Genomic DNA, 57671 nt, shown 5'->3' with positions numbered 1-57671 from the left:
CTTACGCAGCTTCACGGTCCAGGTCTTGGCGTCCTTGCTGTCGAAGCTTTCGGCCAGCTCCATCTGCGTGACGCCATCCTTGTCGAGGAAAGTCAGGCGATTGTAGAGCGAACAGCAGCGGACATAGTCGGTCGACAGCGACGCCTTTGCCGGATCGAGCGTGTCGGCGGTCGAGGACGACCAGCCAGCCGCCTTGAAACTGCCGCCGGAAACCGGCGTGGCGGCGACGGCATTGGTGGCGCGGCCAAGCACCACGCTGCCCGCGGCAACCGCAGCGCCGCCGGCCAACAGCATCTTGAGGAGTTCGCGGCGGCTCGCGCCCCGCCGAATGGCATTTTCGACCATGGCATCGTCTGCGCTGGTCCAGTTCGTGATGTTGTCGGTCATATCATTCCCCTTTTCGTTTGTTTTCCGGCTTGCTCGTCTTGACGCGGCTTTCCGGGTTGGGCTCAGGTTCGTTGCTTCAGGCTTTCCCGCACGGCGGCGGCAAGGGCCGCCATTGACGTGAAGTGGTAGTCCGGCGTGGTGAAGCGCTCGGGCTCGATCGTGCCGCCATAGCCCTTCTGGGCGTGCCGGCGCTCGATCCAGCAATTGGTCATGCCAAGCGCCCGGGATATGCCGATATCGTGATACTGGCTTTGCGCGACGTGCAGGATGTCCTCCTTGCTGTCGCCCCTTGAGGCGACGAAATCGAAGACCTTCTGGAAAAAGGCCGGGTCTGGTTTTTCCGTGCCTGTATCGTCGGCAGTGAAGGTGGCGAAAAAGGGCGATCCGAGTTGCTTCTCGAAATGATCGAGCGCCCAGCGCCGGGCATTGGTCATGGCAATCAGCCTGTGCGATTTTGCAAGCTTCGCCAATGCAGCCGCGCTGTCGGGGAAGCCTTGCCAGACGCTGGCGGAGTCCCGCAGGCGCATGCCGTATCTTTCCTCGGCCGGCAGGCCGAGCCGTGGTGCGATGACCCTGTAGACACGCACGAGATCGTCCGGGAACAGGCCTGCATCGGGCATGTAGCGGGCTTGCCGGTAAAGGCTCAGCGCTTCCTCGCCGTCGAGCGGAACGCCGGCCTCGGCGGCAATCCCGGCCAGGCAGGTCGTGATGCCGCCTTCGAAGTCGATCAGCGTGCCGACCACATCGAAGGTCATGTATTTGAATTCGCTAAAGCCCCTGGCCAAGACTGGGTCTCCTCTGCACGCGGCCGAATTGCATGTGTTGAACAGAACAAAATTCCGTGCTGTCCGGGGCGTAGGCCTTTTTCGAAGGCCCGGAAATCCGGGCTTTCTGGCCTTGTCTTATCAACAGTCTGGCACTTCCCCCGCGCTGGATTCGCCGAAAAGGCGTGAGGGGGCGGCACAAAATTGCGAAATCGTCTGCTCCGGCGCTATTTCGAAACGCAGGGTATTCGTCCGCGGTCATGCCATTGCCTGACGGACATCGGGATCGTCCAGTGTCTGGTCGAGCGTCCGGCGCGTGCGCTCGATGATCGCGTCGATGTCGGCGTCGGTGCAGCAGAGCGGTGGTGCATAGCCGATAACCCCATGCGCAAAGGCACGGATGATCAGGCCGTTGTCCCACGCCCTGTCGAAGACGCGCCGCGCCGGCATGGCCGACGCCGGAAACGGGGTCTTCTTCTGTTTGTCGACCACCAGTTCGATCGCGGCAAGCATGCCGCGGCCGCGCACGTCGCCAACGAGCGGGTGGTCCCTCAGGCCCTCCAAGCCCGCCATCAGGCGAGCGCCGGCCTTGATGCCGTTCTCCAGCAGGCCGTCTTCGTAGAGCTTCAACACTTCGAGCGCGACGGCGGCGCTGACGGGGTGGGCGGAATAGGTGTAGCCGTGACCAACGGCCGAACTGCCCGCGCCGTCGGCGATGACGTCGTAGACATGATCGGCCATGAACACGGCGCCCATGGGAACATAGCCCGAAGTCAGCCCCTTCGCGGTCGTCATGAAATCGGGAACGATGTCCTCATCGGTGCAGGCGAACAAGGGTCCGGTTCGGCCGAAGCCGGTGATCACCTCGTCGGCGATGAACAGGATGCCGTACTCCCGGCAGAGCTCGCGCATCGCCTTTATCCAGCCTTTCGGCGGGACGATGACGCCGCCCGAACCTTGGATCGGCTCGGCATAAAAGGCAGCGACCCGCTCCGGTCCGATTGCCTCGATCTTGGCCTTCAGCGCGGCGCGTGATGCGGCGATGATCGCATTGCCGTCCTCGCCCACCGGGTTGCGGTAGGGATAGGGGGAGGGGATCTTGTGCTGCCATGCAAAGGGAACGCCAAAACCGGCGTGAAAGGCGGGCAGCGCGGTCAGGCCCGCGCCGACCACCGATGACCCGTGATAGCCCTGCTCGATGGAAATGAACTGGTCGCGTTGCGGCTCGCCTTTGGCATTCCAGTAGTAGCGGACGAAGCGGATCGTGCTGTCGACCGCGTCCGACCCGCCGAGCGTGAAATAGACGTGATTGAGGTCGCCTGGCGCGCGCTCGGCCAGTTCCGAGGCGAGGCGGATGGCCGACTCCGAGCCGAGGTCGAAATAGGCGGTGGCGTAGGGGAGTTCGCGCATCTGCCGGGCCGCAGCCTCGACGATGCTGTCATGGCCATAGCCGGCATTGACGCACCACAGCCCCGCGAAACCGTCAACGAGTTGCCGGCCTGACGCATCGGTCACGGTCGCCCCCTTCGCCGATTTCAAGACGCGCACGCCGAGCGCCTCATGGCCGCGGTATGATGAGACCGGATGGATGAGGTGGGCGCGATCGAGTTCGATCAGGGAATTCGCGAGCATTGTTGTCCTCCTAGCCGAGCGCCTGGTTGGCGAGGGCGTAAACTTTTGGCTTGGTCTGTTCCGCGACGCTCTTGGGCGGACGGTCCATGGCCACGCCTCCGCCGACATGGGTGAGGCCGATTTCCTCGAGCCAACCGGCAATGCCGGTCCTGCTGTCGGTATCCACGCGCAGAAAGGCGCCGGGGCGGTTCGCGGCGAAGAAGCTAATCAGGGCCTTCGCGGTGTCAGCGCTTTCCGCGATGACCGGTCCGATCACCTCACCGCGTCCGAACGGGCGGATTGCGGCATAGGCTTCAATCACGCCGTGGCGGCCGATGATTGCGAATTGGCCGCGCTCGGCCAGCGCATCGATCAGGGCTTGCCGGTCGGCGCCATAGGCGTTGCGGTCCAGCGCCTTGATGTCCGGCAGCTCGTCCATGCTTGCGGCTTCCACTCCATCCGGCACGCCGAGCGCTGCAACCGTACCTTGATGCTGCCGGATCGTGCCGGAGGGCACAAAGCCCAGTTTCTGGTAGAGAGGCATGCCGTCATTCGTCGCGACGAGCCGCAGCGGACGGTCGCCGGCAAGGGCGATGGCCTGATCCATGAGCCGGCGCCCGAGCCCCTTGCCACGCACGTTCCTGTCGACGATCACCATGTTGATCATGGCGCAGTCCGCGCCATAGGGTGTCACCAGGATGGTTCCGGTGACACGGCCCTGGTCGTCGAGCGCGACCGCGCCGCTCGAGAGCTGCAGCGCCATCTGCCAGTCCTGCGGGCGATGCGGCCAATTCTCCTGGCGAGAAAGCGCCACGGCTCCCTCGATATGGTCCGGCCCGAAGTCCTGAATCTCGATCTCGCCCTGCTGCATGAGGCATCCTCCCGTCTGCCCTCAAGTCTCGACCATTGTCGCGTCGCAAATCGTCTGAAGGCTTCGGCCTCGGCGGTATCTTTCGCCGTAGCGCAAGCGGTGCGCCGCATCTTGTGCTGGCGCCCGCCACGGCGGAGGCGCTTCACGTCACGCGCGGCGCCGCGTTCGACACACCAGATGCCACAGCGTGCCAAACCGGATGGTGGATACGGAACTTTCTGCTTTCGGGAGGGCGATTTCGGTCAGGTGGGTCGCCACCACCTGTCCTATGATGAAATGCTTCCCAACGCGAATGTGCTTCCACTGGAGATCGACGGACATGGCTTCTTTCAGGCCCAAATATATCACCTTCGACTGCTACGGTACGTTGACCAATTTCCAGATGGCGGAAGCGGCGCGAGACCTTTACGGCAGCCGGCTCGACGAACCGCGTATGCAGGAGTTCATCAAGAACTTCGCCGCCTATCGGCTCGACGAGATCATGGGTGACTGGAAGCCTTACGCCGACGTTGTCCACAACGCGCTCGAGCGGGCCTGCAAGCGCAATGGTGTTGCCTTCAGCCCTGACGACGCCAGGATGGTCTATGAACGTGTCCCGACCTGGGGGCCCCATGCAGATGTCCCAGCCGGCCTGGCTAAGGTCGCCAAGGAAATTCCGCTGGTCATCCTGTCCAACGCCATGAACGCGCAGATCATGTCCAATGTCGAGAAGCTCGGCGCGCCGTTCCATGCCGTCTACACGGCCGAGCAGGCGCAGGCTTACAAGCCACGGTTCAAGGCCTTCGAATATATGTTCGACAGGTTGGGCTGCGGCCCGGAAGATATTCTTCACTGCTCGTCCTCGTTCCGCTACGACCTGATGTCGGCACATGATCTCGGCATCACGAACAAGGTCTGGGTCAATCGCGGCCACGAACCGGCAAACCCTTACTATGGCTATGTCGAGATATCAGACATTTCGGGTCTCCCGGGAGTGGTCGGGCTTTGAAACAGGCGGATCGTCGATGAAATTGATCTCCTACTGGCACGATACCGCCCCTGTCTTTTCCGGCGGAGCGCAAGGCCCGGTCGAGGGGCACTATGATGCCGTCATCGTCGGTGGCGGCTTCACCGGTCTCGCTGCGGCGCGCCAACTGGCGAAGGCCGGCGCGAAGGTGGCGGTGCTGGAGGCGCAGCGCGTGGGCTGGGGCGCATCCGGCCGCAATGGCGGGCACCTGAACAACGGCCTCGCTCACAGCTACCTCTCTGCCAAGGCGGAACTCGGCAAGGAACGCGCGATCGCGCTCTACCGCACGCTCGACGACTCCGTCGACACCATTGAGGCGCTGGTTGCCGAAGAGGGCATCGACTGCAATTTCCGCCGCGCCGGCAAGCTGAAGCTCGCCTCCAAGCCGCAGCATTTCGAAGCGATCGCCCGCAATTTCGAAGCCCTCCATGCGGAAGTGGATCCGGATACGGCGCTGCTGTCGGCGGTCGACCTCAAATCCGAGATCGGCTCGCCCTTCCACGGCGCGATGCTGTCGAAGAAGAGCGCCATGATGCATATGGGCCGCTATGTGGCAGGCCTTGCGACAGCCGCCGCCCGCCACGGCGCCATCATCCACGAGAATGCGGCGGTGACCGACCGCAAGCAGGTCGGTGGCATCCATGAGCTGACGACCTCCCGCGGCCGCATCAGCGCCGACAATGTGCTGGTAGCGACCGGCGCCTATACCACGCCGAATTTCAGCTATTTTCGCCGCAGGATCATCTCCGTCGGCAGCTTCATCATCGCCACGCGGCCGTTGAGCGACGCCGAGATCACTGCCACCATGCCCGGCAACCGGACATGCGTCACCTCGATGAATATCGGCAACTACTTCCGGCTTTCACCGGACAGGCGCCTGATCTTCGGCGGTCGCGCGCGCTTCTCGGCGACTTCGGACCAGCGCTCGGATTCGAAGAGCGGACAGATATTGCAGGGGGGCCTCGCGGCGATCTTCCCGCAGCTCGCCAAGGTCGAGATCGACTATTGCTGGGGTGGGCTGGTCGACATGACCAAGGACCGTTTTCCGCGGGCCGGCTATCATGACGGGGTCTGGTACGCGATGGGCTATTCCGGCCACGGCGCGCAGCTTTCCACCCATCTCGGCATGGTCCTGGCCGATGCCATGCTCGGCCGCGAAGACCGCAATCCGATGAAGGGGCTCAAGTGGCCTGCCATTCCCGGTTATTCCGGCAAGCCCTGGTTCCTGCCGATGGTCGGCCTCTATTACAAGGCGCTCGACCGGATCCAGTGAGCTTCGATTCGGTCCGCTTTGGGCTCTCAGCCAAATGGCCTCAGCTGAGCCCGCCCATGTGGAAGCTCTTCATCTCGAGATATTCCTCGATGCCGACCTGCGCCCCCTCACGGCCGAGGCCGGACTGCTTGACGCCGCCGAAGGGGGCGACTTCCATCGAGACCGAGCCGGTGTTGAGCCCCACCATGCCGAACTCCAGCGCCTCGCCGACGCGCCAGGCGCGTTTCAGGTTCTCGGTGTAGAAGTAGGAAGCAAGCCCGTAGGGCGTGCCGTTGGCGAGCGTGATCGCCTCCTCTTCCGTCTCGAACCGGAAAAGCGGTGCGACCGGGCCGAACGTTTCCTCACCGGCAAGCTGCATGTCCTTCGTGGCGCCGGTCAGCACCAGCGGCGCGACATATTGAGGACCGTCCGGCAATGCCGGCCTCGTTGTGATGATCGAAGCACCCTTGGCGAGCGCGTCCTGGACATGGCGGTTGATCTTCTCGACCGCCGCCATGTTGATCATCGGCCCGATGGCGACACCGGCTTGAGTGCCCGGTCCGACCGTCATGGCGTTGACGCGAGCGGAAAGCTTGGCGGCGAAGGCTTCGTAGACACCGGCCTGGACGAGGATGCGGTTGGCGCAGACGCAGGTCTGTCCGCCATTGCGGAATTTCGAGACAAGCGCGCCCTCGACGGCGAGATCGAGATCGGCGTCGTCGAAGACGATGAGGGGCGCGTTGCCGCCGAGTTCGAGGCTGAGCCGTTTGACAGTATCGGCCGCGCCGCGCATCAGCAGCGAACCGACCCGCGTCGAGCCGGTGAAGGAGATCTTGCGAACGGTCTCGTTGGCCATGATCTCGTTGCCGATCTCGGCCGGCATGCCGGTGACGATGTTGATGACGCCGGCAGGGATGCCCGCGCGTTCGGCAAGCACGCCGAGCGCCAGCGCCGAATAGGGCGTGAACTCGGATGGCTTGATCACAACCGTGCAGCCGGCGGCCAGCGCCGGCGCGACCTTGCGGGTGATCATCGCGTTGGGGAAGTTCCACGGCGTGATGATGCCGCACACACCGACCGGCTCCTTGAGCACGATGATACGCCGGTCCGGCGTCGGCGAGGGGATGGTGTGGCCGTTGATGCGGCGTGCCTCCTCGGCAAACCATTTGACGAAGGACGCCCCGTAGCGGATCTCGCCTTTGGCCTCGTCCAGCGGCTTGCCCTGTTCCGTCGTCAGGATCAGCGCGAGATCGTCCAGATGCGCCAGCATCAGGCCATGCCAGGCCTCCAGGAGGCCAGCGCGCTCGGCGTTGGTCTTCTTCTTCCAGCCAGCATAAGCGGACGCCGCGGCCTCGATGGCCGCCCGGGTCTCATGACCGGCCATGTCGGGCACCGTGCCGATCGCGCATTGAGCAGCCGGATCGACAACATCGACCGTCTTGCCGGAGCCGGCAGCGACCCATTTGCCGTCGATCAGGCCGGCTTCGCGGAAGAGACTTTTGTCTTTGAGATTTTTCATCGAAAACGACCTTGCAATCAGGAGAGCGCTGCGACGACGGCGGCCGTGATGGCCTGCGTTCTGTCTTTGCCCGGAATGGTTCCAATGCCGCGCGCGGTTGTCGCCTCGACCGCTTGCATGACCCGCCCGGCTGCGGCCGCTTCGCCGAGATGGTCGAGCATCATGGCGCCGGACCATATAGTGGCGATGGGATTGGCGATGCCCAGATGCGCGATGTCGGGCGCCGACCCGTGCACAGGCTCGAACATGGACGGCGCCGAGCGGTCGGGATTGATGTTGGCCGAGGCGGCGTAGCCGAGCCCGCCCTGGATCGCCGCGCCGATATCGGTGAGGATGTCGCCGAACAGGTTGGAGGCGACGACCACGTCGAGGCTCTCCGGCGCCATGATCATGTGCGCGGCCAGCGCATCGACATGATAGCTGGTCACTTCAACGTCCGGATACTCCGCAGCCAGCTTTCGCGCGATCTCGTCCCAGAACACCATCGAATATGTCTGCGCGTTGGACTTGGTGACGGAGGCCAGCTTGCCGCGCCGTGTCCGCGCCTGCTCGAAGCCGAAGCGCAGGATGCGCTCGACGCCGGCGCGGGTGAAGATCGAGGTTTCCACCGCGACCTCGTCCAGAGTGCCTTGATGCACGCGCCCGCCGGCGCCCGAATATTCGCCCTCGGTGTTCTCGCGGATGCACAATATGTCGAAGCTCTCGGCACGCAGTGGGCCCTTGACGCCCGGCAGCAGGCGGTGCGGCCTGATGTTGGCGTATTGCACGAATGCCTTGCGGATCGGCAGCAGCAGGCCGTGCAACGAAACGGAATCCGGGACCTCCGCCGGCCAGCCGACAGCGCCCAGAAGAATGGCGTCGAAGCCGCGCAAGCTCTCGATGCCGTCTTCAGGCATCATGCAGCCGGTATCCTTGTAGAATTTGCAGGACCAAGGGAACTCGGTTCCCGTCAAGGCAAAGCCCGCGTGTTTGGCTGCGGTCTCCAGCACCGTCCAGGCGGCGGCGGTCACATCGCGGCCGATGCCGTCACCGGGGATCAAAGCGATCAAGTAGGGCTTCATCGGCATCTCTCTAGAGGCTGATCAGGACGCTCTTGGTCCTGCGGTTGGCGAGATAGGCCTCGCGGCCGAGATCCTTGCCGATGCCGGAGCGCTTGTAGCCGCCGGTCGGCAGGATATGGTCGCGCGAGCGGCTGTAGCGGTTGATCCAGACGGTGCCCGCTTCGAGCTTGCGTGCCAGACGGATCGTGCGGGACAGGTCGGCGGTGAACAGGCCGGACGCCAGCCCGTAGGTTGGATGGGAAGACAGCGCCAGCGCCTCTTCCTCGGTCTCGAAGGTCTGGATGGTGAGGACCGGGCCGAAGATTTCCTCGACGATCGCCGGATTGGCCTGGTCGATATCAGAGATCAGCGTCGGCTGGTAGAAATAGCCGGGGCTGTCCATGACGCCGCCACCGGTCAGGCATTCGCCGCCGGCCTCGATCGCGGCCCGCACGATGCTGTCGACACGGGCCCGCTGCCGTTCCGAGATAACAGGCGAATACTGCGTCGCCTCGTTCCAGGTCGGGCCGGGCCGGGCCGCCTTCATCCTCTCCAGGATGGCAGCCGTCAACCTGTCGGCCACGCTCCTCTCGACGATCAGGCGCGTGCCGGCGACGCAGGCCTGACCGGCATTGAAGGTGACGCTGCCGGCGATGGCCGTCGCGGCCTTCTCCATATCGGCATCGGCAAAGACGATCTGCGGGCTCTTGCCGCCGAGTTCCAGCGTCATCGGCTTGACGCCGGCGCGGGCGACGTTCTCCATGATCGCTGAGCCGGCGCGGGTCGAGCCGGTGAACGAGACCTTGGCGATCTCGGGATGACCGGTCAGCGCCGTGCCGGTCGTCGGGCCGTCTCCCAGCACAACGTTTATGAGCCCTGCCGGCAGGCCCGCCCTCACGGCGAGTTGCGCCATGTAGACTGCCGAGAAGGGTGTCATTTCCGATGGCTTCAGAACGACCGCATTGCCCGCGGCCAATGCTGGACCAAGCTTCCATCCGGCCATCGAGATCGGGAAATTCCAGGGCGTGATCGCACCGACCACGCCATAGGGCTCGCTCATGATCATGCCGAGAGTGGCGTCGTCGGTCGGCACGAGCTCGCTGCCTTCCTTGTCGGCGAACTCGGCAAAGAAGCGGATCTGCTCGGCGGTGATGGCGATATCGCCGGCAACGAGCTGGCCGACGGGCCGGGTGGAGCACAGCGCCTCGATCCTGGCCAGCGTTTCGGCCTCCGCCTCGATCAGGTCGGCCCAGGCCTGGAGCGCCTTCGTCCGTTCGCGCGGCCGAACGCCGCCCCAGTTGCTGGCCTTCAGCGCCGCCTTGGCGCTTTCCACCGCACGATTGACCATATCGACGCCGGCCACGGGGCAGCCGGCATATGCCTTGCCATCCGACGGACGGCGCATCTCGATGGCACTCTCGGCCGCGATCATCTCCCCGCCAATGAAATGACCGACGGGAAGCGAGACGGTATCCGGATCGAAGCTCAAGCCCATGGTACCCACTCTGGAATATTCTGCAGAAGCCTAGCGCGGGCTCTGGCGCAGCATGCGCCGTTCGACGATCGGTCGCGGATGATTGTTGTGTGCCGGCGATGACAGACGGCAAAATCTGTTGCGGAGGCCGGCGCCTCCGCCCTCCCGTTACCCTACGGTCACGTAGATCTTGCGTACCGTCTCAATGGTCTTCCAAACCCCGGTGAAGCCAGGTTTCATCACGAAGCTGTCGCCGGCGCGATAGGTCACCGGCTTGCCGCCGTCGGGCGTGATTTCGATCAAGCCGGAGAGGATGTGGCAGAACTCGAAAGTCTCGCCTTTGATCGAGCGCGTTTCGCCGGGCGTCGCCTCCCAGACGCCGGTATGGACGAGGTCGCCCTTGGCGACATCCTGCGCCCAGGTTTTGAAGCCAGGGTCGCCGGAAATCAGCCGTTCGGGCAGCGCCGCGGATTCGCGCGGCTGGAAGACAGGTCTGGTATCGACGGTCTTGAGCAGGGACAAGGGATGGCCTTTCATGTTGGAGGATCTTGGCTTGATGTGTCTTTGTCCCAGAACCGCTGCACACTTCCGGGTGAGATGCACTTAGTAGCCGCGCGACCGGTCGACGAGCCCGATGGGATCAAGACCGGCGCGGTAACGCCTGATGTTTTCGACAACCGCCTTTGCTGCGCTGGCGGGCTGGGTGACGCTGGCGACATGCGGGGTCAGGATGACCTTCGGATGCAACCAGAACGGATGACCTGCCGGCAGCGGTTCGGGATCGGTGACGTCGATCATCGCCGCCGAAAGGTGGCCGCTGTCGAGCGCGGTGACGAGGGCTTCGTCGTCGAGCTGCGGCCCCCGGCCGGTGTGGACGATTGCCGCCCCCTCAGGCAGTTGCGCAAACAGGCCGGCATCGAGCAAACCGCGCGTCTCCTCGGTCAGCGGCAGCAGGCAGATCAATATGTCGCTGACGGCGAGCATCTCGCTCAGCCCGGGCTCGCCATGGTGGCAGGTCACGCCCTCGATCCGCCGGGGCGAGCGGCTCCATCCGGCGAGCGGAAAGCCGAAGGGCTTCAGGCGGTCGAGGACGGCTTGGCCAAGCTGTCCGAGGCCGAGCACGCCTATCCGGCGCGCCCCGGCCTGGAGCTGCGCGATGTCAGCCCATTCGCCGGCGCGCTGCTGCGCGAGATATCCAGGCAGGTTGCGGTGGAGCGCGAGTACGGCCAGCGTCACATATTCCTGCATCATGCGCACGATGCCTTCCTCGATCATGCGCACGACCTTCACGTTCGCAGGTACCGCATCGAGGCGAAACTGGTCGACGCCGGCGCCGATGGAAAACAGGATTTCCAAGTTCGTATAAACAACGAGATTGTCCGGCACGGTCCAGCTGATCAGATAGCGCACGGCGTCGGGATCGACCGTCGCGGCATCCATCGTGATGGGAACATCCGGCAGTTCTGTCGCGAATACCTCGCAGAAGATCGCGCCGCGGCGTGCATCGGAATTGAACAGGAATGTCATTCCGTTCCTCTCATGCCGCGCAGCGCACGCCCAGAGCCTCGATCACTCGCTGACAGGCGGTGAGTTCGCTGGCAAGGATGTATTCGTTAGGCTTGTGGGCGCGGTCTATGTCGCCGGGTCCGCAAATGATCGCATCGAGCCCGGCGGCCTGGTAAAGTCCGGCCTCCGTGCCGTAGCTGACGGCGGCGAGCGGCGCTTCGCCGGTCAGTTCGCCCAGCAGTGCCGCAAGCGCCGTATCCTGAGGCAGCGACAGCGCCGGATAAGCGCTCATCGGCCTCCACTCGATACGAAAACCGTCGGCCACGAGGGCCTCTGCCCGCGCCTTGACCGGCGCGAGCAGGCTTGCCGGGTCGACACCAGGTATGGCGCGTGCCTCCAGGTCCAAAGTGCAGGTGTCGGGGATGATGTTGACCTGATGTCCGCCTGCCACGACGCCCGCCTGCAGCGAGGAGTAGGGCGGCTCGAAGGCGGCATCGAACGGACCGTGTGTCAGCCGCTCGGCTTCGCTCACGGCGGCGCTCAGCGCATAGGCCATGGCATGGACGGCGTTGAGCCCGAGATCGGGCCTCGAGGAATGGCCCGAGCGCCCGTTGACGATCACCCGGGCGGCCGCCTTACCCTTATGGCCGCGCACGGCGCGCATGCCGCTCGGCTCGCCGACGATGACGCCCAACGGCTTCGCGCACAATTCGGGAAGGCGGGCGATCAAATGCGGCACGCCACGGCATCCGACCTCCTCGTCGTAGGAAAAGGCGAGGTGGATAGGCCCGGCAAGGCGCAGTCCCGTCAGCGCGGGCACGGCCGCGAGTGCCGCGGCAAGAAACCCCTTCATGTCCGTAGTGCCGCGTCCATAGAGCCGTTCGCCCTCCTTGCGCAGTGCGAAAGGGCTCGAACTCCATTGCGGCTCGCTGGCGGGAACGACGTCCATATGGCCGGACAGGATATAGCCGGGGACATCGGCGGGGCCGATCGTCGCGAAAAGATTGGAACGATCGCCTTCCGGCCCCGGAAGCACGGTGACCTGAACTCGGTGTTCGGCGAGATAGGTCTTGATCCAGCCCGCGATATCGCCGTTCGGCCTGCCGGCGACCGTTGGAAAAGCGACGAGACGATCGAGGATGTCGAAGACGTCCATTCCAGTCCTCAAAACGTTCGGGTTCGCCGGGATCGGAGCCGTCGACCATATGCTGCTAGATTTCCAGAGAGAGTGTGTGCATTCTTTCGCGATTGCGTGCCGAAAGCTGAAATGTTTCAGTTGAATCTTGCGTTGCCGCGCGGCTTTCGAGCTGATCGTACCGGTCCGCTCGTTTAGCGTTGGCGGGCAGAGGGTGGCCGTCGTTGTGCCGCGCTCGGTAGGACAATCTTGTAGGGGCATGGACTTGAAGCCGTCCGGAAGCTTGAAAATCGACACTTTCTCGATGCGGATCGGCGACATCGAAGGCGTCGAACTGGACCGCTTGCACGCACACTCGCTCGCCGTGGGATGGCCGCATCGCGCCGAGGACTGGCAGTTCCTTCGCGAAATGGGACACGGGTTCGTGGCGCTCGACGAGATCGGCCGCGTTCTCGGCTCGGCCATGTGGTTCGCGCATGGTGCCGATTTCGCCACAGTGGGGATGGTCATCACCTCGCCGCGATTGCAGACGCTGGGGGCGGGGCAATGGCTGATGAAGCGGGTCTTCGAGAAGGTCGCCGGGCGCGATCTGCGCCTGAATGCAACGCGCGCGGCAAGGCGGCTCTATCTCTCGCTCGACTTCCAGCCGGAGAAGACCGTCTATCAATGCCAGGGCATCGCCAGCTTGCAGATGACGGGCAGGCCGGCAAATATTCGAGGCGATGTCCGAAGTTTGGGCGAAAATGACATTGCCGCTGTGATCGCGCTCGACGCGGCCGGGTTTGGCGTGAGGCGGGCGGCGCTGATCGAAAGGCTTTTCGCACACTCGGCCGGCTATGGTCTTTTCAAGGGCGATACGCTGAGCGCTTTCGCGCTCTGCCGGCCGTTCGGGCGGGGCCATGTCGTGGGACCGGTCGTGGCGGTTAGCGACGCCGACGCGTTGGCGGTCGTCCGGCCACACGTGGCCGACCATTCGGGGTCTTTCCTGCGCATCGACACCCATATGGACAATGGCGAGTTCGCCGCCTTTCTGTCGCACAGCGGAATGCCGGTATTTGACACGGTCGTGACCATGTCGCTGGGCAAACGCATTGCTGCTGTTCCTTACGGCAGCTCGTTGAGGACCTATGCCTTAGCAAGCCAAACCCTCGGGTAGTTGCCTTCTGTCGCGCAACGGTATCGGCTTGGTCGACCCTGGCTTTATCAATTGCTCGCCTAGGGTGGTCCGCATGGTGTTCTATCCCACCTTGGCCACAGAAAGCGGCCCGTTCGCTCGCGGCCCATTTCGGTCATTCACTACCAGGAGTTCCTGGCGACCTGGGGCTACATTGGCGATATCTCGAAGCTCCTAGCCAGTCGTCTTCTTGGTCCTTTGGTTCGCCAGACCATACGAGAGAATACGAAGGAAACGACTTGGCGAACCATCCGCTAACGTTTTCGTTAGAAATTGGCAGCCCTCAGCGACGAACGTAATCCTAATATTTACGGGGCGGTTCGCCGAAATAGAAGCTTCTCGATCTCCAAGCGAAGTTTCATTGCTCGCCTCCCGTGGCTAATCTGCCAACGGCGTTCGGTCGCACGGCGTTATTCCTTTACCGCGCCGGTCATTGAGGAAACGTAGTGTTCGACAAAGAAAGAATAGAGCACCACCACCGGCAACGACCCGATCAGCGCGCCGGCCATTAGCGCGCCCCACTCATAAACGTCGGAGCGAACCAGCTCGGTGAGCACGCCGACTGGCACCGTCTTCTTTTCCGATGATTGAATGAAGGTCAACGCGTAGATGAACTCGTTCCAGGATAGCGTGAAAGCGAAGATGCCGGCGGAAATCAGGCCAGGGACTGACAGCGGCAGCACGATCTTGGTGAGGATCTGCCAACGGCTCGCACCGTCGATGAGAGCACATTCTTCAAGTTCGAACGGGATCGAGCGGAAATAACCCATCAGCAGCCAGGTGCAGAAGGGGACGAGGAAGGTGGGGTAGGTGAGGATCAGCGCGAACGGGGTGTCATAGAGGCCGAGGTTGAACACCATCAGCGATAGCGGGATGAATAGAATCGAAGGCGGCACAAGATAGGCCAGGAACACTGCAAGGCCGACCTGCCGCGCGCCCGAGAATCTCAGGCGTTCGATCGCATAGGCCGCCAGCACCGCTGCCAACAGCGACAGGAAAGTGGCGGCGGTCGAGATGATGATCGTGTTGAGCAGCCAACCAGGATAGGAGGTCTCGAACAGCAGATAACGTATGTGCTGCAATGTCGGGTGAACAACCCAGAACGGGTTGTAGTTCACGTAGTCGGTCATCTCGGCATTCGGCTTGATTGCCGTGATCGTCATCCAGTAGAAGGGAAACAGGAGCACGATCATAAACACCAGAAGCGGCAGATAGACCGTCACAACCCGACGGGGCAGGCTTTGCAGATAGCCCATGCCGCCTTCATCGTTGTTGATGCGTTCCGCTTGCTTGATCGCGGCCATGTCAGTCTCCGCCGCCTTGCTGCCATTTGCGCCGTTGCAAGCCGAAATAGCTGAACAGGATCGCCGCCAGCAGGAAGGGGATCATGGCGACGGCGATTGCCGCGCCTTCGCCGAGTTGGCCTCCGGAAATGCCGCGCTGGAACGATAATGTCGCCATCAGATGAGTGGCGTTTACCGGGCCGCCACGAGTGAGCACATAAATCAGTTGGAAATCGGTGAAGGTGAACAGCACTGAGAAGGTCATAGTGATGGCAATGATCGGCGTCAGCAGTGGCAGGGTCACGTAACGGAACAACTGCGACCGACTGGCGCCGTCGAGCGTGGCGGCCTCGTATAGCGATTGCGGGATGGTCTGCAGACCCGCCAGCAGAGTGATGGCGACGAATGGAATGCCGCGCCAGACGTTGGCGGCAATCACCGACGCGCGCGCATTGGTCGGGTCGCCGAGGAAGTTGATGCGATGATCGATCAGTCCCATCTGCTGCAGCGCCCATGACAGGATCGAGAACTGCGAATCGTAGATCCACCAGAAGGCGATCGCCGAAAGCACCGTCGGCACCACCCAGGGCAAAAGCACCACTGCACGAAAAAAGGACTTGAAGCGAATGTTCTCGTTGAGGATGAGCGCCAGCCAGAGCCCGAGCGCAAATTTCAGGATCGAAGCGCTGACAGTGTAGAGCAGCGTGTTGAAGACCGAGAGCCAAAAGACGCTGTCGCTCCACAGATACTCATAGTTCTCAATACCTACGAAGACGCCAGGGCGGCCGATGCGCGCATCGGTGAAACCGAGCCAGACACCAAGCCCCAGCGGGTATGTCAGGAAGACCAGCAGCAGCACCGCCGCCGGCAGCATGAAGCCGAAGCCCAGGACATTTCGGCTTTCGGCCAGACGCGACAGGATTGATGGGCGCGGCCGAACCGCAGCGGACGTCACGGCCATGGGCGGCTCCTTACGAGGTCTGGTTGCATGGCGACGCAAGCCGCCGTCCGAAACCGACCGGGCAGCATGGTCCGCGGCCCGGCTCGGCTAGGGTCAAACGCGATAGTAGCGGTTGGCCCGCTTTTCCGCCTCTTCCATCGCTTCCTGCGGCGTGGCCTGGCCTGTCACGGCCTTGGCGAACATGTCGACCAGAACATAGTCGGCCATGGTGGCCGCCGAGGCGTAGCCGAGCGGCCCGGCATAGCCGTTGGGACGCAGCGTCTCGGAGGCTTTCGCGTATGCCGCATTGTTCGGATCAGCCTTCCAGACCGGATTGTTGGCGAAGGCTTTGAGCGTCTGGCAACAGTAGCATGCCGAGGAGGTGATCCAGTCCGACATTTGCGGATCCTCGAACATGAACTGCAGATAGGCTTTCGCCGCGTTGGGGTAGGGCGTGTAGTTGAAAATGACGGCCGTGGTCACCTGGAACAGCTCGACGGATTTCCCGACCGGACCGATCGGCATGTTGGTCGTGCGCATGTCCTTGGCAATGTCGGTCAGCTTCGGATCATTGTCCTTGTTGACCTTGGCGGTGTTGTAGACGGAAATCCCGTTGGCGATGACGCTCACTTCGCCGGCGAGGAAGGCCCGGTTGTTGTTGACGTCGAGCCAGCTTTCGGTTCCGGGGATGAAGGTCTTGTAGAGCTCCTGCGCATACTGGATCGCCTTGAGCGTCTCGGGGCTGTTGATCGTGACCTTGCCTTTCTCGTCGACCATCTGGCCGCCATGGCTCCACAGCAGCCAATGCGCATAGTTGTTGCCGTCGCCGACGCCGTGGCCATGGGTAAAGCCGGCCGGATGACCTTTGGCCTTGAGCGCCTTGCAGAGCTCGAGGAAGCCGGCCGTGTCCTTCGGAAACTCCGAGAAACCGGCCTCCTTCACCCAGCTTTCGCGGTAGACGATGGCGTTGCCGATGGTGGCCAGAGGCAGGCCCACGAACTTACCCTCGCGCGTCGCATATTGTTTCGGCCCGTCATACCAGCCGCCATATTTGTTGCCGAGATAATCGCCCAGTTCCGTCACATCGAGCAGCTTGTCGGGGTACTGGTGCGGATCATCGAACCAGACGAACATCAGGTCCGGACCCGAGCCGACATTGGCGGCGACCGCAGCCTTGGGCCGAATGTCTTCCCAACTCTCCTTGTCGACGCGGACCTCCACCCCCGTTGCTTCCGTGAACCGTTTGGTGTTTTTCAGCCACTGGTCCTCGTCGCCCTGCACGAAAGGCGACCAGCGCAGCAGTCTGAGCTTCGCGCCATCCTCCGGTTTGTACGTCAAAGCCTCCTTGGCGAAGGCCGGAGAGCCGACGAACCGGCTCCCCAACGCGCCGGCGGCGGCGCCGGCCGTCGTGCGGATCACGTCGCGTCTGGTGAATCTCATGCTCGTTTCCTCCTGTGTTTTCCTCGTTGCGTGTTGCCCTACTGCTGCGGGAGGCTCATGCGCTTGCCGGTTTCGCCGTGAAAGAGATGAACGAGACCAGGCTCGACCGACAGCCGGATGGTTTCTCCCGGCGCGAAGGAATGGCGTTCCCGAAAATTGGCGACGACATCCTCGCCTCCCGCCGTCCGGCCTATGATCTGTACTTCCGAGCCGGTTGGCTCGATCACCACCAGGGTGACCGCAATGCCATTGTCGCCGAGCCGCAGATGCTCTGGCCGTATCCCCAGCACGACGGGCTCGCCATTGCCGATGGAGAACGGCGCGGCCAAAGGCACCGAAATCCCTCCCGCGCCCTGAAAACGCGGCGTGCCTTCGGTCAGGATTGTTCCCTTGAGCATATTCATGGCGGGAGAGCCGATGAAGCTTGCCACGAACAGGTTGTTCGGGCGGTCGTAGAGCTCCAGCGGCGACCCGATTTGCTCGACCATACCGTCGTGCATGACCACAATCTTGTCGGCCATGGTCATGGCCTCGATCTGGTCGTGCGTGACATACACCGTCGTGGTCTTCAGCCGCTGGTGCAACTCCTTGATCTCGGCGCGCATTTGCACCCTGAGCTTGGCATCGAGATTGCTGAGCGGCTCATCAAACAGGAACACCTGCGGATTACGCACGATCGCGCGGCCCATGGCGACGCGTTGACGTTGGCCGCCTGAAAGCTGCCGCGGATACCGCGACAGAAGCGGAACAAGCCCAAGGATTTCGGCTGCCCGACCGACGCCTGCATCGCTCTCCGCCTTCGGTACACCCTTGAGCATGAGCGAGAACGCCATGTTCTCCGCAACCGTCATGTGGGGGTAGAGCGCGTAATTCTGAAAGACCATGGCCACGTCGCGTTCCTTAGGAGCAACGTCATTGACGATCCGGCTGCCAATCGAGATATGGCCCCGCGAAATCTTTTCCAGACCGGCAATCATCCGCAGGAGCGTCGATTTCCCGCAGCCGGAGGGCCCGACGAGCGTGACGAACTCGCCGTCTTCGATATCGACGCTAACGCCATGCAGGACCTCAGTGGCCCCGAAGGATTTGTAGACATCGCCAATCGCGACAGCCGCCATCGAACTCCTCCCGATGGTCCCTGCGAAAACGTCGCGAGGAGCCGTTGTATCAGGCGTGGCTTGAAACGGATGCCGGCAGTGCGGCGATCCACCACTTGCGTCGGCGACGTCTGCCTCCAGATCCCCGGGTCACGCGACTCTGAAACGGTAGCGCTACCAAATCAGCCTGTAAAGCGGGCATGCAGGAACCGCAGAACAGCGGGTCTATAGTCCAAATCCGAAGGGCGCCATCTTGGAACTCGGCCGCGGCCAAGTTGGTGGAAGGTGACCGGCCCGCTGGAGTATCGTCAAATCCTTGCGCGGCAACTGAAGCAGCTGATGACGGATGGAGCGGCCATTACCGCGGCATCGCCCATCCGCCTCGCTGATCAGGGCAAGACCACTGTTGCCGCTGTCGCGTGGCAAGAGACGCGGACTGACGATATACGTGCCCACTACTCCGAACCAATGACCAGCGCCAAGGTCGCTGCCGCTGAGAAGGAAACTGAAAATGTCCTTGCATAGAATCGCGGTGATCGGTGGCGACGGAATCGGCCCCGAGGTGGTTGAGGCCGGCGTCGAGGTGCTGGAGACCTTGGCTGCCGCGGAATTCGGTCTTGCCTTCGAGTTCAAGCGCTTCGATTGGGGCTCGGACTATTATCGCCGCAATGGCCGCATGATGCCGCAGGATGGGCTTGCTCGGCTTGAAAATTTCGACGCGATCTATTTCGGCGCGGTTGGCGACCCGGAGCTCCCCGACGACGTCACGCTGTGGGGCTTGCGCCTGGCGATCTGCCAAGGGTTTGACCAGTATGCAAATGTGCGGCCAACGCGCCTTCTGCCCGGGTTGACAGGCCCGCTGCGGCCCGACCTCGGCCAGCAGATCGACTGGGTGATCGTACGCGAGAACAGCGAAGGCGAATATGCGGGGGTTGGCGGTCGCGCCCATCGTGGATTGCCCATCGAAGTCGGCATGGACGTTGCTGTCTTCACCCGCGCCGGTATTGAGCGTATCGCACGTTTTGCCTGCGATCTTGCCTTGTCGCGCCCTCGCAAGCTGCTGACCGTCGTAACCAAATCGAACGCACAGCGCCATGGCATGGTGCTCTGGGACGAAGTCGTGCGCGAAGTGGTCCGCGGCTACCCAGGGCTGACCGTTGACTGGATGCTGGTCGACGCCATGACGCAAAGAATGGTCAACAGGCCCGGCAGCGTGGACACTGTGCTGGCGACCAACCTGCACGCCGACATCCTGTCTGATCTGGCGTCGGCGCTTGGGGGTTCGCTGGGAATCGGCCCAACCGCGAACATTGAACCGTCGCGCACCCGCCCATCGATGTTTGAGCCGATCCATGGCTCCGCATTCGACATCACCGGCAAAGGCATCGCCAATCCGCTTGGATCGTTCTGGACGGCAAGCCTGATGCTCGACCATCTCGGCGAGCACGCCGCGGCGCGGCGCCTAATGGTAGCGATTGAAATCGTCACCGGCCGGGGGGAGCATCTCAGTCCGGATCTTGGGGGGATGGCCCGCACCGCCGAGGTCACCGCTGCAGTGATTGCGGCGCTGTCAGGTCTAAACAGCACGAGTTCATCTCCGCCGGTCGGATAGACAGTCACGGTTGCTCGCTTGCAAGTCGCATGACGAGATACCCTACATAAGGTGCTTGGGGTTGGTGACTGTCGGCCGCGGCTTGCGAGATGCGGTCCCAAGCAGGCGCGTGGAGCACTCCTGGCGGCATGCCCAGCGCCACGGGAACGATGGCGGGCTGGGCAGCGAGACTGTCGAGTCCGCCATGGCTTGGTTCGATCCCTCGGAATCGAGGACACCTAGGAGGATGCATTGCGCCGGTCGGCGAAGATCGCCGCTCGGTTGACCGCGTCGCAGCAAGGCCACCCCTTGTGCCGCCGGCTCGGGAGTGGGCTCGTGTTTTCACCTCACCGGCGCGACAGGCAAGGAGAGATCGAGCGCGTAGACGATGTTGGGAAACGGCGTCACGATGCCGGCCATATAAATCAGCTTCACCGTTGCCCGACAGCTGACGTCGCAGGCGACCGCTTCGAGATTGTGGTGTCGCCACAAGTCGACTCGAGCCTCCGGCAGAAGGCGATCACGGCTTCTCGCACCGACCTCGATCACGTTCGTCCTCGACCGCGGCGGGCGGACGCTGATGCGGGATGTAAGCATGTTGCCCCCGCAGGGCGCAGGTCTGCGTGCCTGATGCGCCGTGAGACCGATCGCAACGCGGCGGCAAAATCCTGTCCAATTCACCTGCGGTCAGTCAGTTTTCAATAACGTTTACGGGCTAGGCTCAGTCTGGTTTTGTTGCTTTCGGAGGAGCAACTAACCGGAGGAGCCCAGCTTGGCATCAAAACCAGCGAAGAAGGCGGGAGAAGATTCGGAGTCGGTAGGGCTTGCCGCATTGGCCAAATTGGCAAGGACTTCCTACGAGGGCCGCCAGTGCGATCTGGACGCTAAACTTCAAAGTCTCGAAGCCCAGGCCCTACGGTTTGCGACTGTCATTGATAATATCTCCCAAGGTATCTGTTTATTCGATCCCGAGGAGCGGTTGATATTATCGAACCCTCGGTATTCTGAAATTTACCGGGTGCCGCCCGAGCGTCTTGTCCCGGGCATCACACTGCGGGAGATCGTGGTGCACCGCGTCGCCGCAGGGACATCCGCAATGTCGGTCGACGAATATCTTGCTTTGGCCAGATCAGTTAATTCAGGTGCGATATCGCGAACGTGGGCTGCCGATCTTGCCGACGGACGAACGGTGCAAGTCTATCATCACCCTATGCCGGACGGCGGTTGGGTTTCGACCCACGAGGATGTCACCGAGCTAATCGCTATACGCCAGATAGTCGACGAGCGGATATCGCTGCAGACCTTGATCGACTGGGTACCCGATTACCTTTGGGTCAAAGATTCGGAAAGCCGCTTCATTGTGGCCAATAGGGCGCTCGCAGCCGACAGCGGGCGCGAAACGACCCGCGACATGATTGGATTGACAGACTTCGATCTCCACGCCCCCGAGCTTGCGAGCAAATTTCGAGCCGACGAATTGAGTGTTCTGCGGACGGGGCAGCCGATGATCGATGAGGAAGAATTCGTTGTCGATCGTTCAGGGGCGGGCAAATGGCTTTCCTCAACCAAGGTACCGTTGCGTAACGACCGAAATGACGTCTTTGGCCTGGTCGGCATTGCTCACGACATAACAGGCCGCAAGCGGGAAGATATGCTCCGCACCGGGCAGGCAGAAATCCTTGAGATGATTGCGACCGGCGCGCCGCTGGACGACGTGCTGGACCGGCTGATGCGTCTCATGGAATCACAACTCACGGGGATTCTGGGTTCGGTGCTGCTCCTCGACAAGGAGGGCCGGCATCTGCGGCACGGCGCGGCGCCGAGCTTGGCGGAAGGGTACATAAATGCCATCGATGGAGTCGCCATCGGACCCAAGGTCGGATCTTGCGGGACCGCTGTGTTTCGACGCGAACCGGTTGTAGTTGCCGACATCATGGGAGATCCTCTCTGGGAGGATTATCGCGACCTGGCGGAGAGGTACGGTTACCGCTCTTGCTGGTCCACCCCGATAGTTTCCCACCAAGGCGCTGTTCTGGGTGTCTTTGCAATGTACTCCATGACGGTTCGTGAGCCCGCGGAGGCCGAGACCCGTCTGATCAACTTTACCACTCGCATCGCCGGCATCGCCATCGAGCGCAAGAAGGCGGAAGACCAGATCCACTTCATGGCCAACCATGATGTGCTTACCGGACTGCCCAATCGAGCCTTGCTTCAGGACCGACTTTCGCAGGCGATTTTACACGCCCAAAGATATGATCGCTGGGTTTCGGTCGTCTTCATCGATCTGGACAATTTCAAGCTTATCAATGACACGCTCGGCCACAACGCAGGCGACAGGCTGCTCAAAACAGTCGCCGAACGGATGGTGGGGTGCATCAGTTCGACCGATACTATCGTTCGACTTGGTGGTGACGAGTTCGTCCTTGTGCTTTCGGATCAACCGAAGAACGTCGACCTCATCGCAGAAACGCTGCAGAAACTCCGTACGGCAATAGCGGAGCCACTTCAATTGGGCGACCATTGCGTAAGGGCGACAGCAAGCATCGGTATCGCAACTTACCCAAAAGATGGAAAGGCCCCGGAAAGCCTCGTGGCCAATGCCGATGCTGCAATGTATCGGGCGAAAGCGGTCGGGCGCGACAACTTCCAGTTCTATGCTCCGGAGTTCAACACCAGGGCTCATGAACGCTTCTTATTGCAGGAAGAGCTTCGAACTGCGCTGGCTCGATCAGAGTTCGAGCTCTTCTATCAGCCGCAGATAGATCTCCGATCCGTGCAGATCGTGGCCGTAGAAGCGTTGATACGCTGGAACCATCCAGCACACGGGGCGATGGCCCCAGTTGGCTTCATCCCCACGGCCGAGGAGACAGGCCTGATCGTGCCCATAGGCGATTGGGTCCTGCATGAGGCTTGTCGGCAGAACAAGGCTTGGCAAGATCTCGGATTGGAGCCGATCACCGTTTCCGTGAATGTCTCGGCTCGCCAATTCAGCGAAAAAAACCTGGTTGAACGTGTCGTTCACGCGCTCAGTGAGAGTGACCTGGAGGGCTGCTATCTCGAACTTGAACTCACAGAAAGCCTGATCATGCAGGACGTCGGTCTGGCAGTCACAACGATGAACAAACTCCAAAGCTTAGGGGTTCAGATTTCGATCGACGATTTCGGCACAGGGTATTCAAGCCTGAGTGCTCTCAAGACATTTCCAATCGCACGGCTAAAAATCGACAAGTCGTTTATCGACGACGTCGCCACGAACGAAGACGATCAGGCGGTCGCGAGTGCCGTCATATCGCTCGGTCAAAAACTGAAAATGAGAGTCATTGCGGAAGGAGTCGAGACTGACGAGCAGGTGGCGTTTCTACGCAAAAACAATTGCGATGAGATGCAGGGTTATCACTTCAGCAAACCGGTATGCTCCCGAGAGATCGAAAGGTTGCTGGAGAGCCGCAGCAGATAGCTCAGATTGCGTTGATCGCCGACGTCGACCGAAAAAGGCTTCAGCCCTCACGTGATGGCGACCCATGCAGGAGTGAGTGGCGGCGGTCGCGATGCGGGTCATCCCGCCTGACTGCTCGGCCCAGGGTCTTTCAACATTTGAGGCCCGACGGTAGGCGCGTGACGCCGTTGCCTCCCGGATCATTGCCAACACGTAGCCGGCGTCAAAGACGAGGCTGAACTTGTGCCGCTTTCAAAGCAACCGCTGGGCCGCTAGCTGGAGGAACAGATTGGCAGTCGTTAAGACCAGGAGTGCTGGAAACTCGGACCCATGAGATACGTAGTCGCCTCGCTGTTCGGCGCCCTATTATTGTTCGGGTTCATCGCCTTGGGCGGCGCCGGCCACGGCTGGATCGCGGGCGCGTTCAGTTGTCTGCCATTAGCTGCGGTCTCATTTGCCGCTTGGCTCAACGCACTGCGCACCGTGCCTTCGCTCAATGTCGCTAACGGACTGCTTGTTACCGCATGCGTCGTGCTGGCGGGCACGGCATACGGCACGCTGTCGGAAGGCACGGGCTACTTCCTTGGTTATTGGCGCCTGCAAGGTCCCCTGACCGGGTCGATTATCGCTCTCATTTATTTCAACTGGATATTCGCTTACGGGTTTTCATGGTGGCGGCGGCGTGCCTCATCCAGCATCGGAACCTGACCCAAACGCAAGCTTATGGTCGCGTGGCAAAGCGACGGTCTGGCCCGAATCATCGGCCATGACATGAATTTCAGTCACGGAGGTAATACAGCTACTGTTCACAGACGCCACGGCGTCCCAGCGGCCGCGACCTGCCGCCGCTGGCTGGTTCGGCGTCGGCTCTTCATGGTGCTGCATCTTCTCGACAGCGCGACCGCCACCGCTTTGTCTTTGGTGGGGGGCTGCAAATCAATTCGGCGCTAACCAAACCGTTGGCGTAAATTGCGTCGCACGAGCAGCGCGTTTTAATGAGGCGGGATGCGATGCACTGGCAAGCTTTCTGCTGCCCGCACTCTGCTGAAGGGCGAGACTGTGGGCTTGAATTGGCTCAGACCTGGGCTTGAAAGCCGTGGAGGACTGCCATGTCCTTTGCACAAGAAATCTGACTCTCACTATGGGTAGGATGAATTCTGTGGCCAAGGCACTCAAGATCCCCCAACGGAACGGACCTCTCATCTTGTCCTATATGGACCGGGACGGGAAAATTGCGATCGGACAGGTCGCGGATGGGTTTGGCATGTCCAAGAGCCAGTTGGCCCAAACCGCTGGTCTTGCTCGCGAGACCTTTATCGGCCGGAGCGCAGCGCTGCGGTAAAAACACAGGGGCGTCTGCGGGAGATGCTCGAGATTATCAGTCGCGTGACGGATTGGGCGGGCGGCAAGGAGCAGGCGATGGCCTGGTATCGCGCTCAGCCGCTTCCAGCATTCGGCGGACGCACGGCTGAGGCGCTGGTGAAGGACGGCAAGGCCGTTGCGGTCCGTGATTATCTCGATCACATGGCCCTTGGTGGCTTTGCGTGAAGTTCGTCGGAACCTGCTATCGGGCGCACGATCCACGTTGGGCATTTAAGCCCACTTCCGGTGCAGGAGCAGCGATCAGGGGGGCCCGATTCAATCCCAAAGGTGTGCCGGCGCTCTATCTGGCGTTGAGCCTAATGACAGCCATCAAGGAAGCCAACCAGGGCTTCGCGCAGCGGATCGACCCCTGCGTGCTGTGTTCGTACGACGTTGACTGCGACGACATCGCGGATCTGACAACGAAAGAGACGAGGGGAGAATTTTCTGTCGCGCTCGAAGACATGGGCTGGCCTGGGCGACGGCGCTTAGCGATGGGGAGCGCCCGGCGTCCTGGTCCGTCTACGACCGGCTGCGGCCTCGAAACGTTGCCGGCATCGTTGTCCCAAGTTTCGCGCCGAGCGCCGAGATGGAGGATCGCAACCTGGTCCTTTGGGACTGGGGCCCGGATCTGCCGCACAAGGTAGCTGCATTCGACCCGAGCGGTCGGTTGCCCAAGGACGAACTATCCTGGCGGTAACGCACTCTCGCTCATCCGGACGGCAGGGGGGCTTTCGCCCTACAGGCCTGATAGTTTGGTGAGATTGACACAAAAGCAATCGCGTCTGTGCCTCGCCAAGTCAAATCTCGGGTACCTCAGATCTTCCACTCCCGGGATGAAAGCAGCCAGGACAGGTAGGGAGCTAAGGCGCTGCGGGCGAGCGCGGTAGCAGACTCTCAGCGATGCGCGCTGCAACGGCGGCAACGACCCACAACCAGGCGGGTTCTGCCACAGCCTTCGACCGCTGCGTCGAGCGGTGCTTGTGCAGTGAGAGCCCCGAAAGCGGTGGGGCTCGATGGTGGTTTGCAATCACCCCTCCAGCTTTCTTGCGTTCCGCTGCAGCGTCTTCATCACTGCTGGTCTCCTCGATCAGGTCGCGATCGTGTCGAAGAGGAGTGCTGCTTGGCGCGGTACTGATTTCATAAGCTGCCCTATCGGAAACCCTTGTTGCGAGCCCGGATATTCCACCGTGTCCTGTCACGGGTCCCGGCCGGCTGGTGCTCCTTTGACGCCAAGAACCTCGCTGGCCCACCAATGTTCCCGCGCTTAATCAACCCATCGCTGATCGAAGTGACAGTGGCGCCCGCCCGTCATATTCGCGTGTAGGATGTAGGTTGCCAATTTCCTGAAACGCTCGGGGCAGCAGCAGAGGTCGGAGTATTGGAGGGCAATACCGCTTGGCTTGCTGGGCACGTTTAGTGCCCTTCCTGGCTCGATCTCTTCGCGCGGTGCCATCACCTGGGCAGGTCACCTATCATCGAGTTTATCGGCACAGTTGCTCATTGCCCGCCGTCCTTGGCAGCGGGCGCCTTTAACGGTCCAGAAGTTTTCCTGGCGTACAGCAGGTTCATGAAACCGCTACGGCATTTTGGCGAACCAACCCGCCGTCTCTTCCTCTTGAGAACGGCTTTGCCCATCACCGTGGTGACGCTGATAGTTGCGATCGTCACCGCGGGACTTTTGCTGTGGTCGGCTATCCAGACTGACCGTGTTGCCGTGTCGCGGCAAAAAAGCCTGGTTGCGCTGATCGTATCCAACCTGGAGAGCGGAGTAGCGCATGACCAGGAGAGCGTCACGGTTTGGGACGATGCGGTCAACGCGCTGCGGAGCCGCGACGCAAAATGGATCGACACCAATCTCGGCAGCTGGATGCACACTTACTTTGGCCACGACCAGGTCTACATTCTCGACGCCAATGACGCGCCAGTCTACGCATTCGTCGACGGCTCTATTGTCGCTTCCTCCAGCTACCGTTCCGCAAGCCCGATGACAGCGCCTCTTGTCCTCAATCTTAGGGCAAGATTGAAACGTGAGGACACCGATGGAGTGACGGAGCAGGTGCTCACGATAGGTGCCTCCGACATGGCCGTCATCTCGGGCCACCCCGCCATTGTGAGTGTAAAGCCGGTCGTTTCCGACAGTGGCCACATCGCGCAAATACCAGGGGAGGAGTTCCTGCACGTCGCGATTCGATATCTCGATGGCAGTCTGCTTACCTTGCTGCGCCAGGATTATCTGCTCGAGGGCGCGCGTTTCTCCTGGGTCAATAAGCTCGCCTCGGCAGAGGCATCTTATCCCCTCGTCGACCGATCCGGCTCGACCATCGGCTTCTTCGTCTGGCAGCCATACCGGCCCGGGACCTTCGTTCTCTTTCAACTGGTTCCAATTTTGGTCGCCTTGTGCGGGCTGGTTCTGGGCGGCGTCATTGTGGCTCTCAGAGCGTTGCGCAGGCGAACTTTGAAGCTAATTGAATCGGAAGATCGAATCTTTCAACTCGCCCACAACGATCTGCTTACCGCGCTGCCCAATCGCGGGCAATTCAACGACCGTTTGGCCGACGCGCTGTCGCGGCTGCCCTCGACGGGCGAGCAACTGGCGGTTCTTTACCTCGACCTGGACAGGTTCAAGCAGGTAAATGATACCTTCGGTCACCCCGCCGGCGATGAGCTGCTTAGGGAGTTTGCAGACCGGTTGAGGCGGCTAACCACCGAGGCAGACACGGTCGCGCGCCTGGGTGGCGACGAATTCATCATCATCAAGCGTTCGGTCGCAGGCGAAGATGAGGTCAGGACGCTATGCGAACATTTGCTCGAGTCCGCGCGCCGGCCATTCCAGGTCGCCGGAGCTCAGGTCTTTGTGGGGGTGAGTGTTGGCGCAGCGTTTGCTCCAAGGGACGGATTGGAGTGGGTAGAGTTGGTGCGTAAAGCCGACGTCGCACTGTATCACGCCAAGGCTCGGGGCCGCAGCAGCTATGCATTCTTCGCAACCGAGATGGACCAAACCTTGGCAATGCGCAAGGGTCTCGAACAGGACCTGCGCAGTGCTTTGCAAGCGCCCGGCCAGATTCAGGTCTACTACCAGCCGCTATACACCGCAGACACAAACCGGATGGCAGGTGTTGAAGCGCTTGCCCGCTGGTCGCATGTGGAGCGTGGTTGGGTTGCGCCCGACTTGTTCGTACCGTTGGCCGAAGAAATGGGACTGGTTGAACAATTGGGCGAACTGGTTCTCCGCCAGGCGTGTCTGGATGCGGTACACTGGCCAATCGAGACATTGGCGGTGAACGTCTCGGCTTTGCAATTGAACAATCCGAGCTTTGCCATGAAGGTCACGAGCATCCTGCTGGAGACCCAGATGGACCCTCGACGGCTTGAACTCGAGGTCACCGAAAGCACGCTGTCTCAGCACCGGACTGAATGCCAGCAGAACGTCGAAGCGTTGCGCAGCATCGGCGTACGCTTTGCTCTTGATGATTTTGGGACGGGGTTCTCCTCACTTGGACGCCTGCAGACCCTGGAAGTCGACCGGATCAAGATCGACCGAAGCTTTGTGCAGGGCTTTGGTCACTCAAATGGAGACGAGGCTATTGTTCAGGCGATAATTGACCTGGCCCGCGCCACTGGCCTCAGCACCACGGCGGAAGGTGTGGAGACGGACAGCCAATGCGATTTTCTGCGCAAACTCGGCTGTGACCAGCTACAGGGATTCTTGCTGTCCAGGCCCGTGCCCAAGCAAGAGATCGAGAATCTCATAACGGGCGCAACAAGGCGCGCTTCCGCCTGAGGCCGCCGAATGCGGGTTCGGGTGACCCTTAACGGGCTTGTGGCAGGCGATGCGGTTCTGGCACTCGGTCAAAATCGGCCAGCACATTTCCTGGCCGAGAGGAGCTGAGCACCCGTCGCCCAGAACCTCCACTTTGTGGTTGCGCCTGCCTGCCATGCCGTTTTCCATAAAGACTTTGCCGCGTTGCTTGTCACTCACTCTGTTGATGTTCCAATCTCCGGGCTGCCGGTGCCGACGGATAGCTCGCGAGCACCGTCTCCAGGCGAGCCAGGCGGGCCTTTTGGGCGTTCAGCTCATAGCCGGAACGCCATGCGCTTCTCCCGGGTCGTGTGTCTCTGCATTGATCGATTTGAAGCAGCGAAATGCTGAGGCGGACCGCGTCGATCTCTTTGACGAGCGCGGCCATCACCGGTTTGCGACTATGCATGGCCATACTTGCTGTACGAGGGTGGCGCAAAACGTCAAGCAAGAGGAAATGTTCCCTGGCCGCGTGTGGCGGCGGAATTTGCCTGGCATCTGGCCTTTGCCGGGCCGCGAACATCGTGCACGCCGACCAGTCGGCATTCTTGCCAAGTCGGCCCGAGGCCGCCTGGCCTGTCGATGGACATGGTTAACGAGATGGCTATCGCCAAAGTTTGCGCCTCACGTCAGATGAGACTTGCGCCGTCAGCCCCGACGATGGCCGGCGACGGGCGGCCCGAAGCAAAGCGGTCTAAGCACGGCCCGGGGCGGCAACAGCCGTCTTGTATTGGAGCTCACTTTAGCCTCGGCCTAGCGGCGTGATGAGTCTCCCGGTTCGTCGCATTCTTCGCAGACGCGACAGTGACCAGGGCGGTGCCGGACATGGAACAATGCACTGGCGGTCTGGTTTGATAGGCAAGCACTGAGAGCTGGAACTCGGGCTTTGCGGACAGACGGAAAGGAACTGAACATGTCGAGATCTTCCTACCCAAGCGGGCCGGGCAACAAAGGCAAGGTCGACAACGCCCCTGACGGATCTCCAAAACAGGATCCCGTGGAGGGGTCGCGCGAAACAATCGACCGCGAACTCGAACGGACAGACGCCAAGGACGGCTCCGACGAAACCGAATGCCTCCGTAGAGATTTGGGACGACAGGTGAAGGAGGAGACGAACTTGCCCGGGCGGGGATCGGCAGGGTGAATAGTTCACTGGAATGCATACGAGCACTGGCCGGCTTGGGTGGGCATGCTGGTCGTCGCCCGAGCAGGTCATATTCATTTTTACTAAAACTCCAGGAACCGATTGCTGCTGTCCGATTTGACTCCGCTCAGGGAGTCGCAAGTGCATGCGTAAACCGGAAGGCCAACTCGCTTTCATCGCGTTCCAATCGCCAACGCTGGTTCTAAACACGCCCGAGGAGGCCGACTGGCTGCATGAGATCAAATATGACGGCTACCGGACGGAGCTTGTCGTCGAGGGGAAGCAGGCGCGCGCATTTACCCGCCGGGGCTACGACTGGTCGCACCGCTACAAGCGGATTGTTCAGGCGGCGGCGCAGCTGCCCGTCGAATCCGCGATCCTCGATGGCGAAGCCGTTGTTCTGGGCAGCACCGGCCTGCCGGATTTTCAAGCTCTTGAGCGGGAACTGGGGAATGCGAACTCGCATAAGCTTATATTCTTTGCATTCGACCTTCTGCACCTCAACGGCCGCGATCTTCGGCGAGAACCGCTGATTGCACGCAAGGCCGCTCTCCAGAAGGTGCTGAGGGACACGGCGCCGACGCTGACCTATGCCGAGCACCTAGAGGCATGCGGTCGCGACGTGTTCGACCACGCGTGCCGGATGGGCCTGGAAGGCATCGTATCCAAGCGAGCCGATTCGCCGTACCGCCCCGGCATCCAAACGAGCTGGCTCAAGGTGAAATGCATCAAGAGCGACACGTTCCCGATTGTCGCCTTTGTCGAGAAGCTTGGTGCTCACCCCCGCCGTATCGCCTCGCTGTATATCGGCAGGTGGAAAGGCGACCGGCTGCTTTATGCCGGGAAAGCTCAGAGCGGCTATACGCTGGACGCAGCACGGCGGGTCAGGGAACGGCTAGATCCGCTGGTCGTCGGCAAATCCCCCTTGTCCGAACCGGTTGAGAAGCCGAAGGCGACCTGGGTCAGGCCCGACGTGCTGGCGGAGGTGCAATTCAGCGGTGTCACGGATCGCGGCATCTTGCGGGAGGCCGTGTTCAAGGGGCTGCGGGAAGATCTTCAGGCGATCCCGGCCAAGCCGCCGTCTCCCTCCAAGCGCTCGGAACCCCGGCATGGCGTCCCTCGCGAAAACATTCTGCAGCTTCTGCCCGATGCTATCGCGCCGTCCAAGGAAGAGCTCGCGCGCTATTGGGAGCGGGTGGCCGATCAGGCTTTGGTTCATCTGAGCCGCCGGCCGCTGAAGCTGGTCCGCCACGCCTTCGGCGCCACCTTCTATCACAAGGGGCAATTGCCTCCGATACCGGCTTCGGTGCACCAGCTTCGGGTCCAAAAGCGCGAAGGTGGCGAAGGTGTCCGAGTGTGGATTGACGATCTGGACGGTCTGCTTGGCTTAGTCGAAATGGACGCCGTCGAGCTGCATCCTTGGAACGCCACCATTGACGATATCGAACATGCTGACCGGCTCGTCCTCGACCTCGATCCCGGTGAAGGCGTTCCGTGGCAAGCGCTGGTTGAGGCCGCGCTGTCGCTGCGCCGTATCTTGGAAGCGGCTGGCTTGGAGAGTTGGCCGAAGGTGACCGGCGGCAAAGGCATCCACCTGATGACGCCGCTCGGCTCCAGGATGACCCACGACGAGGTCCGGCAACTGGCCAGATCGCTGGCTCAATGCCTCATCGATGCCGAACCCGACCGATACCTGCTGTCAGCCGACCCGGCGGCCCGAAAGAGCCGCATCTTCCTTGACTATCTGCGCAACGGCCGGGGCAACACCGCCGTCGGGGCTTTTTCTCCGCGAGCGCGGCCGGGCTTCCCCATTTCCCATCCTGTCACATGGGGACAGGTTGAACGAGGTATCAGGCCAGACGCCTTCACACTCGCCAACCCCTTCAGGCCCGATAGCCGAAGGGCGGCATAACCCAAACTTTGGCCACAGGCGCAATCTTCCCAATGGCAAAAGCGTGAGGCGGCGGTGGCGCCCTGCCTCACCGATCAGAGCCCTAGTGTTTGACCTGCTTCAAGCTGAAGGAAGGCTGCCGACGGATTCCTGAAAACCGCGTCCTGAAAAGCCTCGGCAGCAGAGGCGTGGGTGAGGTCGACCAGAATGGCTGCCGCTCGCTCAACTTCATCAGCCAAGTGGTCGAGTCGATCCATGCGTTTCAGGACGCGATCATGGAGCATCGATAACCGCGCGGCATGGTAGACCTCGCTTCGCTTGTGACCATCCCAATTGAATGGTTCGAACAACATCATGGTTTTGGCTCCTCAAGGCATGCTTGTCGGGTGCGCTATGTTGAGTAGCCGCCGACGGGCTGCTTTTGCCCGCGCCTGCCCGGCTCGCATGCGGCTGCACAGCGCAAGACTGATCGCAAGCCCGTGGTTGTCGTTGTTCATTGTCTGTGGCGGATCGAGGGAGAGTTCGCAGCGCCTGAGCGTGTTGTCTGGCCACCGCCATTTCCAGGTTCAAAAGTTCAACCATTCCTCGGCGTCCTCGATCATCTCCCTTCCATTAGAAAATCGTCACTTGGCCCTTTCGTTCCGCTCCCGGCCTCAAAAAGGGCCGCAAACACATGCCCGGCTGGGAGCGTCCTATCACCTGAACGTACACCCGCTGGCTCCGGCGTGCGGGTTCTTTGCTGTCCTACGCTTTGCGACGCGGCGAAGTCGGGGGCCGGGGATGCTCGTCCCGCCGTCGGAAATCCCCGGAAATGCATCGCCGCCTAGTTGTCGTCTGCCGCTGCCAATCCGAAACGGCCTGTAGCCTGGCTGCTCATACGAGGACCTGGTACAGGCGGCATTGGCGCAAATCCCGCTGGTCCACCTCTTGCCCACAATGGGGGCACGGATAGAAATGCCGCTCTTCCGGGATGTCTTCGCCGCCGTGCAACGTGCCGGGCTAGGCGGGCCAAGCTTTGAAAGCTTCGTCATGTCGGTTTGTCTACCAGCGGCGTCTTCCTCGTCGGCGGCTTGTAGGCATTCACCAAGCGCAGCGTGTCCAGGTTGACGGTGATAGGCACGCCAAAGTTCACCGTCGCCAGATCACCATCGACGTGAGTGACGCTGCCGATAAGCTCGATCGGCTGGCCCTTCTGCACTTTGGACGTCCGGTCGATGATCGAATGCGGGAAGCCGTAAGAGGGGATCGAGACGCTTACGCGGTCTGCGGTGACGCGCCGCCGGACTGTCGCCATGATTGCCACCTCATCGCCTATGTTGATGCTGCCCTTAGCCATGCCGATTCAAACTCGGAGCAGGCGAGTTTGTTTCGTAAGGAGATGCTAAAGTGTGATCGCCCTCTTGGAACATACCTCTACCTTCGCGGTTACTAGCGTTCCGATTTTGCGAAGTGTGGGAAGATCATGAAGCGAGACTTTGCATACCTGTGCGATTGGGCGAGTGCACGGGGCATTAAAATATATCGGCGTTCAAAGACGGTATGGATCGTGGCTGGGGGCTATCGAGGTCGGGATTTGGAAGTTAAGGGGCGGTCGCCAGCTGTTGCACTCTTACTATGGATTGAGGCAACCCAGTACAGAGGAACGATTTAGGACTGTTGGCACCTGCGAGTAGCCACAAAAAGAGCGCGACCGTCGGGATCTCCCCGCGAATGCATGTCGCCCCCAAACCGACACGCATGTCAACGATCCCCGCATCTCAGGATCGGATCGCTGGCCGAGCATGATGAAGCGCTGGTTGCCGGCTGGAACGAAACCGTCGGCCCTGAGGATGAAATCTGGCAGCTGGGCGACTTCGCGCGCCTAGGAACGTCGAAGCCCCGCTGACACACCTAAACGGCCGCAAGAACCTCATCGTCGTCGGCAACAATGATGCTTCCGAAACAACGGCCGCACACCGGTGGAACAGTTCCAACACATAGGGAGCTATTCAGGAGCACCAGCTCATCGTGTTGTGCCACTATCCGTTCCGGACATGGAACCGGATGGGCAAGAAGTCGATAAATCTGCACGGACATTCGCACGGCAAATTGAAGCCGCTGACACGCCAGTATGATGTTGGTGTCGACTGCTGGGATTTCCGGCCCGTTTCGGTGCACACATTGCGCGGCAGGCGCGCGCTCCGGTGACGCGGCTGAAGCGGAGAGGGTTTGGTGAGCGAGCACCGGCGGCCGTTGCCCTTTCACTTTCGATCCAGCACCTTCCGGATCTTCTCCGCCAATTCGTCGGTCGTGTAAGGCTTGGACAAATACAAGCGGTTGACCTGTTTGACCCGCGAACTTGCAAGATTGGGTTCGGATGGTGCCGACAGAATGCTACCAGAGTGATGGCGTAGTTCTGATCATTTGAGGTGACCAGCCGCGCGAAGCTTAGCCAGCAAGATCAGCGCTGTGCCATGGTAGTCAGCTCGCACGTGTTCGCTCAATGGGGAAGCCTCCCAAGCAGCGAGCGCCGCGACGAAAGGCGACGCGGCACCATTCACTGAGGCGCACCTTAATTGGCCACTCTTCTCGAGCACGACTATCGCCGTATCTGCGTCACCGTATCCAATGGCGGCCATTCTATAAATGTTGGCGTCACCGTCGACACGCACATCGAACAGCACCTTGCCAGCAGTTTTCTCCGCAGCGTCGATCACCCTGTCGGAAAACGGCTGCTGAATGCCATCCGCATTGGCCATCGATTGCTCGAACAGAACCATTTCAACATGTCCAGCCACCATGTTAGCGACAGTGCGCTGTTCTGTGCGATTGGCCTAGCCAACATTTCGTGGATATCTGCCGTTGTTCACAGGACGCACTGCGCACGCCGCCAATCACCGCGATGGCCTGACGAGTGGTTCGTAGACGATCTCCAGGATCACGATGAAGCAACGGTGCAGGCAAAAACTCAGGCCGAAGCGGGCGTGTAGAGGGATCGGAAGATAGACGGCGGCATGCGCGTTCACGGTCTCAATTCGAAGCGGCTCCCCGGGGCTGCCCAAACCCCGCAGTCTGTACCGCTCCCATTCGGAGCAAAAAAAGAACGATAGGCCGCTGCGGTCTTGACGAGGCAGGAATATATTCCTTATTTGTGACAGCATGAAGCCAGAGAGCGTCCATGGCAAAGCCCCAAAACGGGGCGGCGGGCTGAGCTCTGTCGGAATTGGCATCCGCAGCCCGGCAGCGCACTAGACGCTGCACCCGGGTGGCGAGGAAGACAGAACTGGAACGCGAGCCTGGCTTGTCGTGTGGTGCGATTTCGAACGTTTTTCGCGAGTCTGACACGAGCAGCACCTCTGGTGTCGGCAACCGCCGAGGAGCACAGAAGGGACCGTCGGTCCGGTTGGAAATCCAGAGGATGCCAAGGGATTGAGCGGGTTTGAGAATGCATGATTTGATCAGGTTCCTCCAGGCCAATGCGGCGTTGATCATTGCCAATCCTATTGCCTTCGCGACGTTCGCGATTCTTTTCGGGAGTGGAGGGTTCGTTGTGGGTCGCTATTTTCTAACCGAGCGCATCGCCAATCTGGAAAGCCGCATCGCCCGGCGTGACGACGAAATCGATGCGCTGAAAAAGCGCCGGGATAAGACGGGAGGGCCGTCCTTAATCCCTGTCATCGGCACATCGGCAATCGGCGAGAACGAAACCACACCACTGATGGGAACATGGCCGGACCGGCCTTGGCTAGGTCCACTGTCAGCGCCACCGCGTCAACGTCGTGGCTAAGCTACGGCTGGTGGTGGCAGGCATCTTTTGGATGAGAAAGCGGTTGATCAGAAAATAGAGTGAGCCATGTGGTGCTGTCGCGCCAAAAATCCGGTAGTGGCACAAGTAGCATGGCCGCGGACGTGGGCTATCCAAGCCGGCCCGGTATGTCATTCGATCCACCTATTTGTAGGGCACCGACAAATTGTGGAACTCTTCAAAATGGCCGGAAAAATTGCGCGCCAGATACCGCACGGCCCTGGGGTTATTCATCAGCCGATCGAGATAGCGGCCGGCAGCCAACAGTTCCAGGCTCACCGAACCACGTCGCTCCACAGCGCTCAGAAACTCACGGCTTAGCCGGTCAAGTTCTGGCGTCATCGCGTTCAGTTGATCTTTAGACGCGTTGGCAACCGTCGTCGGATCGAAACCCTCGGCCAGCAGCGCACGAGGCGTAAAGGCGACAAGCAACTTTTCATACGTGAACGTGACCCGCTCCATGGCAACCATCAACTTGGCAATTTCCAATTGCCTGGCCGGGAGCACATGCCGCAGTAAGCCGAAGATTTTCACCTTCACAGGGTAGTCCTGAAGAAAATTGAGCACGTCGGGGCAAATCCCGCCGACAAATTGGGCACTGCTGTCAGAAGGGGACTCCCAGGCATGCGCGGCTATCTGAGATTCGACCGTCAGGCCTTGCAACCGCTGGGCCAGGGGTTTTGGCATGGTGGCAAGGCTTTCGGACACCAGCAATGAGCGAAATTTCGTGTCGCTCATGATCAGGCGAAGCGCTTTGACCATACAGCCCAAGCGCTGTTCTGCTTCCACTGTTTCTTTGATGAAATGGCGCTTGCGTCTGCACTCTGCTTCATAGGTTGCCAAAAGCTCTGGCACGAAGAGCTTTACCTTTGACCCCGGTTGATCAGCGGCAATATTCCGGGCGTGTCTCTGGCCGTTACCCTGGAAAGCTATGTAGGCGGCAACGCGGGTCATACGATATTTCGAACTCACAATATCGTCTCCACATTTGCTCGCGCTGCCAGTCTGGTAATTGGGGCGAGCGTGGGGAAAAGGTAGGTGTCCAGTCGAGCCCCATTGTAAGCGCGCAATTCCGATTTGCCGACGATTTTGGACATAGGTGCAATCAGATAGTCTCGAATGACAAGGTCACCTGGGCGCATCCGGATCAAGATGAAAATGTCAGCCACCGACTGGCGTCGGGTTTTCAGGGACCAGAAGGGATATCCGTAGTCGGAAGCGGTGCAATGTAGGACTTCGATTGCAACCGTGAACTCGTCGTTGATCCGGAGGATCTCGTCCTCTTTGTCATATGTCGCCTGTCCGCCAGCGCTTCCGATCGCGCCCAGTAAGCCTTCTATCGCCTGTATACGCACTGTCGCCAATCGCCTTTTCGAGGCGATGAACTGCCTGGGCGACCGATATCCGATCAATTCGTAGGACTTCAGAAGACTTCCGAAGCGATGGAAATACAGGCTAGCCGCGGGGCAATCAGGCGCATCGTCAATGATCGAGGCAGACAAGTAGCCTCGGCGCGCCAGAACTTTCTTCAACGCAAGCAGTATCTCTTCGTTGCTCACCCTGATGCGCGAATAGAGCGTTTGGTGGATGAGTTGCGCCCGTTCGAACAGCCTGCGGTCAATGATGGGCTCGAATGCGCCGTCCGCTCGAGCCCAGTGTTCAGGAGGATTGTTCGTTGCCTTTGCTTTAAGCTTGCGCGAGCGCCTGTTCCAGACATTGTTGCCGATGTATTTCTCATTGGTCAGAACTCCGCGCACCGTTTCCCGCTTCCATGGCCGCCCAAGGTCCGTGACCACGCCGCGCTTGTTCAACAGCCTTGCAATCTCAAGCTCTGTCTTATGCGTTTTGACGAACTGACCGAAGATCCAGCGCACCGTCGCGATTTCTTCTGGCGGCCCGGGCACCAAGATCATTCTGTCGGTGTGCAGGCTCTTTTGTTCGTGCGGGCAGAGGATAAATTTGGGACGTCCTGACTGGTCCACCAACTGGCGTCTTAGGCCGAGCCCCGGCTTGCCACCTTGACGGAATCCGAGCCGGATCAGCCTCGCCTGGCCTATGAACGTCTTTTGAGAGAGCATGCGGCTGTGCTCGGCGGCCATGCTGCGTTTGATAGCCATAAGCACATCGGAGCCGACGCTGCCGTCATTTGCGAATTGCTCGGCGCAAAATTCGATCCGCACGCCGGCCATCTGGCAACGGAATTCGTAGGCGGCGCTTTCATTGATGTTCTGGAAACGTCCCCAGCGGCTGACATCATAAATCACGACCGTTTCGAACTCGGCGCGCCCACTTTCTACATCGGCCAGCATCCGCTGGAGGCCGGGACGACCGGCTAAGTTGAGACCGCTGCGACCGGCATCCTCGTAAGTGGCGACGATGTCGTAGCCCATGATTTCGGCATAGTTGCGGATGGCATCTTTCTGATTGTCGATCGAGTAGGTCTGGTGCTCTTTCGACATGCGCAGGTACTGAGCGGCGCGAACGATGCGTTTGCCTGAAGGAACTCTTGGGGTTCTGGCAACCTCGTCCATCGTTCGCGCGTCCTGCCGATCGGTCATGTTAGCGACCACAGCGCTATGGTTTGGTTGAAAATTCCTGTCCAGTTTGCGTCGAATGCCGGGCTTTTCTGTTTGGAAACCATGGCGTTCAACTGCCGGGAAACCCTGACTCACTTCGTGAGCCGGCGCGCCGCTGTTCGGCCGCAATCCGACCGCACTTGAGCGACATCGCCCCATGTGCAGTCCCGGGGCTACAAAGGAGCTCTGGATATGATGATGAAGAAGGCCATTCTGGCGGTGCTTATGACCGCTGCACTCGCAGGCTGCGCGCAGACCGAAGGCCAGCAGAGGGCTGGAACCGGAGCCCTGATCGGCGGCGCCGGCGGCGCCCTCGTCGGCCAGGCCATCGGCGGCAACACCAAAAGCACGGTCATCGGCGCGGCCAGCGGCGCATTGCTGGGTGCGGTGGTGGGTAGCGCGACCACCCCGCAGCGTCGCGGCGACGAGATGTGCCGCTACCAGGACCGTTACGGCCGTATCTACACAGCACCATGCGATGACCGTTACTACAACGGCAACTATTGAAGGGCGTTCGCCGGCTACTGACGCCCCAATAGACCTTGGCCGACGCTCGTCCGCGATATGGGCGTAGCAGGCTACGTCCATCGGACTAATTGTGTCAGCCGCTAAACGCGCCGACACTCTAGTTATCCGAAGCCCAGTAGACGCCTGCTGACATTGCTATCGGACGCTTGCCGACACCTGTCTCCCCCCGAAGCCCCGTCGACAGGCAAGGCGGATCCCGTCCCCGGATCCGCCTTTTTCATGTCCGCGCTATCGGCGCCCCTAAGCGGTGACGAAAGTGGGCTCACTGTCATTTTTTGCCCACTTGCCTGGAGTACCTTGTCTTTGAGGCGGGCGCTTTGGAGGAGGTCGATGTGACGACGACAAGCCTTGCCGCCCTGAAAAACCAAAGCAAACGCGCCGTCAAACGACTCATCGGCTACGATTCCCGAAACTGGCTGCGCATCCGCCAGATCGAGGCGTTCACCCTCTTCCTTGAAGCCGGCAACCGCAAAGCATCCGACGTGATCGAGATCTCACCCGGCTGGAACCGCTACTGGCGGGCGATTTGCCCCAACTACAGATCGGTCGACTTTCCCGACTTCGACATCTGCAGCGACCGCACAGACGAGCAATATTCCATCGTCATCGCCGACCAGGTGCTGGAACATGTCCAGCGGCCGCTGGCGGCAGTGGCCAATATCCATGCCATGACCCGGCCCGGCGGCTGGGCGATGGTGGCGACGCCCTTCCTGTTCAGGGTCCACGCCAGGCCACACGACTACAACCGATGGACGCCTGCCGGCCTGAAACAGCTGATGGTCGAGGGCGGCTTCGCGGAGGCCAACGTCAAGGTCCACGGCTGGGGCAACAAAGCCTGCGCCAGGGCCCATATCGGCGGCCCCGTCCGCGCCTACGGCCTGTGGCGGGATCTGAGCAATGACGAGGAATACCCGCTGATGGTCTGGGCGTTTGCCAAGAAGGCGTGATGGAGTACTGCCCACGTTGCGGAACAGAACCGTGTGCCTGACGTTGTGCGACATCGGCAAGTCTAGGAGAAACGGCATGGTGGCGCCACGCGCGGTCTGGAAGGGGTTTCTGAGGGTCGGCTCGGTGGCATGCGGGGTGAAGATCGTTGGCGCCACAAGCGAAGCATCCAAGATCCACTTCAAAATTTTGAACCGCAAGGACGGCTTACCGGTCAAGAGCGCCTATGTCGATGAAGAGACAGGCGACATCGTCGAAGCCGCGGATCAGATCAAAGGCTACGAGGCCGATAAGGGCGATTTCATACAGGTTGAACCGGACGAGATCAAAAAACTGAAACTGACATCGCAGCATACACTCGATGTCGATTCCTTTGTCCCGGTTACCGAGATCGACACACGTTATCTGGAGAAACCATACTACTTGATCCCCGCAGACGGACCCTCCCTGGAGGCGTTCGCCGTCCTGCGCGATGCGATGGCCAAGAAGCGCGTCGCGGCCCGCTCCTGCGTCGTGCTCTATCAGCGCGGGCGCGAAGTGCTGATACAGCCCCTTGGAAAGGGAATGCTGCTGACCGAGCTGCGCACCCACAATGAGATGACGTCGGAAGACACCGTCTTCGATGACGTGAAAAGTCCAAAGTACGATGCGGATTTGCTCGAAATCGCGGGGCTGCTCATCGACAAGAAGGCGACAAAGTTCGATCCCTCGAAATTCGAGGACACGTACGAGGACGCGCTGATTGCGATGATCGACGCCAAGCGCAAGGGCAAAAAGCCCCCGAAACCGGTCCCGCAGCCCAAGGAGAACGTGGTCGACTTGGCCTCGGTGCTTCGAAAGAGCCTTGCCAAGGAAGGCGTCAACCAAGACCGGCCAAAGGCTAAGAGCCGCAAATCAGCATAGTTAAAAAGTCAGTCGAGCCTCTCGACCCATCGCGAAGCCATCTTCTGATAGCCTGAAGTCCGGCACATCGAAATCGACCTCGCGAGTTGCCATAAGGCAGGAGAACTCGTTTGCGCCAAATGAGACATGGAGGCACCGAGCGTCGGATGTTTCGGGCATGGTTCGCTTGACTCGCGCTCGTCCGGGCCGATCTAGAGGGCTTTTGGCGCCTTTAGCCCAAGCGGAACTGCTCTGCCACTCTTTCGCGCCAAACTCCAAGAGCGGCGCAACGACGTGCGGTCTTTAGGGAACGGCGCCTCGGCATCCGCAATGTCTCACCAGTGTCCAACCAACTGCACAGCAAGCATTCCAAAGCCAATCGCGCGCCCGATGTTGGAACATCGCGGATGCTGGGACATTGGTGACGGATGCCGTTGCAAATGCAAGGGATGCCAAAAATGGGCAGCTTGCTCATGACTGTCTGGTGTTTGGTGAAAGAAAGCGTGGTCGGGTTCATCAACGACAATGCTCTCAGTCATGGCGCGGCAATGGCTTTCTATGCCACCACTTCTCTGGCGCCAATTTTGCTGATCGTCGTCGCAATCGCAGGCTTTGTTTTCGGTCACGACGCTGCACAATTAGCTTTATCCGCTCAGATTTCGGGCCTGATGGGCCCTCAGAGCGCAAATATCCTCCAAGCCGCGCTGCAGAGCGCGTCAAGCCGGTTCTCCGGAAGCTGGGCTGCGGTGATCGGAATAGTCACCTTGTTGGTGGCTGCGTCGGGAGTCTTTGGCGAAATGCAGCAATCGCTGAATACGTTATGGAAGATTAAACCTCAGGGAAGTTCGTTATCACGCCTGGTCCGCGCCCGTGCCGCAAGCCTCGGCTTGGTGGCCGCGCTCGGCTTCATGTTGCTCGTCTCTCTGGTTGCGAGCGCAGCGATATCGGCCGTGGGAAACATCATCAACGCGCATCTGCCATTCGGCAAAATCGTCCTTGGTGTGATCAACGCGGTCGTCTCCTTCGTCCTGATCTCGGTGATGTTCGCCGCCATCTACAAGGTTCTGCCCGACCGAACCCTCGAATGGCGCAATGTCCGGGTTGGGGCCGTTGTAACCGCGGCTCTGTTCACGCTCGGAAAATCCCTTATCGGCTGGTATATCGGTACCAGCGCAGTGGCATCCTCATATGGTGCCGCCGGTGGCCTGCTCGTGATCCTCCTTTGGGTTTACTACTCGTCGGAAATTTTCCTGCTCGGGGCCGAATTCACGCGCGCCTATTCGACACGGCAGCAGGTCCGACCAGAACGCATCGGCTGACAGTCCTCTGTCGCATTTCGCGCAGAGGCAGAGTCCAATTCGGCGGGGCGTTGTCGCCCTGCGGTGGCTGCGGGAGCGCAACGATGACCGCCCTTCATCCGATCGAGCAGGCCTTCGCCAAGATCAAACATCTAATTTTTCGTCAGAACCAAGTCAGGAAGGCTGGCATTCGGGTCTTTAGTGATTCCCTTGGATCGTCCTTCCGACCGAGCCCAGTTCGTCTGAGCGTCGAGCAGTTCATCCTCACCAGTCAGGCCGCTCATAAAAGCCGGAGGACGTGCGTAGCAATGCGCTCGCCGTCCTGCCTACTGGTAAAAAGCATTGATTGATCTTCCTTGTGGATAGGGCACCTCTCCGATAAAAACTAGTCGGCTTCTTGGTCCTTTGGTTCGCCAGACCATACGAGAGAATACGAGGGAAACGGATTGGCGAACCATCCGCCAAGGTATTGATTATTCGTAGAGAACGACGACCCTCAGAGAATAAGATAATCGTTATTGGTCAAAGGGTTACGAAGCGGGTCGCCCGAATTGATTCAAGAAGCTGATCCAGCCATTCGCTGACCGCATTTATCTTCTCCCGAATAGCAGCAATGCGCCTCATCACTCTCGTTCAGGCGGGCTGCCATCTTTCCTGAAAACTGCCGGTCCGTTCAGGATGGTCGCCGGCGGGCAACAAATTGTCGCGCTTCCTGTAACCGGAGTTGTTTATGACACTGGAGACGCAAGGCTCCGCGGCGATCATCTATGCGGCTCGCTCGCTGCCCTGGGTTCGATGCCGATCATCGGGTTTCGACGCCGAAGCCGTGCACCGGAATTTCGGCCTGGCCGAAGGATTGTTGACCGTCGGACTGCAGCGAACTGGCAACGGGCCGCAGAAGCCCCATGTGCCTGTGGCTGATGTCCTGGCATTTGCCGATCGGCCAGAGTTCGAAAATCCGGTCTTCCAAAATCGATGACACAGGCGCTTTGGGGAAAGAGGGTGCACAAGCTGTGTTGGCAGTTTGAGAATTCGCCGATATGCCGCACAACGGCAAATGCAACGCCGAGCCGGAACACGCCCGAGCAATGTCAGGTTCGGAGGAGGACAAGTAGCCGTGACGCAGAAGGGGATCACCTTGAGGGACGTTGCTGCCGCGGCCAATGTATCGCGCGCTACGGCCGCGCGGGCGCTCAACAGCTACGGTTATGTCGGCGACGAGACCGCACTTCGGGTGCTGGAGGCGGCTGAAAGACTGGGTTATCGGGCCAATCTCGTAGCGCAGGCCCTCCGCAGCGGTCAGTTGCCGATCGTCGGCTTCGTGCCCGGCGACATCCAGAATCCGTTCTTCGCGCGCATCGCTCACGACATCGAGGTAGAATTGCGCAAGCACCGCCACAACCTGCTGATCGCAAGCAGCGAAGAGAATATCGAACAGGAAAAGGAGTTGCTGGAGAGTCTGCGCTCACTGAGCATTCGCGGCTTCATCCTGGCGCCAACCTCAGCGACCGACAGCGAGCACATCGTGCGCCTGGTGCGTGACGGCGCACCGGTCGTGCTGATCGACCGCGTCGTCAAAGAGGTGCACTGCGACAGCGTCGGCGTCGACAACGAGGGCGGCGCGGGCGAGGCCGTGGATTACCTAGTCGCCAACGGTCACAAACGGATCGGGCTGTTGCGCGACGAATCCCGTATCTTCACCGCGCAGGAGCGTCTTGCCGGATACCGGAACTCACTGCAGTCGCATGGCATCGCGCTGGATGAATCGCTGATCAGCGTGTCGCGCTCCACGGTCGAACATGCCGTCGAAGCCACCATCCGCCTGTTCAGCCGACGCAACCGTCCTACAGCGCTTTTCACGGTGGACAGCATGATGACCCAAGGCGCCCTTCTCGGCCTGCGCTCACTGGGGCTCGCAATCCCCAACGACGTGTCACTGGTCGGCTTCGACGACTTCAATCTCGCGACTTTCACCGATCCGCAGATCACCGTCGTAGCCCAGCCCATCTCCGAGATCGGACCGCTCGCGGCCAAGCTGCTGCTGGAACGGCTCGCCGGAAAGAAAGTTGCGCCGCGTCACACCCGGTTCCCGACGCGCCTCGTCATTCGTGGCTCGGTCGCACACCAGCGCTGACCGGCACAGAACTTCCGTTTCAGACATTTGCTCGCGGGGGGCTTGCCAACCCCAAAAAAGCATGGCCATTATCTGGATGTGAGATCGATCTCACAACCTAACGGTTAATCAAAGGCTGGCTGGACGGCGCCTCGATTTTGGCGGCCCGGTAGGATTCCGCCGAATGCGAGTACAAGGAAGAACGACATGTTGAATTTCGATAGGGAACGCTTCGTAAGGATACAGAGCGGGGCCGTTTCCATAGCTGGCGAGGCGCGCACGCTCATGCGCGCGCTGCTTGCGGACGGCGTCGAGAGGCTGTTTTTCATGGGCACCGGCGGTGTGCAGCTTCTCACTCTGCCTGCGATCGAACTGGCGAAACGCTACTCCACGTTCCCGGTGAGCGCCGAATATCCGGCACAGGTCGTGCTCGATCCGCCGGCCGGCCTCGATAAAAAGGCCGCGGTTGTCATTCCCTCGCTGTCAGGCACGACCAAGGAGGGCGTCGAACTCATGGCTTTCCTGAAAAAGCGCGGCGTGCGCACGATCTCGCTCACCGGCCATTCGGACACCCCGATCGCACAGGAAGCAGACCACAATTTCACGAACTTCGCCGAAGACGACACCTCATCGGAATCATTCTACCTGCAGACGCTGCTGATCGTCCTGGCACTGCTGGCCGAGCGCGACGAATATGACAGTTTCGACGCTGCTGTCGCGGAACTTCAGCTTCTTCCCGGCCTTCTTGCCAATGCGAAGGCCGCCTTCGAGGACAAAGCCGCCGAACTGGCCGCGACAATCAAGGACGAGACCTACCACATCTTTACCGGCGCCGGCTCGGTGTGGCCGGAAGCCAACTATTACGGCATGTGCATCCTTGAAGAGATGCAGTGGATCCGGACCCGCCCAGTGCATGCCGCCGACTTTTTCCACGGCACGCTCGAACTGGTCGAGCCGGGCGTCAGCGTCTTCGTGTTCAAGGGCGAGGATCGCCTTCGCCCACTAGCCGACCGGGTCGAGAATTTCGCCAGGCGCTACACGGACCGCGTCCGTACGCTGGATGCTGCCTCGGTCCAGCTGCCGGGCATCTCCCAAGAGGTGCGCGGCATGATCTCGCCGGTACTGCTCGCCACCCTGCTCGAGCGACTGAGCGCGCATCTCGAAGTGCTGCGCAATCACCCGCTGACCACCCGTCGCTACTACAAACGCGTTGAATACTGATCCCCTCTCACCTTTGAAGGAGCTGCTTATGAAACGTTCGCTGCAAGTCGTGACGGTTACAGTGGCCGCGGTATCATCATTCGGTTTTTCGATCAGCGGCAGTTCCGCCGCTTCGGCTGCGGTCGCGGCCGATCCCAGCGCCAAGGTGGAGTACACCGGCACACTCTCGGTGCTGACCAAGTTCGGGCTGCAGCAACTGTCGCCTTACTTCGTCAACCTGGCGCAGCAATACGAAAAGCTCCATCCGGGCGTGAAGGTCGAACTCATCCAGGAGAGCGACGACAGCGTGAAGGGCAAGACCAAGACCCTGGTCGCTTCGAACTCGCTACCAGATGTCTATTTCTCCTGGACTGGCAGTTGGGGCGGCAATTTCGTGCGGGGCAATCGCGCCGTCGACCTGAGCGCCGTCATCGGTCCCGATACCGAGTGGGGCAAGACGCTTTCTCCCGCGGCCGTCAAAGCGTTCCAATACAATGGCAAGTTCTATGGCATCCCGCTTTATCAGGACGCCAAGTTCATGGGTTACAACAAGCAGCTATTCGGCAAGCTCGGCCTCAAGGCGCCGGCCAGTTTCGAGGAATTGCTGACCAGTTGCGACGCCATCCGCAAGTCCGGCGCGACACCGATTTCGTTCGGTAACAAGGAGGCTTGGCCAGCGATCCACTTTGCGGGCCAGCTGCTCGCCTACAATGTGCCGCAGGCAACGCTGGAACGCGACTTCGATCCGACCACCGCTGAATACACCGATCCGGGCTATGTCGCGGCGCTCAAGCAGTTCAGTCAGCTTGTCGAGCGTTGCACTGACGGCGCTGGCGTCAACGGCACATCCTATGCCTCGGCTCTCCAGGCGTTCACCAACGCGCAGTCGGCCATGTACTATCAAGAGATCATCGAGTTCGATCAGGCCGCCACGTCGGATTCGGCGCTCAAGCCTGCGGATTTCGGCTTTTTCAGACTGCCCGTACCGGCTCGCGCCAAGGGTGACCTCAAGTCGATCGAGGGCGCGCCCGAGGGCTACATGATCAATGCGGCGTCGAAAAACATCCCGCTGGCGATCGATTTCATGAAGTTCGTTACCTCGAAGGAAAACGCGCAGGTCCTGTCGGCGCCGCCTTATGGCCAGCCGAGCGCGACCATCGGCGGCGCCTCGGAAAAGAATATGAGCGCGGCTGTGGTCGACGGTCTCAAGGACATCAACGCGGCCTCGTACCTCATGCCCTGGCTGGACACGGCCAATCCGCCGCGCGTCGCCGCCGTCTGGCTGTCCAGCCTGCAGGCACTGGCGGGCGGTTCGATGACGCCCGAGCAAGTGATGGGCGAGGTGCGCAAGGCCGCATCCGCAGCCAGATAAGCGGACCATGGCCAGGACATCGGACACAATAGAGAGCGGCGCCGTGGTTCACGGCGCTGCCAGAGCGCAGAGGCCAAGAAGCCTGCGGGTGCGCTTCGGCAACCTGTTGTCGTTTCGATGGGCGGCAGCGGCACTGATCCTCATCGGCTGGTTCGTCTATTATCCGATCGTTGACAACTTTATCGTCAGCACCACTGATCAGGATATCTATACCGGTGAAGTGACCAATGTCGGCCTCGCCAATTACGACCGGCTTCTGCACGACCCGGTCGTTCTGCTCGCGCTCTGGAACAACTGCCTCTACGCCATCATCTCCGTGGTGTTCCAGGTCTTCGGCGCGTTCCTGCTGGCGGCGATCATCGAGGATCTGAGGAGCGAACGCTGGCGCCGTCTGTGGCGCGCCGTGTACTTCGTGCCTTCGGCCATATCGATCACCGTGACCGGCCTGCTGTTCTATTTCATCTACCAGCCGCAGATCGGTCTGCTGGATGCGGTTCTGAGCCGCGCCGGTCTCAGCCAGTTCGTTATGCCCTGGCTCGGCAACGAGCACACCGCCATCTACGCCATCATTGCCATGAGTCAATGGCAGGGCTTCGGCTACTCGACGCTGCTGTTTGCCATCGCCATTCAAAAAATCCCGCGCGACCTCTACGACGCAGCCACAATTGATGGCGCCGGCCCGCTTCGCCGCTTGTGGAGCATCACCTTTCCACTGACCCGGGAAATGACCGGGCTGATGATCATCGTCACCATCACCGGCGCTTTCCAGGTCTTCAACGAGGTCATGGTGATGACCGCCGGCGGGCCCAGCAACAGCAGCCAGGTGCTGGGCACATGGCTCTACCAGAAGGCGTTCATCGAGGACAATTTCGGCTACGGCGCGGCGATTGCGGCCGTCATTTTCGTTCTGACCATGCTCACCGGCGCGGCACAGCTCTGGTACACGAAGCGTCGCAGGGTGCAGCTATGAGTGCGACGGTCGCAGTCGGGCGGGCCCGGGATGTCAATCTATGGTCGGTCATTGCCAGGACATCGCTCTATTCATTCCTCGTCTGTCTCGGCGTCGTCGTCATCTATCCGCTGATCTGGATGGCGCTTAGCGGCTTCAAGGACAATGCGCAGATCTTCGGCGATCCCTTCGCCCTGCCTGCCCATTGGTCGTGGAACAATTATGTGCAGGCCTGGAACCAGGGCGTTCGTGGCTATGTAACCGTCTCCGTCCTGGTGACTGTCGCCTCCGCCATATGCACCGTTCTCATCAGCGCCTGGACCGCTTTCGGACTGACCCGGACCAGGATGCCTGCAAAACCGTTGGTCGTCGCCATTGTGCTAGGCGGGTTGATGCTCAGTCCCACCGTGGCAATCATTCCCTTGGTGAAGATGCTGCAGGCGCTCGGGCTCTACAACACCTACTGGGCGCTGATCATTCTATACACCGCGTTCCGGGTGCCGTTCACAACCTTCCTCATCCGCGCCTACATGCTGGATCTACCCAGCGATCTCGACGAGGCGGCGACGATGGACGGCGCCAGCGAGGGCCAGATCTTCTGGCGCATCACCCTGCCATTGTGCCGCCCGATCATCATCTCGTGCGTCATCCTGCATGTCCTGTTCGCCTGGAACGAATATCTGTTCGCCATGATCTTCACGAGCGGCAGCGACGTGCAGACGCTGCCCGTCGGCCTCACGTCGATCATGGCAACGCACGGGACTAACTATGCCGTGGTGTTCGCCGCCATGACGATCTCGGCCCTGCCCATCGTAATCGTGTTCTTTGCCGCGCAGCGCTACTTCATTCGTGGGCTGTCCGAAGGCATCGGCAAGTAGCCATTCCCGAAAGGACCCTTCATGCCGCAGCTTGCATTCCATCAGCTGATCGGAGCCAATTTCAGCTTCCAGCACTTTCCGTTCGATCGGGTCATCAAGCTGATCCGCGACTTCGGCATGAAAGAGATCGAATTATGGGGCATTGCCCAGCACCTCGACCTCTTCCACGCCACCGACGCGCGCATCGATTCTGTCCGCCGGATGCTAGCCGATAACGGCCTGTCTGCCTGGTGCTTCACTCCTGAGCAGGTGCTGTATCCGATCAACATCGCCTCAGGCGACCCGGATCTGCGCCGTGACAGCATCAAGCGGTTCTGCCACGCCGCCGACATCTGCGCGGCGCTGGGCGCGCGCTATCTGTTCCTGACGCCCGGCCGAGGCTATGAGGACGAAGCCGCGAAACCGGCTTGGGACCGCTCGGCGGAGGCGCTTGGCGAGATCGCTGGATATGCCGACCACGTCGGTGTGCGCTGCCTGCTCGAGCCCTTGCAGCGCTTCGAGAGCAACCTCGTCAACGATGCGGCAAGTCTGCGCCGAATGCTGGACGCGTTGGGCGCGGACAACATCGACATCGTGCTGGATTGCGTGGCAATGGCCACCGCCGGGGACACCGTGGCCGGGTATGTCGACCTGTTCGGCCCACGGCTGGCGCACGTCCATCTTGTAGACGGCACACCGGGCGGGCATCTGGTGTGGGGCGACGGCACGTTGCCGCTCGGCGACTATGTCAGCGAACTGGCGCGCCTCGGCTATGCGGGAAAGCTCACCTTCGAGCCCTTTGGCAACGGCGCCTACTCACTGGATCCAATAAGTGCCTGGACCCGCTGCCTCAGCGCTATCGAGCCTTATCTCAATCGCGCAACGGTGCCGGCATGACTGCGCCGAAGCTGGTCGCTGTCGGCGACAATTGTCTGGACGCCTACCTCACCAACGGCCTGCTCACGGTCGGCGGCAACGCGCTCAACGTGGCGGTGCAATGGCGGCACAATGGCTGGGCGGCACGGTATTTCGGCGCCGTCGGCGAGGATCCAGAAGGCGAGGCGGTGCTTTCCGGGCTTGCCGGCGTTGGCCTGTCGCCGGACGATGTCGAACGGCGACCCGGCGACACGGCCGTCACCTTGCTTCGCGACGAATCCGGCGACCGGAAGTTTCTCCACGAATCCTTCGGAGTTGGTGAAAACTACATGCCGACGCCGGAGCGCTACGCGGTTGTCGCCGCCGCTGATTGGGTGCATCTCGGCACCAACGCCAACAAGGACCTCCTTCGCCGATTGGTCGCGGATGATGTCCCGTTCAGCATCGACGTCTCGACGGCGCACCTGGCGCTGCCGCTCGAGGGAGTGCCGCTGCTCTTCGCCTCCGGTCCAGATGAGGTCGATCGACCGGTCGAGCCGTTGCTCACCGCGCTCAGGGCCGCTGGTGCAAGGCAGGTTGTCGTGACCTGCGGGCGGCGCGGCTCCTATTTCGACGACGGCCAGGGTGTCGTGCATGCGCCGGCCACGCTCGTCGACGTGGTTGACACATGCGGCGCCGGCGACAGTTTCATCGCGACATTCCTGACCTCGTTCCGGTTCGAAGGTATGCGGCCAGCCGAAGCGCTGCACACCGCTGCGCTGGCGGCGGCGCGGACCTGCACGCATCTCGGCGGGTTTCCGCAGAAGCCGCGTCCCATACCGGACTGGCTGCCAGCCAAATACGCCGGATTCATCACCAACGCCTTCGGAGCCTGACCGTGACGACACTTCGTTTGCGCCAGCCGGCGGTAGCGCTCCCTTCCGACCGCTCGTTCTGGCTGCAGGACATCGGCGCCGACGCGGTCACCGAGCCGTTACAGGGCAATGAGCGCGCCGATGTGCTGATCGTCGGCGGCGGTTATACCGGTTTGTGGACGGCGCTGCGTATCCGTGAGCTTGCGCCGGAAACGCGGGTCGTCGTGCTTGAAGCCGACCTTTGCGGATCTGGGGCTTCGGGGCGCAATGGTGGCCAGGTCCACTCATGGTTCGCTGAACTCGATCAGATCAGCGCCGTCGTCGGCCTGGAAGAGGCGCGGCAGCTCTGCGCTGCCACGGTGGCATCGATCGCGGAACTGAAAACTCTGCAACGAGACGGTACGATCGACATGGATCTGCGGCTGGATGGATGGTTGTGGACGGCGAGCTCAATTGCCCAGGAAGGCGCCTGGGACAAGGCCGTCGCCATGACGGCGGCGGTCGGAGAAAACCGTTTCAAGCCGATGATGGCCGAGGAGATCGAACGCAGGACCGGTTCGTGTGCCTCCTATGTCGGCGTCGTGGAGACCAATGCCGGCACGGTGCATCCGGCAAAGCTGGCAATCGGATTGCGAGACCTGGCGTTGGCACGCGGCGTGATCATTCACGAGCGCAGCCCCGTCCTCGACATTGAACCCGCCAGGATATGCAGGGCGCGTACGGCGCAGGGCACGGTGCAGGCGGAGAAGGTCGTGCTTGCCGCCAATGCATGGCTCTCCGCTTTGCCGGAACTGCGACGTCATCTCTACGTCGTCGGCAGCGAGGTCATCGCCACCGCGGCCGTGCCCGAACTGCTCGACAGCATTGGCTGGCGCGACGGCGCATCGATCTGCGATGCGCAGGCGCAGGTACTGTATTATCAACGCACCAGCCCGGGCAGGGTGGTCTTCGGTCGCGGCAGCGGTACCGTTGCCTTCAGGGGGAATTTCGGCGCCAGCTTCAATCGCAGCCCGCAGCACGGCCGCGATAATGTGCAAGAGCTGCACCGGGTCTATCCGTCGCTGCGTGGCGTGGCGGTCGAGTATGACTGGTCAGGTCCAATCGACTGTGTGCCCGAACACGTTCCGGTGTTCGATCATCTGCGCGGATATCCCAACATCTTCTACGGTATGGGCTTCAACGGAACCGGCATCGCGCAGACGCCGATTGGCGGGCGAATCCTGGCCAGTCTGGTTCTGGAGCGAAGGGATCGGTGGAGCGCCAGTGGACTGGTTGGCATCGAGCGACGCATGTCGCTGCCGCCCGAGCCATTCCGCTACCTCGGCGCCAAGCTCGTCCGCGGCGCGGTGCGCCGCAAGAACGAAGCCGAGATCGACAACCGCAAGGCGGACCGGATCACCAATCTGCTGGCTGGGCTGAAGCCGGGCCGCCGGAAGAAATAGGCGGCGGCCAAAGCGTCTTGTCCATGACGCTGCCGATGGGGACACGATGGCCGACCTGCGCTTGATGCAAGTCGCGAAAACTTCACGACAATGCCGCCGATGCGTCGCTGTAGCTCCGATCGTTAGCTCGGCGCGCCGGCAAAAAAGAAGCTGGCCTGGGTTTCTTTCCAATCGCAAAAAAAGGGCTTGATCCCCCCGCCGATATGTGTGCCTAATTTGATATGAGATCGATCTCATGTGGCGCTCTCAAGTTAGCTCTTTCTCCACGGGGAGGGCGCTTTGGCGAGCATTGTGTGAATGAGGATGAACAGGGAGGTTTAAGTGAGGAAATTGATCGCGTGGCTGGCGTTGGCCACCACCACGCTTGCGTTCGCGTCTGCGGCGTCGGCGGGTGAAACCATGGACCGGGTTACCTCGAAAAAGGCGATGGTGGTCGCCACAAACAGCGGCTGGCCGCCGCAGAGTTTCCTCGACGACAGCAATCAGATGGTCGGCTTCGACATTGATGTCTCAAAGGAGATCGCAAGACGCCTCGGTGTCGAGGTCAGTTTCGACACGCCGGACTGGGCGACGATGACAGGCGGCCATTGGCAAGGGCGCTACGATCTGGGTGTCGGCTCAGTGACGCCGACCAAAGCGCGGGCCAAGGTGATCGATTTCGAAGGCGTGTATTATTACAGCCCTTACGTGTATGTCGTTCACAAGGACAGCCCGGCCAAATCGGTCGCCGACCTGAACGGCAAGATCATCGGCGTCGAGACCGCCACCACGTCGGAGGATTTCATCCGCAGACAGCTCGAGATCGATGCTCCCGGCCTGCCGCCCATCGAATACAAACTGGAGCCCGGTGAGATCAGGACTTTCGCCGATTCAATGCTGCCGTTCGATGATTTGAGGCTCGGCGACGGCGTTCGCCTCAACGCCGTCATCGCACCAGAACAGACAGCGCAGAACGCGATAAAGAACGGCTACCCGTTGCGTATCCTGGAGGGCGGCTATGCCTTCCGTGAGCCACTGGTGGTGATCGCGGAAAAAGGTGATGCCGAGTGGAATACCAAGATCGGCGGCATTCTCAACGAGATGAAGACGGACGGCACCCTCACGAAGCTGACCACCAAGTGGTACGGCAAGGATTACAGCGCCGACTGAGTAGGGTTGGACGAAGCGTGAGCGGGATGCATCTAAATTGAACATCCCGCTCCATCCGTTTGTTTTTAGCCGCATTTTGAACGACACCGGGCGGCTCTGCCTGGCTGCAAAATGCTCTGGCGCCGCCACCGTATCATCCGATCATGACATATCCTGACACTTATTACCGACGCACGCTTGCCGACAACATCATCAGACCGCCGCTGAGCGGCGTTTCCGAGTGCGAAACAGTCGTTGTCGGCGGCGGACTGGCGGGCCTGACGACGGCGTTGCAACTGGCTCGCGCCGGCCAGCAGGTTGTCGTGCTTGAGGCGGAGGGCATCGGCTTCGGCGCTTCCGGTCGCAATGGCGGCTTCGTCAATCCCGGCTTCGCCACCGGCCTCGACAGCATCGCCGCGATGGCTGGCGTGGACGCGGCACAAAAACTGCACCGCCTGTCCATCGAAGGTGTCGATTTCGTGCGGCAGACGATCCTTGATCTCGACATCAAGGCGGCAGAGCCGCGCTCCGGTATATTGAGCGTGCTTCGCCACGATGGTGGCGCCGCGCTCAAGGGATATGCCGATCAAATGGCGCGGGATTTCAACTATCGGCTCGACTATCTCGAGCGCGAACAGGTGCGAGCGGTGCTGCATTCCGAGCGCTACCATCAAGGCTTGCGCGACCCCAGCGCCTTCCACATGCATCCGCTCAACTATCTGCGCGCTGTCGCGGTCGAGATCGAACGGCTGGGTGGCAGGATTCACGAAAGATCGGGGGCTATTGAAGCCAATCTTGGCGGCGCGGAAAAGATCGTGCGCACCAGCAGTGGCAACGTGCGCGCGCGCCAGGCTGTATTTGCCACCGGCGGCTATACGGGGCCACTGGTCGGCCGCCTGAAACGGGCATTCCTGCCGATCGCCACTTACGTCATGGTGAGCGAGGAAGCGCCTGACATGATCGCCGAGGCGATTACGACAACCGACGCCGTTGGCGACAACCGTCGCGCTGGCGATTATTACCGCATTGTCGAAGACGGCAGACGCCTGCTCTGGGGCGGGCGCATCACCACGCGGGCAGCCTCACCGGGCGTGTTGGCGAGGCAATTGCGCCGCGAGATGGTGACCACCTATCCGCAGCTCGAAAAGCTCAAGACCGAACTCGCCTGGTCCGGGCTCATGTCTTATGCCCGTCACCTGATGCCCCAAATCGGCGCGTTGCAGCCGGGCGTCTGGTACCTCACGGCTTTTGGTGGCCATGGCATCAATACCACGGCGATTGCCGGCAAGCTGATCGCCGAAGCCATACTGGGAGAATCGCCCCGCTACCGGCTCTTCGCACCATTTGGGCTTGCCTGGGCGGGCGGCCCGGCCGGACTTGCGGTCGCGCAACTTACCTACTGGAAGCTGCAGGCGCAGGATTGGTGGCGCGAGCGCGCCCACTGACCACAGGGAGATCGATGACGTGATCGGCCGACTGTTGCTCAACCACCCGGACGCGGCACGCCGCGTTGGCGTGTTCTCCGTGCTCGCCGCCATCGCCGCCGGCCTGTACGGACTCGGCATCAAAGCCAGTTGGCTCGGCAAGCTTGTTCCGGGGTCAGTCGCATGGCTGGCCGCCAACCCTGAGATCGGGCGGGGGGTCTCGGCAGTGCTGATCGCATCGATCCTGGCGGCGAACTGGAACGCGCTGCGGTATCTCAGCCGCAAACAGCAGATCGTGGCTGTGTGGATAGAACTGTTCGTGCTGTTAATGCTGTTTTTCTATTCCTTCGACCTGTCGTTCGCGTTCATCGCCAAAAAGATCGGCTTCCTCGTCTCGAAGGGCGTAGTGACGACGCTCTACATTTCGGCCATTTCGATCGCCATCGCCACCCTCATCGCCTTCGTCGGCGCGATCGCCAAACTGTCCCGCAACGGCGTGGTCTATGGCTTGGCGACCTTCTATACCTCTCTATTTCGTGGCTTGCCGCTGCTGATGCAAATCTACATCATCTATCTCGGCCTGCCGCAGATTGGCTACGTCATCGGCGCCGTGCCGGCCGGCATCATGGCGCTGTCGCTCTGCTACGGCGCGTACATGACCGAAATCTTCCGTGCCGGCATCGAAAGCATCTCACGCGGCCAGACCGAGGGTGCTACGGCACTCGGCCTTAGCGCTAACCAGACGATGTTCCTAGTCATCCTGCCGCAGGCGATGCGCGTCATCGTGCCGCCGACCGGCAACCAGTTCATTGCGATGTTGAAGGATTCTTCGCTGGTTTCGGTGGTCGGGGTCTGGGAGATCATGTATCTCGCACGCACACAGGGCCAGACCGAGTTTCGGCACATCGAGATGCTCATCACCGCCTCGATGATCTATTGGCTGCTCTCGATGGGACTTGAGTTCGTGCAGTCGCGGATCGAGGACCGGTTCGGGCGCTCACTCAAGCGCTGATCGTGGTCTTCGGTGAACCGCGACTGCATTCCATCACCCAGCTTCCCCGCTCTAATCCTGCGAGCGTGGTCGAGACCGACATCGAGCGGGACTTCTAGTCTAGCTTATCTATCACGCGCCGCAAATGATCCGACATAGCACGAAGCCCGCCGCAAGGCGGGGCGCCGGCATGTTCAGATCCGACGATGCTGTCAGACGCAGCAGGCCAAGCGTCGGGAGGCGCCCGCGCGTCTTCTGCATCGGCGCCTTAACTGTAGCCGCAGTTGTTCTCGGCTTCGTCGTACGCACGGCCGGGTTGCGTTTTTCCGCCATCGAAGCTGTCAGGGGCGCCGCTTTGCGCCTGAGTCCAATTGATTTCGCCGGGGCGAGGCGGGTGCCGCATAGTTCGGCACCACCATCGGAATAGGCCAGGCAGGTTCCACCGCAGCGCTGGGGCAAAAACAGGCGTATCCGGGAAAGGCCACGGTTGCGCACGAGAGTTAACATCTTGTCGTCATCGGGGAATTGCTGAGCTACGAGCGCAAAGAAGCCACAGTTGGTCTGCTGCTGGCTACGCCGTTACAGCCTGCTCACCGAGCACGGCTCTCGCCGGTAGCGTTGACATGCACAAAGGTGACGCATCCGCGAGGAGTTGAACGGCGGCTTTGCGCCCTCATGCCGGCCGTTCGACTGAGACTTGAGTCTTCCTGAAAGCCGACATTGCTTATGGAGCAGCCGAGCGCCCCGAAGATCTCTTCGGCGTATTTGTTCGAATCTCTCGCGGTCCGCCGGAGGAGATTCGAACCGGTACTTCATGTTTCGAACGCACTGTGGATGTCTGCGTTATCGACCTTGCTCTTCGGAACCGAACCGATTCCGGCACCATTCCGGCTGGGCTAGAGCGAGTTTAGCGCGACTTCGACCGTTGCTTAGGTTGGAGGAGGTCCAGCATGGCGTGTTGGGGCCAGCTCGTTTAACTTCGCGTCGAACCCTGGGCTTTAGCCATCCCAGGGGAAGCGAATCGGGTATGTGAGGCCGCTGCTTCACCCACCATGGCTGACAAACGGCTTCGGATGGAAGCATCCGCTTCATCAATCAGATTACGGCGCGCTATCTGCCAAAGTCGACGAATCTCGCCATACCCGAAAAGGCGCTAATCGATCACGGCCTGAAATGGTGGCCGGCCAAGCAATATGAAAGTTTATTCGTTGAAAATGGCGGTTCTTCCCAATGTCGCCTTGAGGTCACGAGCCTCATCCGCGCCGAGGCGCAGTTTCCGGTGGAGGGCGTACCCTTTGCCGTCGTCTTGACCCTTGAAGACCCCGACGGCAGCAAGCCCGTCTTCCAAGAAATGCGGCAGTGGCTTCAGACAAGCACCGCGGTCGCACAGGATGTTCGTACGACAACGAGGCTGCGTCCCCGCGGGCGATAGTTCTTCTCCGACCATGAATGAACAACCGAGGATGGGTGTCTGGTCCCCCTCCCATCGTCCATGCTTAGGAAGACCTTTTCGATGGCACACAGCGATGACGTTGAAGAGCTCACGGAACGGAGGATTTGCTTCAAGTGCGTAGGCGAAGCCTTCCTGAGCCGGCAGATCGAGATGGAAGGTGCCGTCGCTCGATGCTTCTACTGCGGTGACGAAGATCCCGGCATCACCAACTGATCAGCGGCGATTTGCGCCGCCACGTATCCACAGTGAGTTGCTGAACGACGAAATCCGCGACATCGGCTCGCGCGATCGTCCCGCCATGTACACCTGAAAGGTCGGTCAACGCCTTGATGCGGCCGCGCGCCGGCTTGTCGTTGAGGACCATCGGTCGAACGATGGTCCAGTCGAGCGCGCTGCCGCGAATGGCATCTTCCTGCCGATCCTTGTCTTCATAGACTTTCCGCAGCATCAGGGGCAGGAGCAGCCTGTCGAAGAAGAAGCCGCCATGGCCGCGGCTGTCACCGGCGCCCAGGCCAGTGATGCACACCAACCTGCGGATGTTCTGCTCCGCCATGACGCCGACCAGCGCGCGTGTCGCGGTCGAAAGCATCGTCACCTCACGGAATGGGCTCATGGCGGTGCCCAATGAGCTGACGACGGCATCACAGCCTGCGATGGCGCGGGTCAGCGCGGCGGGATCGCGGGCGTCGCCTTCGACGAGCTCGGCGCCGGTGAGGTCCTCGGCCTTTGCCTTGGAGCGGACGAGGACAACGACGTCGTGCCCCTCTGCGAGAGCCTTGCTGACAATCAGCCGGCCCGTTGCGCCCGTTGCGCCCAATACCAAAATTTTCATGTCAAACTCCTAAGGCGTGTTGATGGACGGGGAAAAATCTATGAGACGCCGGCGAAGAAAATGGCGCGTCGTCATCGTTTGGACTCCTTGGTTGGGGAGAGGGATGCAGGTTCAGCCCTTCGCCCACTGCGTTGCGGCATCCTTGGCAAAAGCGGCATAGGTGCGCGGGGCATGACCGAGCAGCTTGGTCAGGCGGGAAATGTCGTTCGCGGTCGCCACCGCGCCATCGCTCTGATACCGGCTGAACATCAGGCGTAGATCGAGCGCGTGCCAGGCGGGCAGCATGGTCTTCGTGCGCTGCTCCATGACGACGAGATCGTCGCCGCCATGGCGGACCGCGCGGCCGAGAGCCTCGCTCCAGATGGCGGCGATACCTTCGCCGGTCAGGCTGTCCGGACCAACCAAAGCGTAGGTCTCGCGGCCGAGCGGCGTCGCTGCCTGC

Annotated in this window: 49 protein-coding genes and 3 pseudogenes (2 of these 52 cut by a window edge); 28 read left to right on the top strand and 24 right to left on the bottom strand. The window is 61.0% G+C overall.

The features are described 5' to 3' along the window. From LB568_RS06140 to LB568_RS06120, 5 genes are all read right to left on the bottom strand, one after another. Nucleotides 1-387 carry the beginning of an ABC transporter substrate-binding protein gene (locus tag LB568_RS06140; protein ID WP_013894053.1) on the bottom strand. It extends 1224 nt beyond the left edge of the window, so 387 of the gene's 1611 nt are visible here — the first part of the coding sequence; it begins with the start codon at nt 385-387; the stop codon falls past the left edge of the window. 62 nt (nt 388-449) lie between these two features. Further along, on the bottom strand, nt 450-1142 hold the full coding sequence (locus tag LB568_RS06135) for an HAD-IA family hydrolase (protein ID WP_412033901.1): 693 nt from the start codon (nt 1140-1142) through the stop codon (nt 450-452). 267 nt (nt 1143-1409) lie between these two features. Further along, nucleotides 1410-2783, bottom strand: a complete 1374-nt coding sequence (locus LB568_RS06130; RefSeq protein ID WP_224729597.1) for an aspartate aminotransferase family protein — start codon at nt 2781-2783, stop codon at nt 1410-1412. Nucleotides 2784-2793: 10 nt separating this feature from the next. After that, complete coding sequence (locus tag LB568_RS06125; protein WP_140780225.1) at nt 2794-3633, bottom strand: GNAT family N-acetyltransferase; 840 nt, start codon at nt 3631-3633, stop codon at nt 2794-2796. 147 nt (nt 3634-3780) lie between these two features. Beyond that, nucleotides 3781-3954: a hypothetical protein gene (locus LB568_RS06120; protein ID WP_224729596.1), complete on the bottom strand. Its 174-nt coding sequence runs from the start codon at nt 3952-3954 to the stop codon at nt 3781-3783. Between LB568_RS06120 and LB568_RS06115 the strand changes: the two genes are divergently transcribed. Then, nucleotides 3953-4621, top strand: coding sequence for a haloacid dehalogenase type II (locus LB568_RS06115; protein WP_013894057.1), 669 nt, complete (start codon nt 3953-3955; stop codon nt 4619-4621). The two genes, LB568_RS06120 and LB568_RS06115, sit on opposite strands and share 2 nt — an antisense overlap. A 16-nt stretch (nt 4622-4637) precedes the next feature. Beyond that, nucleotides 4638-5912: an NAD(P)/FAD-dependent oxidoreductase gene (locus tag LB568_RS06110; protein ID WP_224729595.1), complete on the top strand. Its 1275-nt coding sequence runs from the start codon at nt 4638-4640 to the stop codon at nt 5910-5912. Between the two features lie 40 nt (nt 5913-5952). On the opposite strand, the gene LB568_RS06105 is transcribed toward LB568_RS06110, so the two are convergent. The 6 genes from LB568_RS06105 to argE form a co-directional block, all read right to left on the bottom strand. Then, nucleotides 5953-7410, bottom strand: coding sequence for an NAD-dependent succinate-semialdehyde dehydrogenase (locus LB568_RS06105; RefSeq protein ID WP_013894059.1), 1458 nt, complete (start codon nt 7408-7410; stop codon nt 5953-5955). A gap of 17 nt (nt 7411-7427) precedes the next feature. Beyond that, nucleotides 7428-8471 carry a tartrate dehydrogenase gene (locus tag LB568_RS06100; protein ID WP_224729594.1) on the bottom strand — a complete coding sequence of 348 codons (1044 nt, stop codon included), beginning with the start codon at nt 8469-8471 and terminating at the stop codon, nt 7428-7430. A 10-nt stretch (nt 8472-8481) separates the two neighbouring features. Continuing rightward, nucleotides 8482-9945 (bottom strand): aldehyde dehydrogenase family protein, encoded by a 1464-nt coding sequence (locus LB568_RS06095; RefSeq protein WP_224729593.1) that lies wholly within the window; start codon nt 9943-9945, stop codon nt 8482-8484. A gap of 147 nt (nt 9946-10092) precedes the next feature. Further along, on the bottom strand, nt 10093-10446 hold the full coding sequence (locus LB568_RS06090) for a cupin domain-containing protein (RefSeq protein ID WP_041164678.1): 354 nt from the start codon (nt 10444-10446) through the stop codon (nt 10093-10095). A gap of 81 nt (nt 10447-10527) precedes the next feature. Beyond that, nucleotides 10528-11451 (bottom strand): 2-hydroxyacid dehydrogenase, encoded by a 924-nt coding sequence (locus LB568_RS06085; protein ID WP_013894063.1) that lies wholly within the window; start codon nt 11449-11451, stop codon nt 10528-10530. A 10-nt stretch (nt 11452-11461) separates the two neighbouring features. Next, nucleotides 11462-12586 carry an acetylornithine deacetylase gene (argE, locus tag LB568_RS06080; RefSeq protein WP_224729592.1) on the bottom strand — a complete coding sequence of 375 codons (1125 nt, stop codon included), beginning with the start codon at nt 12584-12586 and terminating at the stop codon, nt 11462-11464. A 238-nt stretch (nt 12587-12824) separates the two neighbouring features. Between argE and LB568_RS06075 the strand changes: the two genes are divergently transcribed. Next, nucleotides 12825-13721, top strand: a complete 897-nt coding sequence (locus tag LB568_RS06075; protein WP_224729717.1) for a GNAT family N-acetyltransferase — start codon at nt 12825-12827, stop codon at nt 13719-13721. Nucleotides 13722-14149: 428 nt separating this feature from the next. Here LB568_RS06075 and LB568_RS06070 read toward each other — a convergent pair whose 3' ends face one another. The 4 genes from LB568_RS06070 to LB568_RS06055 all read right to left on the bottom strand — a co-directional run bounded on the left by LB568_RS06070 (nt 14150) and on the right by LB568_RS06055 (nt 18520). After that, a complete protein-coding gene (locus tag LB568_RS06070; RefSeq protein ID WP_140780220.1) occupies nt 14150-15043 on the bottom strand; it encodes a carbohydrate ABC transporter permease in 894 nt (297 codons plus the stop codon). Nucleotide 15044: 1 nt separating this feature from the next. Beyond that, nucleotides 15045-15983, bottom strand: a complete 939-nt coding sequence (locus tag LB568_RS06065) for a carbohydrate ABC transporter permease (RefSeq protein WP_013894067.1) — start codon at nt 15981-15983, stop codon at nt 15045-15047. Nucleotides 15984-16076: 93 nt separating this feature from the next. Further along, nucleotides 16077-17402: an ABC transporter substrate-binding protein gene (locus LB568_RS06060; protein WP_224729591.1), complete on the bottom strand. Its 1326-nt coding sequence runs from the start codon at nt 17400-17402 to the stop codon at nt 16077-16079. A 38-nt stretch (nt 17403-17440) separates the two neighbouring features. Further along, entirely contained in the window at nt 17441-18520 is a 1080-nt protein-coding gene (locus tag LB568_RS06055) for an ABC transporter ATP-binding protein (protein ID WP_224729590.1), read from the bottom strand. 490 nt (nt 18521-19010) lie between these two features. On the opposite strand from LB568_RS06055, the gene LB568_RS06050 reads away from it, so the two are divergent. Further along, the gene (locus LB568_RS06050; protein WP_224729589.1) at nt 19011-20111 is read left to right on the top strand and encodes a tartrate dehydrogenase; all 1101 of its coding nucleotides are present in this window, start codon (nt 19011-19013) and stop codon (nt 20109-20111) included. 321 nt (nt 20112-20432) lie between these two features. Here LB568_RS06050 and LB568_RS06045 read toward each other — a convergent pair whose 3' ends face one another. After that, entirely contained in the window at nt 20433-20582 is a 150-nt protein-coding gene (locus LB568_RS06045; protein WP_167313555.1) for a hypothetical protein, read from the bottom strand. Nucleotides 20583-20862: 280 nt separating this feature from the next. On the opposite strand from LB568_RS06045, the gene LB568_RS06040 reads away from it, so the two are divergent. From LB568_RS06040 to LB568_RS06020, 5 genes and pseudogenes are all read left to right on the top strand, one after another. After that, nucleotides 20863-23547 carry an EAL domain-containing protein gene (locus LB568_RS06040; RefSeq protein ID WP_224729588.1) on the top strand — a complete coding sequence of 895 codons (2685 nt, stop codon included), beginning with the start codon at nt 20863-20865 and terminating at the stop codon, nt 23545-23547. A 309-nt stretch (nt 23548-23856) separates the two neighbouring features. Continuing rightward, complete coding sequence (locus LB568_RS06035; protein ID WP_224729587.1) at nt 23857-24234, top strand: hypothetical protein; 378 nt, start codon at nt 23857-23859, stop codon at nt 24232-24234. A 451-nt stretch (nt 24235-24685) separates the two neighbouring features. Further along, a pseudogene (locus LB568_RS06030) lies at nt 24686-25074 on the top strand (antitoxin Xre/MbcA/ParS toxin-binding domain-containing protein). Continuing rightward, a pseudogene (locus LB568_RS06025) lies at nt 25071-25588 on the top strand (RES family NAD+ phosphorylase). The pseudogenes LB568_RS06030 and LB568_RS06025 overlap by 4 nt, the downstream one beginning before the upstream one ends. A gap of 930 nt (nt 25589-26518) precedes the next feature. Continuing rightward, nucleotides 26519-28672, top strand: a complete 2154-nt coding sequence (locus LB568_RS06020; protein ID WP_224729586.1) for a putative bifunctional diguanylate cyclase/phosphodiesterase — start codon at nt 26519-26521, stop codon at nt 28670-28672. Nucleotides 28673-28862: 190 nt separating this feature from the next. Here LB568_RS06020 and LB568_RS06015 read toward each other — a convergent pair whose 3' ends face one another. Then, nucleotides 28863-29078, bottom strand: a complete 216-nt coding sequence (locus LB568_RS06015; protein WP_224729585.1) for a hypothetical protein — start codon at nt 29076-29078, stop codon at nt 28863-28865. 901 nt (nt 29079-29979) lie between these two features. On the opposite strand from LB568_RS06015, the gene ligD reads away from it, so the two are divergent. Next, a complete protein-coding gene (gene ligD / locus LB568_RS06010; protein ID WP_224729584.1) occupies nt 29980-31746 on the top strand; it encodes a DNA ligase D in 1767 nt (588 codons plus the stop codon). A gap of 74 nt (nt 31747-31820) precedes the next feature. Here the strand turns inward: ligD and LB568_RS06005 are convergent, their stop codons facing one another. The 3 genes from LB568_RS06005 to LB568_RS05990 form a co-directional block, all read right to left on the bottom strand. Then, the gene (locus LB568_RS06005) at nt 31821-32081 is read right to left on the bottom strand and encodes a hypothetical protein (RefSeq protein ID WP_224729583.1); all 261 of its coding nucleotides are present in this window, start codon (nt 32079-32081) and stop codon (nt 31821-31823) included. 671 nt (nt 32082-32752) lie between these two features. Beyond that, complete coding sequence (locus tag LB568_RS06000) at nt 32753-33061, bottom strand: hypothetical protein (protein ID WP_224729582.1); 309 nt, start codon at nt 33059-33061, stop codon at nt 32753-32755. 1063 nt (nt 33062-34124) lie between these two features. After that, nucleotides 34125-34505, bottom strand: a complete 381-nt coding sequence (locus LB568_RS05990; RefSeq protein ID WP_412033898.1) for a hypothetical protein — start codon at nt 34503-34505, stop codon at nt 34125-34127. 644 nt (nt 34506-35149) lie between these two features. Here LB568_RS05990 and LB568_RS05985 point away from each other — a divergent pair. Continuing rightward, on the top strand, nt 35150-35491 hold the full coding sequence (locus LB568_RS05985) for a hypothetical protein (RefSeq protein WP_224729580.1): 342 nt from the start codon (nt 35150-35152) through the stop codon (nt 35489-35491). Nucleotides 35492-35653: 162 nt separating this feature from the next. On the opposite strand, the gene LB568_RS05980 is transcribed toward LB568_RS05985, so the two are convergent. Together LB568_RS05980 and LB568_RS05975 are read right to left on the bottom strand one after the other, a co-directional pair. After that, a complete protein-coding gene (locus LB568_RS05980; protein ID WP_224729579.1) occupies nt 35654-36463 on the bottom strand; it encodes a plasmid partitioning protein RepB C-terminal domain-containing protein in 810 nt (269 codons plus the stop codon). A gap of 14 nt (nt 36464-36477) precedes the next feature. Then, complete coding sequence (locus tag LB568_RS05975) at nt 36478-38040, bottom strand: recombinase family protein (RefSeq protein ID WP_224729578.1); 1563 nt, start codon at nt 38038-38040, stop codon at nt 36478-36480. 237 nt (nt 38041-38277) lie between these two features. On the opposite strand from LB568_RS05975, the gene LB568_RS05970 reads away from it, so the two are divergent. The 17 genes and pseudogenes from LB568_RS05970 (at nt 38278) to LB568_RS05890 (ending at nt 56610) form a co-directional block, all read left to right on the top strand. Then, nucleotides 38278-38592, top strand: coding sequence for a YMGG-like glycine zipper-containing protein (locus LB568_RS05970; RefSeq protein ID WP_023766297.1), 315 nt, complete (start codon nt 38278-38280; stop codon nt 38590-38592). A gap of 353 nt (nt 38593-38945) precedes the next feature. Beyond that, nucleotides 38946-39560: a methyltransferase domain-containing protein gene (locus LB568_RS05965; RefSeq protein WP_224729577.1), complete on the top strand. Its 615-nt coding sequence runs from the start codon at nt 38946-38948 to the stop codon at nt 39558-39560. Nucleotides 39561-39636: 76 nt separating this feature from the next. Continuing rightward, a complete protein-coding gene (locus LB568_RS05960; RefSeq protein WP_224729576.1) occupies nt 39637-40461 on the top strand; it encodes a Ku protein in 825 nt (274 codons plus the stop codon). A gap of 437 nt (nt 40462-40898) precedes the next feature. After that, complete coding sequence (locus LB568_RS05955) at nt 40899-41759, top strand: YihY/virulence factor BrkB family protein (protein WP_224729575.1); 861 nt, start codon at nt 40899-40901, stop codon at nt 41757-41759. Between the two features lie 721 nt (nt 41760-42480). Then, nucleotides 42481-42717: pseudogene (locus LB568_RS05950) on the top strand (hypothetical protein); the annotation flags it as partial. 138 nt (nt 42718-42855) lie between these two features. Next, nucleotides 42856-43872: a LacI family DNA-binding transcriptional regulator gene (locus LB568_RS05945; protein WP_224729574.1), complete on the top strand. Its 1017-nt coding sequence runs from the start codon at nt 42856-42858 to the stop codon at nt 43870-43872. Nucleotides 43873-44058: 186 nt separating this feature from the next. Continuing rightward, nucleotides 44059-45072, top strand: a complete 1014-nt coding sequence (locus tag LB568_RS05940; RefSeq protein WP_023766291.1) for an SIS domain-containing protein — start codon at nt 44059-44061, stop codon at nt 45070-45072. A 28-nt stretch (nt 45073-45100) separates the two neighbouring features. Beyond that, nucleotides 45101-46423, top strand: coding sequence for an ABC transporter substrate-binding protein (locus LB568_RS05935; RefSeq protein ID WP_224729573.1), 1323 nt, complete (start codon nt 45101-45103; stop codon nt 46421-46423). Between the two features lie 7 nt (nt 46424-46430). Next, nucleotides 46431-47393: a carbohydrate ABC transporter permease gene (locus LB568_RS05930; RefSeq protein ID WP_140572109.1), complete on the top strand. Its 963-nt coding sequence runs from the start codon at nt 46431-46433 to the stop codon at nt 47391-47393. Then, nucleotides 47390-48250 carry a carbohydrate ABC transporter permease gene (locus tag LB568_RS05925; RefSeq protein WP_224729572.1) on the top strand — a complete coding sequence of 287 codons (861 nt, stop codon included), beginning with the start codon at nt 47390-47392 and terminating at the stop codon, nt 48248-48250. Before LB568_RS05930 ends, LB568_RS05925 begins: the two co-directional genes overlap by 4 nt. 21 nt (nt 48251-48271) lie before the next feature. Beyond that, on the top strand, nt 48272-49126 hold the full coding sequence (locus LB568_RS05920; protein WP_023766287.1) for a sugar phosphate isomerase/epimerase family protein: 855 nt from the start codon (nt 48272-48274) through the stop codon (nt 49124-49126). Further along, nucleotides 49123-49980, top strand: coding sequence for a PfkB family carbohydrate kinase (locus LB568_RS05915; protein ID WP_023766286.1), 858 nt, complete (start codon nt 49123-49125; stop codon nt 49978-49980). Before LB568_RS05920 ends, LB568_RS05915 begins: the two co-directional genes overlap by 4 nt. Before the next feature lie 122 nt (nt 49981-50102). After that, nucleotides 50103-51401, top strand: a complete 1299-nt coding sequence (locus tag LB568_RS05910; protein WP_318013241.1) for an FAD-dependent oxidoreductase — start codon at nt 50103-50105, stop codon at nt 51399-51401. Nucleotides 51402-51722: 321 nt separating this feature from the next. Further along, on the top strand, nt 51723-52550 hold the full coding sequence (locus LB568_RS05905) for a transporter substrate-binding domain-containing protein (protein WP_031257819.1): 828 nt from the start codon (nt 51723-51725) through the stop codon (nt 52548-52550). 143 nt (nt 52551-52693) lie between these two features. After that, complete coding sequence (locus tag LB568_RS05900) at nt 52694-53974, top strand: NAD(P)/FAD-dependent oxidoreductase (RefSeq protein WP_224729570.1); 1281 nt, start codon at nt 52694-52696, stop codon at nt 53972-53974. A gap of 19 nt (nt 53975-53993) precedes the next feature. Then, nucleotides 53994-54965 (top strand): amino acid ABC transporter permease, encoded by a 972-nt coding sequence (locus tag LB568_RS05895; protein WP_224729569.1) that lies wholly within the window; start codon nt 53994-53996, stop codon nt 54963-54965. 1492 nt (nt 54966-56457) lie between these two features. Next, a complete protein-coding gene (locus tag LB568_RS05890) occupies nt 56458-56610 on the top strand; it encodes a hypothetical protein (protein WP_224729568.1) in 153 nt (50 codons plus the stop codon). On the opposite strand, the gene LB568_RS05885 is transcribed toward LB568_RS05890, so the two are convergent. Beyond that, nucleotides 56600-57229, bottom strand: a complete 630-nt coding sequence (locus LB568_RS05885) for an SDR family oxidoreductase (RefSeq protein ID WP_224729567.1) — start codon at nt 57227-57229, stop codon at nt 56600-56602. The two genes, LB568_RS05890 and LB568_RS05885, sit on opposite strands and share 11 nt — an antisense overlap. Before the next feature lie 111 nt (nt 57230-57340). Beyond that, nucleotides 57341-57671, bottom strand: the 3' portion of a protein-coding gene (locus LB568_RS05880) for an NmrA/HSCARG family protein (protein ID WP_224729566.1). Its footprint extends 548 nt past the window's final position; only the last 331 of its 879 coding nucleotides appear in the window; the start codon falls outside the window, past its right edge; it ends in the stop codon at nt 57341-57343.

Origin of the sequence: Mesorhizobium sp. B263B2A (assembly GCF_020165775.1) — a bacterium.
GTDB lineage: Bacteria > Pseudomonadota > Alphaproteobacteria > Rhizobiales > Rhizobiaceae > Mesorhizobium > Mesorhizobium opportunistum.
This window is presented reverse-complemented; position numbering and strand designations above follow the sequence as displayed.

Excerpts from the sequence above, each read along its gene's own strand:
- LB568_RS06135 (WP_412033901.1), bottom strand. The coding sequence starts at position 1,142 with ATGACCTTCGATGTGGTCGGCACGCTGATCGACTTCGAAGGCGGCATC.
- LB568_RS06130 (WP_224729597.1), bottom strand. The coding sequence starts at position 2,783 with ATGCTCGCGAATTCCCTGATCGAACTCGATCGCGCCCACCTCATCCAT.
- LB568_RS06125 (WP_140780225.1), bottom strand. The coding sequence starts at position 3,633 with ATGCAGCAGGGCGAGATCGAGATTCAGGACTTCGGGCCGGACCATATC.
- LB568_RS06115 (WP_013894057.1), top strand. The coding sequence starts at position 3,953 with ATGGCTTCTTTCAGGCCCAAATATATCACCTTCGACTGCTACGGTACG.
- LB568_RS06120 (WP_224729596.1), bottom strand. The coding sequence starts at position 3,954 with ATGTCCGTCGATCTCCAGTGGAAGCACATTCGCGTTGGGAAGCATTTC.
- LB568_RS06110 (WP_224729595.1), top strand. The coding sequence starts at position 4,638 with ATGAAATTGATCTCCTACTGGCACGATACCGCCCCTGTCTTTTCCGGC.
- LB568_RS06105 (WP_013894059.1), bottom strand. The coding sequence starts at position 7,410 with ATGAAAAATCTCAAAGACAAAAGTCTCTTCCGCGAAGCCGGCCTGATC.
- LB568_RS06100 (WP_224729594.1), bottom strand. The coding sequence starts at position 8,471 with ATGAAGCCCTACTTGATCGCTTTGATCCCCGGTGACGGCATCGGCCGC.
- LB568_RS06095 (WP_224729593.1), bottom strand. The coding sequence starts at position 9,945 with ATGGGCTTGAGCTTCGATCCGGATACCGTCTCGCTTCCCGTCGGTCAT.
- LB568_RS06085 (WP_013894063.1), bottom strand. The coding sequence starts at position 11,451 with ATGACATTCCTGTTCAATTCCGATGCACGCCGCGGCGCGATCTTCTGC.
- argE (WP_224729592.1), bottom strand. The coding sequence starts at position 12,586 with ATGGACGTCTTCGACATCCTCGATCGTCTCGTCGCTTTTCCAACGGTC.
- LB568_RS06075 (WP_224729717.1), top strand. The coding sequence starts at position 12,825 with ATGGACTTGAAGCCGTCCGGAAGCTTGAAAATCGACACTTTCTCGATG.
- LB568_RS06070 (WP_140780220.1), bottom strand. The coding sequence starts at position 15,043 with ATGGCCGCGATCAAGCAAGCGGAACGCATCAACAACGATGAAGGCGGC.
- LB568_RS06065 (WP_013894067.1), bottom strand. The coding sequence starts at position 15,983 with ATGGCCGTGACGTCCGCTGCGGTTCGGCCGCGCCCATCAATCCTGTCG.
- LB568_RS06060 (WP_224729591.1), bottom strand. The coding sequence starts at position 17,402 with ATGAGATTCACCAGACGCGACGTGATCCGCACGACGGCCGGCGCCGCC.
- LB568_RS06055 (WP_224729590.1), bottom strand. The coding sequence starts at position 18,520 with ATGGCGGCTGTCGCGATTGGCGATGTCTACAAATCCTTCGGGGCCACT.
- LB568_RS06050 (WP_224729589.1), top strand. The coding sequence starts at position 19,011 with ATGTCCTTGCATAGAATCGCGGTGATCGGTGGCGACGGAATCGGCCCC.
- LB568_RS06035 (WP_224729587.1), top strand. The coding sequence starts at position 23,857 with ATGAGATACGTAGTCGCCTCGCTGTTCGGCGCCCTATTATTGTTCGGG.
- LB568_RS06015 (WP_224729585.1), bottom strand. The coding sequence starts at position 29,078 with ATGGCCGCGCTCGTCAAAGAGATCGACGCGGTCCGCCTCAGCATTTCG.
- ligD (WP_224729584.1), top strand. The coding sequence starts at position 29,980 with ATGCGTAAACCGGAAGGCCAACTCGCTTTCATCGCGTTCCAATCGCCA.
- LB568_RS06005 (WP_224729583.1), bottom strand. The coding sequence starts at position 32,081 with ATGATGTTGTTCGAACCATTCAATTGGGATGGTCACAAGCGAAGCGAG.
- LB568_RS06000 (WP_224729582.1), bottom strand. The coding sequence starts at position 33,061 with ATGGCTAAGGGCAGCATCAACATAGGCGATGAGGTGGCAATCATGGCG.
- LB568_RS05990 (WP_412033898.1), bottom strand. The coding sequence starts at position 34,505 with ATGGTGGCTGGACATGTTGAAATGGTTCTGTTCGAGCAATCGATGGCC.
- LB568_RS05985 (WP_224729580.1), top strand. The coding sequence starts at position 35,150 with ATGCATGATTTGATCAGGTTCCTCCAGGCCAATGCGGCGTTGATCATT.
- LB568_RS05980 (WP_224729579.1), bottom strand. The coding sequence starts at position 36,463 with ATGACCCGCGTTGCCGCCTACATAGCTTTCCAGGGTAACGGCCAGAGA.
- LB568_RS05975 (WP_224729578.1), bottom strand. The coding sequence starts at position 38,040 with ATGGACGAGGTTGCCAGAACCCCAAGAGTTCCTTCAGGCAAACGCATC.
- LB568_RS05970 (WP_023766297.1), top strand. The coding sequence starts at position 38,278 with ATGATGATGAAGAAGGCCATTCTGGCGGTGCTTATGACCGCTGCACTC.
- LB568_RS05960 (WP_224729576.1), top strand. The coding sequence starts at position 39,637 with ATGGTGGCGCCACGCGCGGTCTGGAAGGGGTTTCTGAGGGTCGGCTCG.
- LB568_RS05955 (WP_224729575.1), top strand. The coding sequence starts at position 40,899 with ATGGGCAGCTTGCTCATGACTGTCTGGTGTTTGGTGAAAGAAAGCGTG.
- LB568_RS05940 (WP_023766291.1), top strand. The coding sequence starts at position 44,059 with ATGTTGAATTTCGATAGGGAACGCTTCGTAAGGATACAGAGCGGGGCC.
- LB568_RS05935 (WP_224729573.1), top strand. The coding sequence starts at position 45,101 with ATGAAACGTTCGCTGCAAGTCGTGACGGTTACAGTGGCCGCGGTATCA.
- LB568_RS05930 (WP_140572109.1), top strand. The coding sequence starts at position 46,431 with ATGGCCAGGACATCGGACACAATAGAGAGCGGCGCCGTGGTTCACGGC.
- LB568_RS05925 (WP_224729572.1), top strand. The coding sequence starts at position 47,390 with ATGAGTGCGACGGTCGCAGTCGGGCGGGCCCGGGATGTCAATCTATGG.
- LB568_RS05920 (WP_023766287.1), top strand. The coding sequence starts at position 48,272 with ATGCCGCAGCTTGCATTCCATCAGCTGATCGGAGCCAATTTCAGCTTC.
- LB568_RS05915 (WP_023766286.1), top strand. The coding sequence starts at position 49,123 with ATGACTGCGCCGAAGCTGGTCGCTGTCGGCGACAATTGTCTGGACGCC.
- LB568_RS05900 (WP_224729570.1), top strand. The coding sequence starts at position 52,694 with ATGACATATCCTGACACTTATTACCGACGCACGCTTGCCGACAACATC.
- LB568_RS05890 (WP_224729568.1), top strand. The coding sequence starts at position 56,458 with ATGGCACACAGCGATGACGTTGAAGAGCTCACGGAACGGAGGATTTGC.
- LB568_RS05885 (WP_224729567.1), bottom strand. The coding sequence starts at position 57,229 with ATGAAAATTTTGGTATTGGGCGCAACGGGCGCAACGGGCCGGCTGATT.